The following is a 57,671-nucleotide window of genomic DNA, read 5'->3' as shown; positions in this document are numbered from 1 at the left end:
GGCAGATAAAAAAAGGTCTTTGAAAACTAAACAGTATAGAAAGCCAAAGAAGAAAAAAAGCATCAAAAAGATGCAACCCAGAAATTTTTAATTAAGAGTTTGATCCTGGCTCAGGATGAACGCGGCGGCGTGCCTAACACATGCAAGTCGAGCGAGGAGGAGGAAGCTTGCTTCCAAATCCTAGCGGCGGACGGGTGAGTAACGCGTGGGCAACCTACCCTATGCAGGGGGATAACATTGGGAAACCAGTGCTAATACCGCATAAAGCCGATTAGGGGCATCCCTAAATGGTCAAAGAACTTCGGCATAGGATGGGCCCGCGTCTGATTAGTTAGTTGGTAAGGTAATGGCTTACCAAGACGATGATCAGTAGCCGACCTGAGAGGGTGACCGGCCACACTGGAACTGAGACACGGTCCAGACTCCTACGGGAGGCAAAGAGTGGGGAATATTGCACAATGGGGAAACCCTGATGCGGCAACGCCGCGTGAGCGAAGAAGGCCTTCGGGTCGTAAAGCTCTGTCCTAAGGGAAGATAATGACGATGCCTTAGGAGGAAGCCCCGGCTAACTACGTGCCGCCACCGCGGTAATACGTAGGGGGCAAGCGTTATCCGGAATCACTGGGCGTAAAGGGTGCGTAGGCGGCCAAACAAGTCAGGGGTGAAAGGCTACGGCTCAACCGTAGTAAGCCTTTGAAACTGTTTGGCTTGAGTGCAGGAGAGGAGAGTGGAATTCCTAGTGTAGCGGTGAAATGCGTAGATATTAGGAGGAACACCAGTGGCGAAGGCGACTCTCTGGACTGTAACTGACGCCGAGGCACGAAAGCGTGGGGAGCAAACAGGATTAGATACCCTGGTAGTCCACGCCGTAAACGATGAGTGCTAGGTGTTGGAGGGAGACCTTCAGTGCCGGAGCTAACGCATTAAGCACTCCGCCTGGGGAGTACGCTCGCAAGAGTGAAACTCAAAGGAATTGACGGGGACCCGCACAAGCGGCGGAGCATGTGGTTTAATTCGAAGCAACGCGAAGAACCTTACCTGGACTTGACATCCTTTAGACAGAACCTTAACCGGTTATTTCTCTTCGGAGACTGAAGTGACAGGTGGTGCATGGTTGTCGTCGGCTCGTGTCGTGAGATGTTGGGTTAAGTCCCGCAACGAGCGCAACCCTTATCTTTAGTTGCCAAAGACTTAGGGTGGGCACTCTAGAGAGACTGCCGGGGATAACTCGGAGGAAGGTGGGGATGACGTCAAATCATCATGCCCCTTATGTTCAGGGCTACACACGTGCTACAATGGCCGATACAAAGGGCGGCAAGAAGAGAGTGATCTTAAGCAAATCCCATAAAGTCGGTCCCAGTTCGGATTGTGGGTCAAACTCGCCCACATGAAGCTGGAGTTGCTAGTAATCGCGAATCAGAATGTCGCGGTGAATGCGTTCCCGGGTCTTGTACACACCGCCCGTCACACCATGGGAGTCGGAAGCACCCGAAGCCGCCTACTTAACCAGAAATGGAGAGAGTCAAGTCGAAGGTGAAGTCGATGACTGGGGTGAAGTCGTAACAAGGTAGCCGTATCGGAAGGTGCGGCTGGATCACCTCCTTTCTAAGGAGAAAAGCTTCTATACTGTTTAGTTTTGAGAGACCTTCGATGAAGGTTTTTTCAAAAAAGAAGTAATTTAATATGAAGCTCAGCTAATGCTGAGTATTACAAACTACACCAAATTAAAATTTGGGAAGTTGTAACATGGGGGCGTAGCTCAGTTGGGAGAGCACCTGCCTTGCAAGCAGGGGGTCAGGAGTTCGACTCTCCTCGTCTCCACCACAAACAAATGCCATCAAGTACCAATTGACATGAAGATAAAAAGATGGTAATATAGTATTCCGGCCAAAAGGCAGGAAGAACAAGTGTTCTTTGAAAACTGCAAAGTGAGAAATAAAGTTAAGTAAAGAAATTTACAAGCATCTTTTAAAGGTCAAGCTAGTAAGGGCAAAGGGAGGATGACTTGGCACCAGGAGCCGAAGAAGGACGTGGTAAGCTGCGAAAAGCTACGGGGAGCCGCAAGCAGGCAAAGATCCGTAGATGTCCGAATGGGGAAACCCACTTGAAGTAATATTCAAGTATCTGCTAGTGAATAAATAGCTAGTAGAGGGGATACCAGGGGAACTGAAACATCTAAGTACCCTGAGGAGTAGAAAGAAAAATCGATTCCCTAAGTAGTGGCGAGCGAAAAGGGATAAGCCCAAACCGAAAGTTTACTTTCGGGGTTGAGGACATAGCAAAAAAAAAAGGAGAGGTATCGTAGTAGAAGATGACTGGAAAGTCAGGCCAAAGAGGGTAAAAGCCCCGTATACGAAACGAGAAGACTCTAAGCTATGATCCAGAGTACCACGGGACACGTGAAACCCTGTGGGAAGCAGGGGGGACCACCCCCCAAGGCTAAATACTACCTGGTGACCGATAGCGCATAGTACCGTGAGGGAAAGGTGAAAAGAACCCCGGGAGGGGAGTGAAATAGAACCTGAAACCCTTTGCTTACAAGCTGTGGGAGCACGTTAAAGTGTGACCGCGTACTTTTTGTAGAACGGGCCAACGAGTTATGATATGTAGCAAGGTTAAGGACTAAAGGTCCGGAGCCGAAGCGAAAGCGAGTCTTAATAGGGCGAAAGTTGCATGTCATAGACCCGAAACCGAGCGACCTACCCATGGGCAGGATGAAGCGGAAGTAAAATTTCGTGGAGGTCCGAACCAATTGACGTTGAAAAGTCACTGGATGACCTGTGGGTAGAGGTGAAATTCCAATCGAGCTCGGAGATAGCTGGTTCTCGCCGAAATAGCTTTAGGGCTAGCCTCGATTAAATGAGTTACGGAGGTAGAGCACTGAATGACCTAGGGGCCTTCACCGGTTACCAAAGTCTATCAAACTCCGAATGCCGTAAACTTAAGATCGGGAGTCAGACTACGAGTGATAAGATCCGTGGTCAAGAGGGAAAGAGCCCAGACCATCAGCTAAGGTCCCAAAGTATACGTTAAGTGGAAAAGGATGTGGGATTGCATAGACAACCAGGATGTTGGCTTAGAAGCAGCCATACATTTAAAGAGTGCGTAATAGCTCACTGGTCGAGTGATCCTGCGCCGAAAATGTCCGGGGCTCAAACGTATCACCGAAGCTATGGATGTAGAAATACATGGTAGGCGAGCGTTCTATGTGGGTAGAAGCTATACCGGAAGGAGTAGTGGACTGCATAGAAGTGAGAATGTTGGCATGAGTAGCGAGAGGCAGTGAGAATCCTGCCCGTCGAAAGCCTAAGGTTTCCTGAGGAAGGTTCGTCCGCTCAGGGTAAGTCGGACCTAAGCCGAGGCCAAGTGGCGTAGGTGATGGACAACAGGTTGAAATTCCTGTACCACCAAGAATCGTTTGAGAGAAGGGGGGACACAGGAGGATAGGTCAAGCGCACCGTTGGTTGAGTGCGTCTAAGCAGGTAGGGAGAAAAGGCAGGCAAATCCGCTTTTTCATAGATCCCGAGATGTGATGGGGAGCGAAAAATAAGTAGCGAAGTGACTGAATCCAAACTGTCGAGAAAAGCCTCTATCGAGATTTAAGGTGCCCGTACCGCAAACCGACACAGGTAGGCGAGGAGAGAATCCTAAGACGAACGGGAGAAGCATTGTTAAGGAACTCGGCAAAATGACCCCGTAACTTCGGGAGAAGGGTCTTAAGGATGTGTGAAGGCTTCGCGCCGTAAGCATAACCCGGCCGCAGAGAATAGGTCCAAGCGACTGTTTAGCAAAAACATAGGTCTCTGCTAAGTCGAAAGACGACGTATAGGGGTTGACGCCTGCCCGGTGCTGGAAGGTTAAGGGGAAGTGTTAGGGTTAAGCTCGAAGCACAGAACTTAAGCCCCAGTAAACGGCGGCCGTAACTATAACGGTCCTAAGGTAGCGAAATTCCTTGTCGGGTAAGTTCCGACCCGCACGAAAGGCGTAACGATTTGGACGCTTTGTCTCAACAATGCACCCGGTGAAATTGTAATACCAGTGAAGATGCTTTGGTTACCCGCGACAGGACGGAAAGACCCCGTGGAGCTTTACTGCAACTTGACATTGGATTTTGATACTACATGTACAGAATAGGTGGGAGACTAAGATACTAGGACGCCAGTCTTGGAGGAGTCGACGTTGGGATACCACTCTTGTATTATTGAAGTTCTAACCATGAGCCATGATCTGGTTTTGGGACACTGTCAGGTGGGCAGTTTGACTGGGGCGGTCGCCTCCTAAAGAGTAACGGAGGCGCTCAAAGGTTTTCGGACGGTCGGAAATCGTGCGAAGAGTGTAAAGGCAGAAGGGAGCTTGATTGCGAGACAAACAGGTCGAGCAAGGACGAAAGTCGGACTTAGTGATCCGGTGATGCGAGTGGAAGGGCCATCGCTCAACGGATAAAAGCTACCCCGGGGATAACAGGCTTATCTCCCCCAAGAGTCCACATCGACGGGGAGGTTTGGCACCTCGATGTCGGCTCATCACATCCTGGGGCTGAAGTAGGTCCCAAGGGTTGGGCTGTTCGCCCATTAAAGTGGTACGCGAGCTGGGTTCAGAACGTCGTGAGACAGTTCGGTCCCTATCCGTCGCGGGCGCAGGAAATTTGAGAGGAGCTGTCCTTAGTACGAGAGGACCGGGATGGACGTACCGCTGGTGCACCAGTTGTTCCGCCAGGAGCACAGCTGGGTAGCTAAGTACGGAAGGGATAAGTGCTGAAGGCATCTAAGCACGAAGCCCCCCTCAAGATAAGATTTCCCACCCGAAAGGGGTAAGACCCCAGAGAGACTATCTGGTAGATAGGTCGGAGGTGTAAGTGCAGTAATGCATTAAGCTGACCGATACTAATAGGTCGAGGGCTTGACCAAAAAAGATGAAAGCTTTAAAATCTCACTTGTAGTTTTGAGAGAACACTCTCAATAAATCGTGACAATAGCGAAGGGGTCACACCTGTTCCCATACCGAACACAGAAGTTAAGCCCTTCAGCGCCGATGGTACTTGGCGGGCAGCCGCCTGGGAGAGTAGGTCGTTGCGGTTTAGATATGGCCCCTTGGTCAAGCGGTCAAGACACCGCCCTTTCACGGCGGTAACAGGGGTTCGATTCCCCTAGGGGTCACCAAATATGGGCGCATAGCTCAGCTGGGAGAGCACCTGCCTTACAAGCAGGGGGTCACAGGTTCAAGTCCTGTTGCGCCCACCATATTTAAACTAGGATAATCTCCTAGTATATATTTTTCCAACCATATATTTCGAAGCCATTTCGTTCGAAATCAGGGTTGTTAATATATAAGGGCTCATAGCTCAGGTGGTTAGAGCGCACGCCTGATAAGCGTGAGGTCGGTGGTTCGAGTCCACTTGAGCCCACCATTAAATGCCCAGATAGCTCAGTCGGTAGAGCAGGAGACTGAAAATCTCCGTGTCGGTGGTTCGATTCCGCCTCTGGGCACCAATTTTCTTAATTCAAGTCGGTATAATTCTTAATAGAGAGTTATATCGACTTTTTTAGTTAAAAAACTAAACATGGTAATATCTTTGAAATTAAAAGCTAAAATATGTGTTAAATTATACCTTATAATCTAATCACGATTTATGAATGTTTGTTTGATTATAAACTCATTTATTCTATCTATTTGTCCGTAGACTAAAACCTTATCTCCAACCATAAAAGAAAAATCATTTTTGGGGAAGTGAATTATGTGCGAGCCTCTATCTATATTTAAGACTTGAATGTAATTATCCTTTAACTGCGCTTGCTGTAAGGTTACTCCAACAAGCATGCTATTTTCTCCAATTACAAAGTCTAAAACTCCATATTCGTCATTAAGCTTGAGTACTTCTTCCACTGTTTTATATTTAGAGTATACTTTCATTCTCCTTCTTAATTTAATCTCTAAGAAACGTTCAAATTTTGTAACTATATATTTATTTCTAATAAGAAGATTGGAAAAGAGAAGAAATACAGAAGAATAGATTGCAAAGTATATAAATGTTTGTTGAGTCTGAAAGGCGTTAACAATTATACTTATTAAAACCGCAGCTCCTACGTAACTTATTAACATTAGTCCCATAGCTATTCTCCGTCTTGTTGGATGTTGAGTAATCAGCTCTGATTCACGGGTAGTGAAGCCCGTATGTGTTATGATGGAAATTACTTGAAATCTTGCCTTATCAATATCTAGTCCGGTTACCTTTAGAGCTATTGATAAAACTTCAACTATAAGTGCAAGAATTATTAATATTATAAATCCATATGTTATAGGCATAATTGGTCCCCCCTATATCTTTTATATTAGTGTATCATTGTTAATATAAAATATATACCTTATAATATTATTATAGAGATTTGGTAATAATTATAAAAGGGTAATCCATTGTAATTCTATAATAATTATGATATAATTGTATCTCAGCACTAATATAATTATAGTTTATATGTAAAAGGGTGAATTAATATGGCAGGCGCAGATAAAAAAGTTCTAGCCACAAACAAAAAAGCTCATTTTGAATATTTTATTGAAGATTCTTATGAAGCTGGTATTGAGCTAAAAGGAACTGAAGTAAAATCAATAAGACAAGGTAAGCTTAATTTAAAGGAAGGCCATGCCCGTGTTGAAAACGGAGAGGTATTCCTGTATAATGTAAATATAAGCCCTTATGAACAAGGAAACATTTTTAATGTAGATCCTCTAAGAGTTAGAAAATTACTTTTGCATAAAGCAGAAATAAGAAAACTTATTGGGTATATACAGCAAAAGGGTTATACTTTAATTCCCGTTAGTGCATATTTAAAGAATGGGAGAGTTAAAATACAACTAGGTGTTGCAAAGGGTAAGCAATTACATGATAAACGTGATGACATTGCTAAAAAGGATGCTAATAGAAGAATCCAAAAAGAATTAAGAGAAAGACAAAGACAATAATATTCCCGGGGGCGTACAGGTTTCGACGGGGGTTTGGAGTCATTAGTAGCGAGTCGTGTTTTGCTTGGTGACACGTAAAAGAATTGGGCAAAAAATTAAACGCAAACGATAATTTCGTTTTAGCAGCTTAATAGCTGCTCGTCTCTACTAGGTCTCCCGCAGCTTAGATAGAGGCGCCATCACAGCGGGGAACGTCTTAAGGTGTGCTTCGACCTTAAGTTGTATAATTGGAGCTGGTTGAACCTGAAACTTGTTACTGGGTGTCAGGTAAGACGAGATTTAAATCAGTAACTGCACTCGGAGAAGCTAATGGTAAAGGGCTTTCGGACAGGGGTTCGATTCCCCTCGCCTCCACCAAATAATGTTTAGTAAGTCATCTATTAAATAGATGGCTTTTCTAATTTTTTGAGGCTCTGTGTGAAAATTGAATAAAGCTTCAAAAGAATCTCAGGAGAATCTAGGCTTATAACTTTTGCAATAATAATAGGTATAAAATCATAAAGGGGCTATCTGTTTCTTAAAAGCATTTTTTGTATACATAATTATCAAACAGATTTACAACTTATTATTTGAACTAATAAATAAATATGCATATATAATTGCTTAATATGATTAAATAAAGCTCAATCAGTACATACAACTGATTGAGCTTTTAAATAAATACTTGCTTTATTGGATTTAGATTTTTCTACATGTATTCATGAGATACTCATTAGAGGGTAATTGGCACAACAGAGTCATGTTCGATAATTTCTTGAATTTCAGTTTTATTGATCCTTTTTTCCACATAATAACTGATCACACTAGATGTAATTGCAATAGATAAAATTGATACTATTCCATTAAATATTCCCACTGAATAAAAGCTAAGGGTTACCACAATAAAATCAAAGATAAAATTGGTTTTACCAGGATTAACATTGTATTTTTTTTGTAAAAATAGAGCTATTATGTTACCTCCTCCAAGGGAAGCACCATGACTAAATATAATAGTTAAACCTATGCCGATTACAAATCCTCCCAGAACTGCACCAAAGAATGCAGGAATCGTAAATGATGGTATTAGTTTATCTATTCTTGTCATTAATGATAAAGAAGTTACTGCACCCAGTGTAGATACTGTAAATTTCCACCCCATTTTTGAAAGTGAGAAAAGATAAAAAGGTACATTTACAACAAAAAATATGGTTGAGAAAGGTATGTTGAAAAAATATGACAGGGTTAAAGATAATCCAGCTGTTCCTCCAGTTACTAGGTAAGAGTTCCTAAGTATAATAATGCCGATGCTTGTAACCAAGCAACCTAATAGTGTACCAAATATATTTCTCACAATTGATTCTCCTTTAAAAAAATAGTTAAAAATATCTTTAACTCATGATATACTATTCAATAGTCAATAGGAATTAAATAATGAATGGTTTTCTTGTGTTTCGCGTTATTTTTGTATAAATAATTCTTAAAATATTTTCATTTTGAAAGTGGTGATCCTATGGATAAATTAGATGTAAATTTACTTGAACTTCTTCAGAAGAATTCCCGAATGACCGTTAGTGATTTATCTAAAAAGCTGTCTCTTAGTCGCCCCAGTGTAGCGGAAAGGATGATTAGACTACAGGAAAAAGGCGTAATCGAAGAATTTACTACAAGAGTGAGTCTTGATGCAATAGGAAGAGGTAGTATTTTGTTTATTCAATTAAGCTCTCTTAAAGTATCCCCACATGTAATAGATCAAATGATTATTGATGATAAAGATATAATAGAGTGTCATCGTGTAACTGGGCATATTGATTATTTTATAAAAGCCGCTGTAAGTAATATTGAGGGCATGAAGAAGCTAATAGATCGATTTATACCATGTGGAGTTGTCACAACATCCATTGTTATATCTTCACCTGTTCCTTATCGTCACGTACTGCCTCTGTTAGAAGGCCTGTAGATTGATTTATGCTACCTATTGATAGAGTTAGAAGAGAAAGAATTGAAGCTAAATTGACTATATTTACTGTTAGTCAGGTAAGACGAGATTCAAATCAGTAACTGTACTCGGAGGGGCTTTAGGACAGGAGTTCGATTTTTCCCAGTCTCCACCAAATAAATCTACGGGGGGCAATCGGGAAAATACCGAATTGACCACTAAATAGCAATAAACATAAAAACTGTTAGAAACTGAGGCTTGCTTTGAGCCTCTTCTAGCAGTTTTTTTTCGATATTTTATTCCTGTCTCAATTACGCCTGAATTTTGAGCGCAACAAAAACATGTCTTATTCAACTAAAAAATTGCCACCATAAAAATATGATGGCAATTTTTTTAGTACAAAAAGGATTTTTAAATTAAATGTCGAATATGTATAGTAACTAAATTTAATAGAAAAGAGTGGTTACTATGCTTAATGGACAACAAAAAATTATGTTAAGTAAATATACAGAACTTTATGAGCTGTTGATACCAAAGAATCATATGCTTAAGCAATTTAATGACTTGGTGGACTTTTCTTTTGTATATAATGAATTAGCATCTTCATATAGCCAAAATATTGGTAGGGGAGCTAAAGACATAGTTATGATGTTTAAATACTTGTTACTTAAAGTAATTTATGAGCTTTCAGATGAAGACGTTGTAGAGCGTTCTTTATATGATATGTAGTTTAAATATTTTATAGGCTTAGCTCCGGATGAGACCAATTTAATACATCCAAGTCTATTGACAAAGCTTAGAAAGTTACGACTAAAGGATATGAATTTGATGGATCTATAATTGAAAAAAGTGTATCATTTGCAATTACGGAAGGAGTAATCAAAAGCAAAACAATAATAGTAGATGCAACCCATACTCGAGCCCGCTACAACAAAAAATCAGCAATGGAAGTTTTGCAAGAAAGATCTAGTAATTTAAGGAAGTCAGTGTATGCAGTAGCACCAAACTTAAAAGAAAAATTTCCAACAAAAGTTACCAGTGGATTACTAGAAGATAATATAGAATATTGTCAAAACCTTATTCAAACAATTAAAGGAGAACCTGGATTAACGGACATTCCAACAATTAAAGAGAAGTTAAATTATTTAGAAGAAACAGTCAAAGATGATATCGAACAATTAGAACTTTCAAAGGATGAGGATGCAAAAATAGGACATAAAACAGCTGACAGTTCATTCTTTTGATATAAATCACATATTGCAATGAGCGAAGAGAGAATAATAACTGCTGCTACAGTAACAACCGGTGAAAAAGCAGATGGAAAAGAACTACAAACATTAGTAGAGAAAAGTATTCATGCTGGATTTGAAGTTGAAGAAATAATTGGTGATGCAGCATATTCAGAAAAAGGTAATCTTGACTATGCAAAAGAAAATAATATTAAACTTATAGCAAAACTTAACCCTATGGTTTCGCAAGGTCCAAGAAAAGTAGAAGATGAATTTGAATTTAACAACGATGCGGGAATGTATGTATGCCCAGCTGGTCGTATGGCAATACGCACAGCAAAACAAGGTAAAAAAAGCAAAGAGAGAAATCAAGTAACTACATACTATTTTGATATAGAAAAATGTAAAAACTGTAGCAAACGAGAGGGTTGTTATAAACCAGGGGCAAAGTCTAAAACATATTCTGTTACGATAAAGTCGGATATTCATAAAGATCAGATTGAATTTGAAAAGAGTGAATATTTTAAGACACGATCAAAAGAAAGATATAAAATTGAATCCAAAAATAGTGAGCTTAAAAATCAGCATGGCTACGATGTGGCATTAACATCGGGCTTAATTGGTATGCGTATGCAGGGTGTTGTTCTTCAAATTAAATGCGGTTAACTTCTTCGTTTTATTTAATGTTTACTTTAAGACCAATCTTTACATTATTCAACGTACTTAATGGAACATAATCACAATAAATAAGGTTAAGTTATATGTTATTTCGCTTAAATCCATGAACATCTTTAAAGACATCCATGGATTTATTATTATCCTAATTCAATTTCATTTACTGCAAGCATTACTATGTCAGAATCTACTATATTGGCATTTTTGCTATTAGCAATAATAAGACTTGAATTGCATATCTTATTAATAAGTCTTGGTATACCATTTGATGCATTTATTATAGCTTCTAGTGCATTGGCGTTAAAGATTTCCAAAGTAGATTTTGCACCCGAAAGTTTTCCTTTTATATAAGAAAGTGATTCTTCTCTGCTGAGACTATCGAGATTATAGTTCATAGTAACTCTTTGTCTTAATGGTTCATTAGCAACTAATCTTAAAGTATTATTAAGCTGAGGCAAGCCTACAAGAATAACTACGGCTCTATCTTTTGAATCCATATCAAAATTAAAAAGCATTTTAAGGTCATTAAGTACAAAGATTGTTGATGTAGTTAGCTTCATCTATTATTATTACTGGGGTTATACGTTTCTCAATGGAATACCTGTTTATTTCTGCTTGTATATTTTTAAAGTTGTCTGTTTTTTTATGCATTGGCTCAAGGCCTAGTTCTGATGACAGATGTTTGTAGAACTCACTCACTGTAAGTGTTGACAGTGAAGTATATATAACCTTGTATAAAGAGTTATTAAGCCCATTAACCCAGCTCCTAATTGCTGTAGTCTTACCCCGTCCTGGACCACCTGTAATTACTCCGAAACCTTTATTGTTTAAAAGATAATTAAGCCTGTAGATTATTTCATTGTATTCAGATGTCTCCACTACGATATCTTTTGTGTTCTTTATGAATGGGTTAAAGTCAAGCCCATATCTGCTAATGTAATCGATCATTTTAATATTTGCCTCCCGTAAATTTTACTTTTTCTCTTTTTATCAGTGAATTTTCCTGCTTATTTAACAGTTTTATAGCTGTAAGTTCACCGGTATGCTTGTCAACTACATAGATTTTACTAAGGTCAGGTGAATACCTTAAGGTAACTTTCTGTTTTGAATAACGATAAGGCACCTCATACTCAATTTCATCTATCATTACTACGTTATCAGCAGATACACGCCTCTCGTACTCAAGAAGAAATGTTGTTTCAATCAACTCTTCAGGTAATCTTTTTATAAGATATGATTCATTAAAGAACCTATCTTGGGGGCACAACCCGTTAAGAGAACTATGTATGCTCTGATTATAATGATTAACATAGTTTAGTAAGGCTTCACGAAGTTCAAAGCAATAGATGAGTAATCACTCATGTTTAGCTGAGACATCCATTGATCTTTCAATGTTTTAAACCACCTTTCTACTTTCGCTTTACTGGTTGGAGTGTATGGAGCACAGTAATTTATGGTTGAACCTATCCTTGCAACTAGAAGTTCCATCTGTTTATTTTTATAGCATGATCCATTATCAAAATTTAAAATCTTTGGTCTTCCAAATCTTGTGACAGCTGTTTTCATGATAGACATAAGATTTATGAAGGTATCATTAAAAAAGATATCAATTCCAACAATATATCTTGAAGCATCATCAAGTAGTGCAATGATATAGGTGCGTTTTTTTGTTCCATCTATTTTAATATAAGGACCAACACTACTGTCGCCACACCATACTTCATTTATGTGGGCTCTTTCATATCGCCTCATATCTTTGTTACCTGTATATTTATTTTCAATTTTAATTTGATTTACAAATCTATTGATTGTGGAGAGAGATATATCACCTTTATTTATGGTGCCATTATCAATTAACTTCTGATGTATTAAAGTTGCAGGTATTCGTGGGTATTCCTTTTTTAGAAAGCGAACCTGCTCCATTATATCTTCGTCAATTTTTCTGGGTCAGTCGGTGTCACGCCTTCGTTGTGGAATAAGGGCATCAAAGCCACTTTGCCTATAACTGTAGTACCACCGTTCAAGAGTTGAGGCAGAAATTTTTGTATCTTCACCTCTTGGATTGGTATAGGTTTTTTTAGCCGTATCAGAAAAAAACTCTTTTATACTTTTATCTTCATCGTAGGTTCCACTTACTATTGGAGCGATGATCCCGTATCTAAAAAGCGCAATATTTCTTCTTGCTTCATCATTCATCTTTAAAATCCTCCTTCTATTTAAAGTATATTTAGAGTTTAGAATATAAAAAACAAATGGTAAAACAGGCTTATGTGGTTTTATGTAAATATAATATTTGGTATGCATTTAATCTGCATAAACTGCCGTTTGAATGTAGAAAGACAGTGTCTTATGATGGATACGATATCATCGGCAATAGAAAATCCGAAAGCGAAGAAGAGCTTCCTTCCAGTACCTTAAATACATACTGATAACATATCTGATGTTACTTTCATCTATATATTCATTGGTAGTCATAATGGATTCAAATGAATCATTGGAAATATATGCTCTTATCATTGATATATGGTCATTAAGAAGTATTTGGGAGTAAGGAACGATAAACTTAGGGAATATGGCATGCGTCTTGCCCGCGTTTACATTTCATGCGCAAAATGGACAGTGTAATGAAACCTTCGGGTGTCTTAATAGAACGGTTATAGTAACCATGTTTAATAAGGCAGCCAGACAAGGTACAGGAGCAAGATAATTGGTAGAGGTTTATAGTATCAAGAAATTTATTATATGAAATTTGATTAAATGTATTGATTTTATCTGTAATTAGAGTTATCATAATATTGTTTTATGGGGACAGAAGTTGAATTGTGGTAGAGGAGACTTCTGTCTTTCTTTCTAAATAAATATAGACTGTAATAATAACATAAAAAGGATAACCATTAAATAGGTTGACAAGAATTTAGTCAACTACTTGATGTTTATCCTTTATTTATTTCAAATAGATTTTGTCAATTGAGTTGCACATAAAATGCCGTTCTATAGCAGGGGGCATTAACAGTATTTGTAGTTAATTTAAAGAGAATAATGAAATTAAAATCACTAAAATAGCAATAAAAACTAGTAAAATATTTGAGAATTTGGAACGTTCTCAAAGGTTTTCTTTCGTTTAGAACTATTTATAAATGTAATTACAAAAAAGTATATTATTTTTCAGTGGTCTCTATTCAGAGGCGGGTGTCTTAATCCAAATAATGCGGCTTCTTCAATTTTTCCTTCAAATCTTTTGATTGTTAGAAGGGTTAAATAAATAAATTTTAAAATACATTGACAATTTTCGAACTTAATATTATACTTTGTTTTATAAAGTACTTTTAATATTAAAACTGGGAGGTAATTTTATGGACGAAAAAATCTTAAATGAAGCAGTTGAGAGTGTTGAATTAATAAAGAGCATAATAAGTAGAACAAAAGAATCTTTTATATCTTTTAGTACTATATTTATTTATTGGGGATTGCTTTTTACACTAAATAGTATAATAATGCTTTATATGACAGTAAATAAAGAAAAAGTGGGATATATATTAAATAACTATCCAATATTAAATTTTATGGCGCCTGTATCCATAATTGCATTGGTTGCAGCTTTAGTTTATAGAAAAGTTTCTAACAAAATACCACTTGTAGGTTTAGAAAAACAGTTAATGAAGGTTTGGGTATTAATTTTAGCCATAAACGTAATACCTTCTAAATTTAGTATTGTTACTGGTACTAGTGAGTTGAATTTAGAAATGATCACTATTCGAGCAAATAGTTTTTCAACTATGTTTTTTAGTTTGGCAATGGGTCTTTTGATTACATCATGGTTTACAGGGTATAGGCAGCTTAAGTATTTATCCTGTGCTTATATAGGGATTAGTGCTCTGTATGCATATTTTAATATACCACTATTAAGCGATTCAACAACTCAAATCTTATATTCTATAGCATTTCCATTTACATTTTTTTACACAGGTTTCTTTTTAAAGTCTCAACAGGTGAGGTGAGTATAATTGGATATAAATTCAATACCTGATATATTTCAATCGAAGATTAGAATTGCTATAGTATCATGTCTGATAGGTGGTGAGAAAAGTTTTAAGGAGTTAAAGGAAGTTACGGGAGCAACGGATGGGAATTTAAGTGTACATTTATCAAAATTGAGTGAATCAGGATATATAGAAATACTAAAGAGTTTTTTTAATAAGAAACCTCAAACTATATATAGTTTAACTGAACGAGGTAAAAAAGATTTTATTGAGTACGTAAATTCATTAGAGAACTTACTGAAGAAGTATATAGATACCAATACATAGGCTGAGAGTAATATACTGAAACGTGCTGAATGTTGGATATGATGACAAGAAAATATACTACAGTGTACTATCTGTAGTCCAGAAATTGTTTTGATGTTTATAAGTGTTTGTAAAGTTCTGTTTTATTCGATCCATACATTTGGATATTTCAAAAATAACTGAGAGAGAGTTTTAGGCGTAGGGGCCGGGATAGCTTATAGAACGTATTTTGATCAATGATATTAGTATGAAATGCAACTAAGTTAATACATCACTTTTTTGTGTGTATAGGGGTATAAGTGAAATAGTTCTATTGTTTATATGGTGCTATTAATAATAATTTTTAATAGTTCTGATAGGTGAAAATAATCATAATAGGTACTACTTAAGGAGGTTGTATTTGATATTGTAATTTAGAAACAAAAAGTTTAGTATAAAACATAATTACCTATTGATTTTTATTTCAAATTCTTATATTATATGACTATAGTGAACAACAAGTTAATAATTTAATAAATTATTCGTATTTCCGTATATGTTTAGAGATAGGGTCTAAACGTTTCTACCTGGCTACCGTAAATTGCCGGACTACGGGGTGTTTATATTTTATTGTAGTATATACTATTACTACTTTGTATATGGAGAGTAATAGTTATATTAGTACTACTTTTAATTTACTTATAAACCTCCCTGAGTGTGAAACATTCTAGGGGGGTTTTATTTTTTTCAGTAGAAGGAGTAGTCTGTTAGGTTGAATCCTATTAAAAAGAAATCCAGGTATTGTTCAAGGCCCTTTTAGGAATTGACTTATATCTTGGTTTACAATATACATTATAAAATTTTAGGGGGAGAAAATTAATGAAAAAAGTTTTAAGTTTAGTGCTTATTATGGTAATGATTGCAGCTTTACTAATAACTGGTTGTACTAGCCAAAAGGCAGATGCACCAAAGGTTGAAGACAAGAATGAACAAATCAAAGTAGGTTTTATTTATGTTGGACCAATTGGTGATGGTGGTTGGACTTATGCCCACAATGAGGGAAGAAAATACTTAGAAGAACAATTAAATGTAGAAACATTTTATAAAGAGTCTGTTCCAGAAGGTCCAGAAGTAGAAAAAGTTATGAGAGACATGATTGATCAAGGTGCAACTGTTATTTTTGCTACAAGCTTTGGTTATATGGATTATATGGAAAAAGTATCTAAAGAGTTTCCAGATGTTAAGTTCATACATTGCTCTGGTTATAAAATGACTGAAAATATGTCAAATTATTTTGGTAGAATATATCAAGCTAGATATTTATCAGGTATAGTTGCTGGTTTAAAAACAGAGTCAAATAAAATTGGTTACGTTGCTGCTTTTAATATTCCTGAAGTAATTAGAGGAATTAATGCTTTCACTTTAGGTGTACAATCCGTTAATCCTGACGCGGTAGTAAGTGTTAAATGGACAAACACTTGGTACGATCCTGCTAAGGAAAAAGAAGCTGCTATTGCTTTATTAGATGAAGGTGCTGACGTAATTGCACAACATCAAGATACAGCTGGACCTCAGATAGCTGCTGAGGAAAGAGGTAAATGGTCTGTAGGTTATAACACTGATATGAAAGATACGGCTCCAAAGGCTTATATGACAGCTCCTATTTGGAACTGGGGACCATACTATGTAGATCAAGTACAAGCTATAATGGAAGGTACTTGGGAAGCTAAAAGTTACTGGGGTGGTATGGATGAAGGTATAGTTGAATTAGCTCCACTTACAGAAAATGCCCCTGCTGAGGCAAAGGCTTTAGTTGAGAAGGCTCAAGAAGAAATTATCGCTGGAACACAAAAAATCTTTGTTGGTCCAATTAAAGATCAAACAGGAGAAGTTAAGGTTCCAGATGGCGTAATGATGACTGATGTAGAAATGTTAAGTTTTGATTGGTTTGTTCAAGGTGTAGAAGGTAACGTAAAATAACAATTAGATTAGGTGATAAAATGATTAAGGGTATGTCCTATATTTCGATGCAAGGAATCACCAAAACTTTCGGCAAGGTTATTGCTAACCAAGATGTTAATCTTACTGTTAACTCCGGAGAGATTCATGCTCTACTAGGGGAAAATGGTGCTGGAAAAAGCACATTAATGAACATGCTGTCAGGGATTTATACCCCTGACGGCGGTTCTATTTTTATTCTTGGGGAAGAAGTAAAATTTGCTTCACCAAAGGATTCGATTAATGCTGGAATTGGTATGATTCATCAGCATTTTAAACTTGTTGATGTTTTAACTGCTAAAGAAAATATTATACTAGGTCAAAAGACCGGGCTTTTTCTAAATCAAAAAAAACTGACAACTAAGATCAAGGAAGTTTCTTTGAAATTTGGTTTAGATGTTGACCCAGATAAAAAAGTATATGATATGTCTGTCGGAGAAAAGCAAACCTTAGAAATTCTAAAGGTTTTATATAGGGGAGCAAATATCTTAATTCTAGATGAACCTACTGCTGTATTGACTCCTCAAGAAACAGCTAAATTATTTAAAATAATGCAAAGAATGAAGGATGAGGGCTGCGCTGTTATATTTATATCTCACAAAATGAATGAGGTAATGGAAGTAGCTGATCGCATTACTGTGCTTCGAAAGGGTAATACTATTCGGACTTTAGATAAAATAAATACAAACCCTAAGGAATTAACGGATTTAATGGTTGGTCGTTCTGTTGATTTGGAAATTAAGAGACTTGAAATTGAGAAACAGGACATTGTTCTAAACGTAAGTAATCTAAGGGTATTAAATGAGGAAAAAGTTGAAGGCTTGAAAGGTTTAAACTTTAACTTACGTAGTGGAGAAATCTTAGGTGTGGCAGGTATTGCCGGTAGTGGACAGAAAGAACTTTGTGAAGCTATTGCAGGCCTATATCCAGTTAAATCAGGTCAAATCATATTTAAGGGTGATAATTTAATTGGTAAATCTCCAAAAGAAATTATTACTAAAGGTATTAGTATGAGTTTTATTCCTGAGGACCGATTGGGCATGGGGTTAGTTGCTTCGATGGATATGGTTGATAATTTAATTTTAAAACAATATCAAAACCAAAAAGGCTGGCTCATTGATCGTAAGCCGGCTGCGAAAAAGGCATTAGAGTTAATAGATAAATTGGAAATCAAGACTCCTGGTATTAATCATCCGATTAGAGATTTATCAGGTGGAAATATACAAAAGGTATTGCTGGGCAGAGAATTAGATTCTAATCCTGACTTAATAATTACGGCGTATCCTGTTAGAGGTCTAGATATTAATGCTAGTCATATGATTTATGATTTACTCAATGAAGAGAAACAAAAAGGTGTAGCTATTCTATTTGTTGCTGAAGACCTTGATGTACTAATTGAATTGTGTGATAGAATTATGGTTTTATGTGACGGAGAAATTACTGGTATTATTGACGCAAAAGAAGCCACAAGAGAAAAGTTAGGGTTACTAATGGTTGGTGAAAAGTTGGATGAATTGGAGGTGGAGCATGTTTAAGCTTGTTAAACGAAGTGAAGTTTCTAAGAGAAAGGCAACAGGTATTAAACTAATTGCCATCCTCCTTGCTTTATTAACTTCTGCATTTTTTATAATGATTCTAGACTTAAATCCTATGTCAGTTTATATATCTATGATAAATGGTGCTTTTGGATCTGCCTATAGAACAAAAGAGACCATAATCAAAGCTATTCCTTTAATTATTTCAGCACTTGGTATTAGTATAGCCTTTAGAATGCAATTCTGGAATATCGGTGGAGAAGGCCAAATAATGATTGGTGCGCTTTCAGCTAGTTTTGTTGCACTGAATTTCTCACAATTGCCTAAGCCAATCCTATTAAGTCTTATGATAACAACTGGTATTATTGGCGGAGGCCTATGGGCTTTAATTCCTGCTTTTTTAAAAGCGAAGTGGGGTACTAATGAGACCATAGTAACTTTAATGATGAATTATATTGCTATTAAGTGGGTTACTTATTTGCAATACGGTCCTTGGAAAGATCCTAATTCGATGGGTTTTCCTAAAATAGCAAATTTCACCGACAATGCAATTTTACCAAAGTTTCTAGGTGTGCATATCGGATGGATATTTGCTTTAGCATTAGTAATCTTTACTTATATTTTCATGAAGCATTCTAAAAAGGGTTATGAAATTGCAGTTCTAGGCGAAAGTGAAAATACTGCACGTTATGCAGGTATTAATATACAAAAGACAATTATTACTGCAATGATTTTAAGTGGTGGTTTTAGTGGTTTAGTTGGAATGATTCAGGCTTCTGCTGTAAATAACACACTTTCAGTGGAACTTTCTGCTGGTGTAGGCTTTACAGCTATCATTGTTGCTTGGCTATCCGCATTAAAAGCTCCTGTAATTTTAATCGTATCTATCTTGTTTGCGGCTTTACTACAAGGTGGTTCTTTTATTCAAACAGCCTTTGGTATACCTCAGGCAGCGGCTTTATTATTACAAGGAATGATATTATTCTTCGTTTTAGGTAGTGAGTTTTTTGTAAGGTTTAAATTCGAGAGAATTAGTAAATCTAAGAACGATAAGCAAGAAATGCAAGAAATATTAGTGGGAAGAGAGGCTAAATAGTATGGGCTTAAATATATCTTTTTTAGCGGCAGCTGTTGTAGCGGGAACACCACTACTGTTTGCAACTCTAGGTGCCATAGTTTCTGAGAAAGCTGGACACTTAAACCTAGGAGTTGAAGGAATGATGTTAATGGGTGCTGTTATTGGTTTTCAAGTAGGATTATTAACTCAAAATCCATTTTTAGCTTTGTTTGCTGCTATGATAGCAGGAGCGGCAGGGGCTTTAATTTATGCGCTACTTACAATAACATTAAGGGCTAATCAGGTAGTTTCCGGCTTAACACTTACAATATTTGGCACGGGTTTTTCGTCGTTTATGGGACAGAGATTAGTAGGACAGATTGCTCCTGATAAAATAAAAGCTTTTTTTAAGCCAGTAGCAATTCCTGGTCTGTCAGATATCCCATTTTTAGGACAAATATTTTTTAGACATGATATGTTTGTTTACTTAGGATATATTGTTGCAATTTTATTAGGTATTTATCTATATAGGACTTCTTTTGGCTTAAATTTAAGGGCAGTAGGGGAAAATCCAGGGGCTGCTGATGCAGCCAGCATTAATATAACTAAATATAAGTATGTTCATGTGCTATTAGGTGGAGCACTTTGTGGTCTTGGAGGAGCATATCTATCATTGGTGTATGTTCCAGCTTGGCAGGATTATGTAACTGCAGGTAGAGGCTGGATTGCTGTTGCTTTAGTAATTTTTGCTGCATGGAATCCATATAAGGCTTTAATGGGCTCATATCTTTTCGGCGGTCTTGATATTATCGGCTTTAGAATACAGGGGACTGGCTTACAAGTTTCCCAATATTTAATTGATATGTTACCATATCTTGTTACAATAATTGTTTTAGTTTTTGTATCTATGAAAAATTCTAGAGAGAGTCAGGGACCGAAGGCACTAGGAACCCCATACTATCGCGAAGAGCGTTAAGCTATCCAAAAACAGCATCTAGATTTTGTGAAGGGAGATATATCATCAACGTATACCAGTACGATTGAGGGATATATCTCCCTTTTTAAGTGAAAGTTTCAGCAACTCATTACTTCTTCCCCTCCTACTGTAGGATTGTAAATTTTCTTAGCTATACGGCTACTTGTTACCACGCTACCTTTAAATAGTTATATTTAATTAACAAATCTGATAAATTTGGAATCAGAAACAGTACATTCGTAAATCAAAGAAAAAAGTTTAACATAAGATATTTTGGCTATTAAATAAGTATAATCATAAAGAGGTGATGGTAATGAAAAAAAGATATTTATTTTTTATATTATTACTTATGGTTTTATTATTAGTTATAGTTGCTTGCAAAACTGATAAAGCTTCAGATAGTAATAATACTACTAAAGATGTTGCTATAGAGGAATTGCCTATTATGGTCATGGAAGAGGTAGCTCTAAATGATGGTAATGAAGGTAGAAATGCATATATTGTGGTGGATGGTATAGTTTATGATGTGACTAGTTCTTCAAAATGGAAATCTGGAACTCATAATGGTTTTCAGGCAGGAAGAGATTTATCTGAAGAAATTTTGAGAGATTCTCCTCATGGCACTAAAGTTCTTAAAAATATTAAAGCAATAGGTAGGATTGAGAAATGATTTTTTGGGGGTGCTGTAATGATAACTACAGTGGGTTGGATTAACTTATGGCTTATTTTCATTATGGGAAGTATTTATCCTATAAAACATAATTATATGAAGAAGTATAAAAAGGAAGGAAAGGAAAAGGCTAAAACTCTTGGCCAATTATATCAGTTTACAAGGAAAGCCCATCCTGTTACTGGTTTTATAATTCTTTTACTGGGAGTTTATCATGGAAGTCAGGCCTATAGTTTATATGTATTACATACAGGAACAGTTTTGCTATATTCTATTTTTATCATGGCAATTACTGCGCTTGTAGGTCAGAAATTTAGGGCATTTCAGAAACATTGGAGAGTAGTTCATAGGGGTATTGGAATTTTAGTATTCCTGTCTGCAGTATTGCATGTTTTTTTGAGGAATATTATATAAGAAGTAATAAGTATAAATTGTATCCTGAAGATTGTTATACTAAAGAAACCATATTCTGTTGGGCTATGATATACATCGCCTCCAACAGATAATGCAGAGTACACCTACTGAATGGTAATTCTTTTTATGTTAGGGATATATGTTTAAATCTATTTAATTAGGCTATATTTTTTATAGAGTTGAGTATTACAATGTAGCAATAACAAATTGAGCAACAGAAAAGTGCGATGGATACTTAAAATTAAGAATGCGGTAGCACATCAAAGCTACCGCATTAGTGTTTTTTTATAGGTTTTAAGTTTAATTCAATACTTCTTAATAGATAATCTAACTTTTTTGCAATAACTTTTGCTGACGTTCTTACCTTTATGCTTCTGCTTCTAAAGGTTTATTTCCAGAGTAGCTCTTTATTTTATACATAAATACTCCTAAAGCAATTGCTGCTGCTCCCAGCCCAACAGGATATGAGATTGAGGTCGAAAGTTTGAAGCCTTCAGGGGCTTGTAGAATATATGTGGTGACTACGCCAGTCATAAAGGTCGCTGGTATTGTTGCAATCCAGTGATTTTTTTTACTGTAGCCTAAGTAGGCTGCGGCTGCCCATAGCATGATTGTTGCTAAAGTTTGATTAGACCATGCAAAATATCTCCAAATAATATTAAAATCAATTAAGCTTAAACTAAAGCCCACTACGAATAAAGGAATAGCTAATAATAATCTCTTTGATATAGGTGTTTGATTTGACTTCATGAAATCTGCAATTACTAATCGGGCACTTCTAAATGCTGTATCACCAGAAGTAATTGGGCAGACGATTACTCCAAGCATCGCTAGTAGACCACCAAATCCTCCTAGTAAAGCAATTGATATTTCATATACTACTGCTCCGGGACCTCCTGCAGAACTTGCTACTGCTAAGCCCTCAGTACCGTTATAAAAGCTCATGGCTGCTGCTGCCCAAATTAAGGCGATTACTCCTTCGGCAATCATAGAACCATAAAAAATCTTTCGACCATATCTTTCATTTTCAACACATCTTGCCATAAGAGGTGATTGTGTTGCATGGAATCCACTGATTGCACCACATGCAATGGTTATGAACATCAAGGGCCATATAGGTAAATTTCTAGGATGAATATTTTCTAATCCAAGCGCCGGGATTTGATATCCTCTAATAACTAGCATACTGCCGATACCAACGGCCATTATCAAAAGAACTGCCCCAAAAATAGGATATATTTTACCAATTACTTTATCCACTGGAAGGATGGTAGCAAGGAAATAGTAAACTAATATAATTCCTAGCCAAACTTGGTAATTTTGTATTCCTAAAAAGTTTAGATTCCCCAAAAGTCTTGCTGGCCCTGTCATAAAAACCGTCCCAACAAGAACTAATAACACAATTGAGAAAACCCTCATGAACTGTTTTGCACCATTTCCTAAATATATTCCAACGATTTCTGATACAGAAGCACCATTATTTCTAATGGAAAGCATTCCTGAAAAATAGTCATGTACTCCACCAGCAAATATACTTCCTAAAACAATCCAAAGGAAAGCCTTTGGTCCCCACAAAGCACCTGCTACTGCCCCGAAAATCGGACCTAAACCAGCTATATTTAAAAACTGGATTAAGAAAATTTTATACCAAGGCATTGGTACATAGTCAACATCATCCTTCATGGATAATGCAGGAGTTTGTCTTTCTTCTTTTGTTCCAAAAGACTTATCCACAAATCTTCCATAAAAAACATAGCCAACTATTAAAGCGACAACAGACAATAAAAATAATTCCATAACTTAACCCCCCATAATTTGGTAAGCACTTAGAGATATCATGCTTGAATATTGTAAGTACTCAGGAATATTATATAAGTAAATTATGTAAATATTTACATATCTGCACAAAATGTATTTTATTATGTTTAAAATGTCAAATATATTGAATAATATGATTTTAGTTTTCTAATCCTACCTTTTCTTTAAACTCCTTAAGTTTATTTCGGCTTATAGGAATATTATTTTTATGTCCTCGCATTTTTATTTGTAGGCTATTGTGAAACCATAGTATGATCTCATCTATTTCGTCTAAATTGATTAAAAAACTTCGATGGGGTCGAAAAAAGCCATGCTCCTGCAATCTCTCGTCCCAGTCTGATATAGACAAAGATGAAATAAAGTCACCTCTGCTGCTAATTACTTTTGTATTTCGATTACTTGTTTCAATATATATAATATCCCTAGGGGACAATACAAAAAGCTTTCCGTCCTTTTCTAAGGAAATCTTTTGTTTGGAATGCTCTAGTTGTAAATGTTTTTTTATGAGGATGTGAACTGCATCTATAGTAGTCTGACTTGAGTATTTTACCTCTCTCCTAAGTTTGTTTATGGTCATTATAAATCTTTTTTCATCTATAGGCTTCAGTAAATAATCTACTACAGAGAATTCAAAGGCTTTTATTGCGTACTCATTAAAGGCTGTTACAAAAACAATTTTTGGATGTGATGGTAGCTTGATTAACATAGCAGCAACATCTAAACCAGTCATGTCCTGTAATTGTATATCTAAAAAAACAATATCTGGCATAGCTTTTTCGCATAACTTAACTGCTTCTGTACCACTTGAAGCCTCACCGACAACTACAAAATCATCGTGTTGTGAAATTAAGTTTAAAATATTCATTCTTGCTGGCATTTCGTCATCAACAATCACTACTTGATAAGGCATACTACCACCCCCTAAGTATATAATGGAATTCTAATTTGTACACAGGTCCCTTCGTTTATTTTACTGTCTACAGTTAAGCAATAGTCCTCACCGTAAAGATTAACTAATCTTTTATTCACATTTTTAATACCAATAGATTTGTTATCGTTTTTCTCGTCCATCAGTCTATTTAAGGGTTCCCAATCCATACCCACTCCATCATCAATGACTTCCAAAATAATATCTTGCAATTTCTGTTTAGATTTTATGGTAATAGAGCCACCAATGGTTTTAGGTAAATGGTGCTAGAATATAAATAGTACAAGTTGAAAGTGGAAAATTCCAAAAATAAAGTTATAATGAAATTAGTGAAAGATGGAGGAATAGACATGAGTAAACAGTATACAAAAGAATTTAAAGAGGATGCAGCTAGGTACTATTTAGAGCATAAAGACTTAGGATTAATGGTTTGTGCAAAGAATTTGGGGGTAAGTAGAACAGCATTATCAGCTTGGGTAAAAGAATCAAAGTCAAATAATGGTGAGGTGCCTACGAGAGGATCTGGTAATTACCAAAGTGATGAAGCTAAAGAAAATGCAAGACTACGTAAAGAGTTAAGAGATGCGCAGGATGCATTAGAAATACTAAAAAAGGCAATCAGCATTCTGGGAAACTAACAGAGGCTCTCTTTATAGAAACATCCCAAAAGGAAGATGAATTAAATGAAGAGGGAAAACGCCGGCTTAATGTTAGCGGAGTGCTTAAAATACTAGGCGTTTCTAGGAGTGGTTATAATTCCTTTAAGAGAAGGGTTCCTTCTGATATGAATAAAAGAAAAGAATATATAAAGGTTCAAATTAAGCAAATACATGATGAGTCTTATCAGAACTATGGAGCTCCTAAAATAACACACGGCGATTACAACAAAATGGAGAAACCATATCAGAAAAAACAGTAGGTAATTATATGAGAGAAATGGGAATAAAAGCCCAATATGTAAAGCCTTATACGGTTACAACAATAGATTCGAATTTTAGTGAGGAACTTACTAATATATTGAATAAGGAATTTAACCCATCCGAACCAAACGCAGTATGGTGTTCTGATATTACATATATTTGGACCTATGAAGGGTTTGTATATTTAACTAGTATAATGGACCTGTATTCAAGAAAAATAATATCTTGGGTGCTTAGTACTACCCTAGAAGCAAAATGGGTAATAGAAGCAATTAATAAAGCCAAGGCATCACGGAATATAAGTAAACCATTAGTTATGCATTCAGATCGCGGGGTGCAATATACATGTACAAAGATATCAAAAATCTACAGAAAAATTTATAAATAGTTATTCTAGGAAAGCTAATCCATGGGATAATGCATGTATAGAATCATTCCATGCATTAATTAAAAGAGAGTGGATAAATAGATTCAAGATATTAGATTATAATCATGCATATCGATTGGTTTTTAACTATATAGAAGCATTTTATAATACAGTAAGAATACATAGCCATTGTGGATATTTATCTCCAAATCAGTATGAAGCTGAATATAACAAGGAGCTAAGCAAATTATACCAAGAAGCGAGTTGACATAATGTTGAATGATGAAAATATTAAGAAAATCCTAATTTAACTTGTACTTTTTCTTGACATAGTACCAAAAATTCCGTGAATTACTGCATTTTCAACTATTGGCTGAAGGATAAGGGGTGGCAACTGACAGTTTAGTCCTTCCTCTAGCTGATAGTTTACTTTTAGTTTATCTCCGAATCTTGCTCTCTCTATTTCTAGGTAAGAGGCAATATGTTCTAATTCTGTTGTTAAATCTACCAGTTCTTGACGATTCTTAAGACTCTTTCTAAACAAATCTGCTAGAGAGATTAAAAGAGCTTTTGCTTTAGAACTGTCTATTTGGATAAAGGATACAATAGTGTTAATAGCATTAAAAAGAAAATGCGGATTTATTTGGGCTTGAAGGTTTTTTAACTCTGATTCTACCAACAGTTTTTCTTGATAATCAAGTCTACTAAGCTCCAATTGAGTAGAAAATAATTGTGCAAGACCCAAAGCTAGTTCCACATCCAAAGAAGTTATGCTGTTTTCTTCTTGTCTATATAATTTTAAAGTTCCAACTACAATATCTTGTTGCTTTAATGGTACAACGATCGCAGACTTCAATTGACAGCTTTTAACATCACAATCTATGCCCTTCTTTTTAGATATAATTTTATAGTGTCTACTGTCGATTACTGAACGAGTTACCTGTGTCAAAATATTGCTTCCACTCAGGTGATGATCTTCTCCTAAGCCCTTATGAGCTAGTATTTGATGAGTATCGGTTATTGCCACAGCTGCTACATCGACAATATTATATATTATATCTACAACCATCTGGGCTACTTGGAAGTTTAAACCTTTCCTCAAAAATGGCAGGGTCAAATTAGCAATTTTTAAGGCTTTTTCAGCCTGACTAGCAGCAATTTTTTCCTGTTCTAAATAGATATTCTCTATTATCCCTATAAAAATTGCGATTCCTAAGGAGTTTACGATTACCATTGGAAATAGTATTATTTTTACAAGTGCTAAAGCACTTGCAAAGGGTCTTGCAATAATTAGTATAATCAACATCTGAACAATCTCAGCAAAAATTCCAAAGTAAAATGCATAATACCATTTATTTCTTTTATTTATTATGTAGTAATAAGCATATCCACCAATTAAACCTTCTACAACGGTGGAAATTCCACAGGCTAAAGCTGTAAAACCCCTAATGTCAATGAGAAATCGATGTCCTCCTGCTATTAATCCTGCTAACAAGCCTACTATTGGACCCCCTAATAAAGCACCAACCATCACTCCCACTATACGTGTATTAGCAAGAGCTCCATTAACAGGAACACTAGAATAAGTGCCCATGATTCCTATGGCCCCAAATACAATTGATAATATAATCTTATCAGCGATTGTCACATCTTTTTTTGTGATAATCTTCTTAAATATGCCAATCTTAGAAATTATTACTGCCAAAATTATTATAATGCCTAATTTATTTATCATAGACATCATTATACCTAAGATAACCATACAATCACCTTCTTTCTATTAAATATTACCATAATAATCCAGTTAAAATCTAGAATTATGTTACCTAATATTATGATTTTTTTATACTCTTAATTAAAGTAAAAATAACGTTTTCACATGTGCTGTCAATTAAGGTTCAATATTTCTTTAGCTACATAATAACAAACAAGAGAGGTGTTTTTAATTTTAGGAATATATTGACAAAATTAGTAAAATAATATAAAGTTATATCTGTAACATGAGTTATGCAATTGACTCCATATACTGGGAATTTTGCACAGTAAACCAACCTAACAATAAATTCTTCGGCCAAAATTTATCAATAAGTCTTGCAAATTGCCTAACTTCTGTGTCAAAATGTACTTGTATAGTTTGAAAGCATTGCTGTGCTTTTATAACGATACGGTATGTGGCGTTGAAAAAGTTTCGGACCATTTCGCCGTGGGTGAAGCCTTCTTCAGCGCCTTTATTATTGAGTTCCCATCTTGCATAGACAAGTAAAGTTTCTGCTGTAAAAATGAGCTCAATATGGGCGTAATGATGACTTTCCGACGTTGAGTGGCAAGAATTCAACCCCAGTTCTTGTTTTGCAGTTCTAAAAAAAACCTCAATGCTCCAACGCTTAATATATGCATCTAAAGCTTCTTCAGGATTATCGACCCTATTACTAATCAAAAGGTAAGCCCCACGATATGTAGCGCAACCTCTTTGTTTTTCTCAAATTCATCCTTCATCATTTCAGTATCTTCTTTGAGTCTTGTAGCTACAACTGCTTTTGCAATAGGCGTATAACGATACTTAGTTACTACTTTACCCTGCTTTCCAACTAAACGGTAGGGTAACTTGATATAAATATTAGGTATGGATATAGCACTTACTTTATCTTTAGCACCACTAATAAGAAGTTTGAAAAAACTTCTTTAATAAGCATTGAAGGCTTTACAGGGATAAAGCGTTCTCGGCCTGTAATATTCTCAATTTCTTTTCGATAAAGTGTTTGTATTACGTTTTGCCTTAGTAACCCAATCATATTGATGATCTGTGAGCCAATTAAAAAGTCTTTGCATAAAAACCGGCGGTCCATGGCAACCCATAGTACCCCTGTGTAAATCCGGCGAATATCCATTAGCATTTCTTTTGAAAGATCTATTTTTGTCTGTTTTTCATCGCTATTTTCTACCTTACGCCAAATACGCCAAAACAATGGATATTTAAGTCCGTTCTTTAATACAACAGTTGTAGCAACTATATTCATACACCAGATATTTATTTTAATGGAGCTATCATATAACCAACAAAGGAAAGGGATTTTCTTTCCATGGGCATGAGCCACCTTTGTATCATCAAGTACAATAACATCTCCTTCAGTAAATGCAGTTTCTTCTTCTTGTTGTAGTCTTTGTACTCTTTTAAAACTAAATAAACCCCAATTATAATCAGTTGTAAAAAAGCGGCTAAAGGTATATTGAGCCATTTTAAGATTCCGAAACATCGGTTGTAATAAGCTATCCTTAGTAGCATAATCAGAAATACGTGAGACAGAATTTTTATTAGCAATAAGTCCTACCACATAAGCAAAAGCAATAAGCCAAGTGGGTACACCATTACGTTTTACAATACCCGATTGCGTAAGCAGAAGTGAAAAATCAAATTTATCCCAAATTGCTTTTAAAACTGGCGTTCCGCCCCCATTTCCTTGTTGTAAATTTCTATATTTCGGTTTCCCAAGAGTCATATTTATCACCCATTCATCAAGAGTAATGGCTATTAATACCATTCACTTTGATTATTGGGGCGGGTTTAAAAAGTCAAGTCTTTTTTGCTATTTCAAGACATATAAAACAAAAATATTTTTTAGTATATTATAATATACGATACATCAGTCTTATTTACATTTATTTACACGAACTGCATAACTCATGTCTGTAATATATCTGTGATATATCAGAGAGTCTATAAATTTTCTGCATATTTGGACCCTACCTCTAGGACCTTACCATGGCTCTTAAGTCATGTAATCACCGGAAAAATTGTTAGTGCATAATGATTTTTAACATCTCAATATCTTAATATTAGGGACAAGGCTGTTGTCGTGCCTTGCTCAATCTTTAAAATACATATGAATTGATCCCACCAAAGAAAAAATATTAAAAAAATATCTAGAGCTACTAATGGAATAAAGGCTAAAGTGAGCGTGGAGTGCGCTAATTCCTTATACGAAATTACATAAGAAAGTTTATATCTATGAAGGTACCTCTAGGGGTACCTTATGTAACTGGCTATCCCGCTTTTAAGTCAGCTATGCATGAGATGGTTCAAATTTTGGCTACTGAAGTCTTGGCTGAAAGAATTCGTGTTAAATCAGTTACTTCCATATGGACGGATACACCAATGCAAAAGGCAATAGAGTGTGATGATGAAAGAAAAAAATTCTTAGTAGGACGCCCATGAGAGCCTTTGGTTCTCCAGAAGATATAGGAAGGGTAGTTATGTATGTCGTTTCTAAAGCGGCTAACTTTGTAAATAGTTACATCTTTAATTGTTGATGGCGGCGCATTGATAGGTTTTTAAGTTATAATTAGGGACATTTTTAAATGTGCTGATGCACATTTGAAATATAAAAAAGGAGGAGAATAAAGTGAAGAAAACGATTTCTATTTTATTGGTATCACTAATGATTTTAACTCTACTAATTGGATGTGGCCGAAAAGAAGTAGCTGCACCAAATCCAGCGGAAGTTAAACCAGTGGTGATTCAGATAGCCTATGAGAATAACCCTGGTGAACCAATTGACGTTACTGCGATTGAATGGAAAAGACTTATTGAAGAAAGAAGTAATGGAAGTATGAAGGTTGAATTATTTCCTTCTAGTCAGTTAGGGTCTAAAAATGATTTAATTGACCAAATGCTAGCTGGTGATTCAGTTATTACATTGGCTGATGGGGCATTTTATGCAGATCGTGGTGTTCCAGATTTCGGTATAGTATTTGGACCATATATATTTGACAACTGGGATCAATGCTGGAAATTAACAGAGAGTGACTGGTGGCAAGAGCAAAGTGATAAACTTGAGGAAAAGGGTTTAAAACTATTGGCTTCTAATTGGATGTATGGGGATCGTCATCTTCTTACAACAAAACCTGTAAAAACTGTAGCAGATGTGAAAGGGATGAAAATCCGTGTTCCTAACAATACAATTCAAGTAAAAGGTTTTGAAGTTTTAGGAGCAACACCTACACCTATGGCATTGGGAGAAGTTTATACATCTTTACAACAAGGCACGATTGACGGCCTAGAAAATCCACTACCAGTTCTTTATAACGGTAAATTTCATGAGGTTGCTAAATATTTAACATTAACAGCTCATGTTAAGAACTTTACTACTTGGATTGGTGGAGTTACTTTCTTTGAATCTTTAACTGCTGAGCAACAACAAATTTTAATGGAAACGGGTACAGAAGCTGGTATATTTAACAATAACCTTCAAGACAAAATTAAAGAAGATACTTTAGCTAAATTTAAAGCTGAAGGTGTTGAAGTTATAGAAATAGATTTATCAGAGTTTCAGGAAGTATCAAAGGCGTTCTACTCTCTTCCAGAGTTCACAGCTATATGGTCCCCAGGACTTTATGATACGGTTAGAGCTAATATGAAATAAATTCAAGCATTAAATAATTCTTGCATGAATCAAGAGGTTTAATTTTATCCGGAGGTGTTCTAGCCTCCGGATAATAAAATATAAGGATATGAGCGACGGAAAGTTTAAGCTGTTAAGAAAAGAAAGAATTTACGTAATGCTAAGTAGCAGGTACATAATAGGATAATAATGTTTTCCATAACACTATTAGGTACACTGATAAGTTCATCTGTGGGGAGAATGATATATGATAGGGGGGCGAATACATGAAAATGAGGCATAGTATTTTGAAATACTTAATAAATTTGGATATTCTACTAGCTGCTATATCATTGATTGTACTTGTAAGTATTACTTTTTCAGGTGTTATAATGCGATACTTTTTAAATAAACCCTTTGTTTGGTTAGAAGAAGTTCAAATATGGTGTTTTATTTGGCTCGTGTTTTTAGGAGCGGGGGCAGCATTTCGTAGCGGAAGTCATGTAGCTATAGATGTTGTAGTAGATCTTATGCCACCTTTTATGAGGAAGACAATAGAGATTTTAGGATATTTTGTGGTGATGTATGTACTTTATTTTTTTATAATTCATGGTTCAAATCTTGTTAAGCAGCTACACAATACCGGAAGGCTAACCAATATATTAAGAGTGCCATACCCAATAATTTATGGTGCTTTGCCAGTAGGTTGCATTTTAATGATGATCAATCACACTTTAATGACAGGAATGAAACTATTCAAAATAGAAGTAAATAAGGAAGGCAGGGAAGAAGAATGCATATAAGTGCTGTTGGTTTAGGTACTATTGTTCTATTAATGCTTTTATTTTTACAGGTTCCGGTTTTTGCTTCATTGTTAGCAGGTTCCGTTGTTTATTTTTCTCTTACACCAAATATTCCAACTCAGATTATTGCACAACGTTTTATAGCAGGAATCGAAAGTATTCCTCTTCTTGCGATCCCATTTTTTATATGTGCCGGTGTATTTATGAATTATTCTGGCGTGACAAGGCGGGTTATGGACTTTTGTGAAATAGTAACAGGACGTATGACAGGTGGTTTAGCTCAAGTAAATGTATTATTATCCACTCTTATGGGAGGATTGTCAGGATCTAACCTTGCAGATGCAGCCATGCAAGCAAAGATGCTGGTGCCAGAGATGGAAAAGAAAGGTTTTTCAAAAGAATTTTCATCCGTTGTTACCGCCTCTTCAGCTATTATTACACCTTTAATTCCACCAGGTATTGCTATGATTATCTATGGGTCAATAGCAAATGTATCAATTGGGAGACTCTTTATAGCAGGAATAGGGCCAGGACTACTATTATGTGTTTCAATGATGATATTGGTAACTATTATTTCTAAAAAGCGGGGTTATATGCCGACACGAACTACAAGCGTAAAACCTGCGGAATTTCTCTCAGTATTAAGAAGTGCTGCACTACCTCTTTTTTTACCAGTTATTATTATTGGGGGTATTCGTTTAGGAATTTTCACACCAACTGAGGCAGGATCTGTTGCAATTGTATATTCTCTTATACTTGGTGTTGTATACCGTGAGATGAAATTTTCGCATATTATTTCAGGAATTAAAGAAACAATTACAGGCACTGCCTCTATTATGCTCATCGTAGGCGCTGCTTCTGCTTTCGCCTGGATTCTTACTAGAGAGCGTATTCCTCAGCAAGCAACTGAGTTAATTGTAAATATGATCTCAAATAAATATATATTCCTTATGGCTGTTAATTTATTTTTGATTATCGTTGGTATGTTTATCGAGGGAAATGCAGCTATGATTGTATTGGTACCTTTATTAGCACCGGTAGCTACAACTTATGGAATAAATGAAATTCAGTTCGCCATGATATTTATATTTAACATGGCCATTGGTTGTTTAACGCCACCTATGGGTACGCTTATGTTTGTGACATGTGGAATAACAAAATGTAAAATTAAGAGCTTTATTAGAGAAGCAATACCATTTTACATACTTCTTTTTATTTGTCTGATGTTGTTAACATTTGTTCCGGCATTTTCTGTAGGCATTGTTAATTTAATTTACTAATAACTCTAAATATAATATTTTATATAAATCTTCACTCTTGTTTATGAATAATAGTTATATAGGGTTTAAAAAATGATGAGAATTTGATACATTTAATTCATTTATATAAAACACTTTTAAAAGTAGGAGGTAAACCCATTGATAGAAACAACTAAAACGCAATTACCATTAAAAGAGAAAGCATATAATTTGATAAAGAATAAAATAGTTAAGTGTGAACTAGCCCCAGGAAACCCAATATCAGAAGCAGAGCTTTCAAATGAGTTAGGTATGAGCAGAACACCAGTTAGAGAAGCGTTATTACGCTTGAGCCAAGAGAAGTTTATAACCATATATCCTCGCAAAGGCATTATTGTTTCACCGATAACTGTTCAAGACATTCATGAAGTATTTCAAGTACGAGAAATTGTAGAACCTTATTTTGCTAAGATTGGGTGCAGAAATATGTCAAAAGAATATTTAATTGATTTGAGGAAAAAATTTGAAAGTGCAAATTTTGATTTAGGTCATCCAAGTGGAACTGAGTATTTTGACTTGGATATTGAGTTTCATAAATACATAATTAAGGCCGGAAATAATAGTCACTTAATTAAATTCACTAATAGAATATTTGAATTAGACTATAGAATTCGTGTTATGTCTACTTTAGCAATAGAAGACATAGTTAATAGATCAAGACCTGAACATTTTGATATTATTGAGGCATTAATAAATAAAGATGAAAAGAAAATCGAAGAAACAATAAAAGGACATATAGCTAATGCTCGGGAAGCAGCATTACTGAAAATATAGCCCTATAGAATAATGTAATTTGTCAAATACCATAAAAGTTAAGATCTAAATAAAAATATTGAAAATCTTTTTTATGAGTAGAAATAGGGGGATAAATAATGAAAACAATGAAGGTAGTTCAAATAAAAGAACCTGGGGTAATAGAATTGGTTGAAAAAGAAATACCTATCCGTAAGAAGGGGCAAGCACTACTTAAAATAAAGTACTGTGGCATTTGTGGTTCAGACATAGCCACATATACAGGCAACCAACCTTTTGCAAGCTATCCTCGAATTCCTGGACATGAGTTTTCTGCGGAAGTTATAGAGATAGAGGAAAATGATTTGGGTTTACTAAAAGGAATGATTGTTACTGCAAACCCTTATTTTAACTGTGGACATTGCTATTCTTGCCAAAGGGGAAAAGTAAATTGTTGCGAGTTAAATGAGACAATGGGAGTGCAAAGAGATGGATCTTTTGCTGAGTACATAACGATGCCTATTGAAAGAATATACAATGGTAATATGCTTTCAGCAAAAACACTGGCTTTAATAGAGCCCTTTTCAATAAGCTACCATGCAATAAACCGAGGAGATATCCAAAAGGGAGATAAAGTATTAATCTTTGGTGCAGGGGCAATAGGTATATTTGCTATGATATCTGCTAAGCTTAAAGGAGCAGAAATATATGTTACAGATTTATTTGAGGATAGGTTGGAGCAGGCTATGAAAATGGGTGCAGATGGAGTCGTAAATGTAGCTAAATCTGATGTAAATGAAAGAGTTAAAGAAATTACGAATGGTCATGGGATGGATGTATGTATTGAAGCAGCAGGATTACCGAAAACATTTTTAAACTGTATAGAGAATGTAGCTTTTGGAGGGAAGGTAGTTCTGATAGGTAATGGAAAAAGAGAAACTACCTTTAATCATTCTATCTTGTTGAAAAAGGAATTAGATATATATGGTTCAAGAAATAGTTTAAATGATTTTCCTCCTTTAATTGATTTAGTAGCTCGTGGAAAAGTTGAGATAGACAATATGGTAACGGATGTGTTTGAATTAGAAAAAGTAATTGATGCCTTTGAAGTTTTAAAAAATAATGACGGCACTAAATTAAAAGTTTTAGTAAAATTTGATTAAAGGGGAGATTATCTATGAAATTGTGCAAAGACATTCATCAGCATAGTAAGTACCCAGAAAGAATACTACAATTTGGAGAAGGAAACTTTTTAAGAGCCTTCGTTGATTTGATAGTTCATACAATGAATGAAGAAGCAGATTTTAATAGTGGGATCGTAGTTATACAACCGATTCAAAATGGATTAATAGAAATCCTGAATCTCCAGGATGGTCTTTATACATTATATCTAAAAGGAATACAAGATGGTCAAGTTACAAGTGAACACAAAGTGATTGATTGTGTTACAAGGGGAATAAATCCCTATACTGATTATGATCAGTATTTAAAATTAGCTGAGAATCCTGACTTAAGATTTGTAATATCTAATACTACCGAGGCGGGCATTTTCTTACATAAAAAGGATAGATTAGAGGATCGACCACAAGTAAGTTTTCCAGGTAAGTTAACTGCATTGTTATATCGTAGGTATAAGTTCTTTAATGGGGACAAAAGTAAAGGACTTATTTTCATTCCCTGTGAGTTGATTGAAAAAAACGGCGATAAGTTAAAAGAGATAATCCTGAAGTTTGTTGAGCTATGGGAGCTTGAATCGGAATTTCTTCAATGGATTATAGAGGCTAATATTTTTTGTAACAGTTTAGTAGACAGAATTGTACCCGGGTATCCAAGAGAAAGACTAGAAGAAATATATAGAGAGTTAGGCTATGAAGACGATTTAGTGGTAGAAGCAGAGCCATTTCATCTATGGGTAATTGAAGGTCCAGATTTTGTTAAAAGTGAATTTCCTGTAGATAAAGTGGGGTTAAATGTTTTATTCGTTGATGATATAACACCGTACAGGACTAGAAAGGTAAGAATACTAAATGGAGCCCATACAAGTATGGTGCCTGTGGCATACCTTTATGGAATAGATACAGTAAGAGAAGCAATAGAAGATGAAGTTGTTGGAAAATTTGTGAAGGATACTATATTTGAAGAAATCATACCAACTTTAGATTTGACCAAAGAAGAGCTTGAAGCATTTGCAAATTCGGTAATAGATCGTTTTAAAAATCCTTTTATAAAACATGATTTAATGAGTATTGCATTAAACTCTATGTCGAAATTCGAAACTAGAGTACTGCCTTCTATTTTAGAATATCAAAATAGGGAAGGAAAACTGCCACTAAAGCTAACCTTCTCCTTAGCCGCATTAATAAATTTTCATAGGGGAGAAAGAAATGGGGAGAAAATTGTTTTATCTGACGATGCAGCTATCCTCGAACAATATGCGAGTCTATGGAAGGTGCATGATGGATCATCAGAGCAATTGAAAACTATTGTAGCTACTATATTATCAAACGAAAAAGTCTGGAAAATGGATTTGAATCAAGTTTCGGGTTTAACAGATGCTATAACTACTTACTTAACTAATATTCTAGAGTTAGGTATGAAAAAGGCTATTTTTCAGGTGATGTATTAATATGAGTGGATTAAAACTAATGCTGATGTTAATGTTGCTATTATTACTTTAGGAAGAATCTGATCTGAAAGTTCGAAAATGGTTTCTGGAATTGAACCACTAGATATTTTGCTGGTTTAGCTATACGACGGAGAGTATATAGTATTTGTACTGCATTGTACCAGTGCGATACAAAGGCAAGGACTAGTTAGGGTTTACGATGAGTATAAATTGAGGATTTACACTAAGGCTTTACAATTCAGTTAATAACTGATTTGTAGAGTTTTATCGTTTGTTTTAAAGAAAATGGGTAAGTTTTAGTATTCACGCAATCGTGAAAGATAATCCTTGTAGAAATACAGCGATGTTTCAACAGGTATATGAGAATCACTAAAAAATGTTTTGTCAGTTTTTTTGTATGATTAAAGCAACACCAGTTACTTTAAGGAAAAAAATGCGTAATAAGACATTAAGGTTTAAGCATATTCTTAAGGGATGGAAGTATAAAAATTTTATTTACTAAATAAAGCCATAAAATAGGAGCTAATGCTCACTAGTTTCAGATTAAAATTCATGGATTGTTGATTGGAATCTTGCAGAAATATTTTTGAATATAAGGATTGAATTAAATAGTAACAAGTGGAGTATATGGCAATCTTAGTATAACTAAAATTATGTACTTTATTAAGATTTTAAAAATACAGATATATTATTAAACTGACCTTAAGTTTGTTTTAATACCATGACTTGAGGGTATGATATCATCAATTATTATTTGAAAGGGGCAGCAATAATGTTTAAGTGCACAATAATTTACTTGAATTTTTCCTAAACTGCAAGAACAAGGAATTTTAAATTGCCTTGAATTAGATTACAGAAAGGAGATGGTTAATTTGTCTTTACAAAAAAAAGGTTTGAAGAGATTACTTAGTTTTACATTGATGATCATATTAATCCTAGGGTTAATACCTATGGAGCAGCTAGTTGCATATGCAGATTCGGATATAATACACTTTCAATTTATAACTAATGTTGAGATAACAGATGAGGATGGGAATCCGTTTTTAGGAGATGTAAATAAAGATTCAAAGTTAAGGCTTCAATACGATTTTGCAATTCCTGATATGGAAACTGTTACAGGGTCTGTTTATGGTATAACAGCAGGACAAAAATACAGCTTTAGCATACCTAATGAGATACCTATTAAAAATCAGCTGAACATACCTCTTGAAGATAGCGAAGGAAATTTATTTGGAAATGTGGTTATTGATACAGACAATCAAGGAACTATAACATTCACAGAATTTGCCACATCACTTTCGAATGTTTCAGGTTTTTTCTGGGTTTACAGTGAATTTGATGCTGAGAAAATTGGCAATGATGGAAATCAAGATATTGTTTTTGATTTAGGTAGTGGGCAATCAAAGGTAATAACTATTCCTTTTGAACTGGAAGATGAGGAGTTTGACATTAAGCTAGAAAAAGACGGTAATTATGATAAAGAAACAAACGAAATTACTTGGACTATCAATGTGAAGCCAGAAACGTATCCAATTATTAGAGAACTAGATAATGTAGTTATAAAGGACTTTATAGAAGCTAATCAAGTATATATTGAAGGCTCTTTCAGTATAGACCCTGAGGTAGTAGGAAGTTTTAATTACTCAGAAGGAGAATTAAGCTTTAGCTTTAGTGAACCAATAAATAAAACTGCAGGTGAAGAATATATAATAACCTTTAAGACTAGACCTGAAATATCAGGTTTTACAGAAAATAATCAAACCCTATTATTTAAAAATCAGGCATTAGCAGAATTTGAATATAAAAATAATCCTAAGACTTCATTTTCTAACGAGGCGCAAGTAGATGTAACATCTGATTTTATTGAAAAATATGGTGAATTATCTGGCTTTGATAATATAGATTGGACTGTTAAGATTAACAACAATTATTTTACAATCGAAAATGCAAAAATAACTGATAAATTGCCAGTAGGTTTAACGCTTGATGAATTAAGCATTAAAGTAAATAGAAGCGAGGTAACTATTAATAATACAACTGGGCCTCTAAAGTATGATGAAGCTAATAGAGTATTGACCTATGAGTTTAATACAACTATTAACGAACCTCAAACTTTAACATATAGAACAAAAGTTACAGACCCTACGGCATTTGAATCAAACCAACCCAAAACATATACCAATGAGGCTCTTTTAGAAGGAAATGGAGTTCCAAATGACACCAAAATTGGTGTAGGAGTTGAAGTGCCAACTAGTGTAATAGAAAAACAAGCACTTGGATATAATTCAAGTAATCAAGAAATAACTTGGAGGATAACAGTAAATAGCAATAAGATTGCTATGAGTGGAGCAGTTGTTACAGATTCAATACAGGCAGGACTTGAATATGTAGAAAATTCCTTTGAGGTCAGAGACAATGATAATAATATTATAAATCCTATAACTGGGTTGACTTTTATTGGACCAACCGCAGGGGAACATGGAAGAGGACTAATTACTTATAACATACCTGATGAATTAACTGTTGGAAAAACTGTAACTATAGAGTTTAAAACAAGGGTTTTAGATAACAATATTTACGCAACTAACAGAAACACAAATTTTACTAATAGGGCAACTCTCAACTATACAAATGGACCTGAATCTATATCTACAGCTACTCAACAGGTAAGAAGTCAGGTTATATCGAAACGTTCATTAGGATATAACTACAACACGAGGGAGATAGAGTGGGAGATAACAATTAATCAAAACAAGATGCCTTTAACTAATGTAATTGTTAAAGATGTTATACCAGTTGGTCATAAATATGTAGTTGGCTCATCCACCATTGGAAATGAGTTTATCACTCCAAACTATGATGAAAGCAGTAATATTCTTACATACGATGTAGGAAATATTAATGATCAGAAAATAATTAAATTTAAAACTATAGTTGAAGACCTAAGTATATTTGAAGATAATAAAACTATAACAGTTACAAATACTGCAAGGATATCAGCAAATGAGATTCCTGGTGAAGTAGTAGTAACAGGAAGTAGAAACATAAACAATACGGTGGTAGGTAAAAAGGGTAATTATACGAATGGTAATAACTATATAGATTGGGAAGTAACTGTAAATCAAAACAGCTTAGATATTGAAAATCCAGTACTAGAAGACGTCTTACAAGAGGGTCTTTTCCTAGATACTGAAAGTGTTAAACTATTTAAGGCTGTTCGTCCTAATAATGGTAATCTGACTAAAGGAGATGAAATATATCTTACTGCTGATAATATAAAATATGACGGCCCAAGTAGAACTTTTGAGTTTCATTTTAATCAGACTATAGATGGTCCTTATATTTTAGAATTTAGAACAGATATAGGTGATGCGTATAGAAATGCTACTTTTAAAAACACTGTTACTTTTAAAGGAAGCAGACCGACTCAAGACTCTACTAGCAGCAATATAGTTGTTAGTTTCCAAATAGGAGGCGGGGGCGCTTCTGGAACTTTAGGAAGTATCACTATAGAAAAAGTAGATAAAGATACAAATGTAAAGCTTGTAGGAGCTACCTTCCAGCTTATAGACACCTTTGGGAATGTATTAAGTGAAAAAACAACAAATAGTAGCGGAAGACTTACATTTGATAGACTAAAATTTAGAACTTATTCTATTAAGGAGGTATCTGCTCCAGAGGGATATGTTTTAATCGGTGATCCTTACCTGATAGTTATAAACAGTTCCAATAAAGATATTACTTTTACAGCTCAAAACTCTACAATAAAAGGAAGTATAGGTTTTAGAAAGATTGACTCTCAAACAAAAGAACCTATAGAGGGGGCTGAGTTTGAGCTATTTAATGAGTTCGGGGATTCATTAGGGATTACTACAAAGAGCGGTATCGATGGGCTTGTTACATTTACAGATATACCTTATGGAAGTTATATAATAAAAGAAATATCTCCAGCCGAGTATTATAAAAATCAAGTTATAGAACTTAAGGCAAATATTTCAGAGGATGAGCAATTAGTATATGCAAGTCCAGTAGGAAATTCGGAGGTTCTCTATAACGTAGAAAATACTATAAATACAGGAAATATTAAACTAATCAAGGTTGATAAGGTTAATAATGAAATAAAGCTACAAGGAGCTTTGTTTAGACTATTTAGGCTTCTTGGAGAAGAAGAAATTCTTGTATCTGAAATAATCACAGATAAAGATGGATTTGCGATTTGGGAATACGTAAAATACGGGAAACTCGTTATAAGGGAAGTAACGCCGCCGGAAGGATATTATTTGAACACTAGTGAGGTTCAGATTGAACTTTCGGATGATGTATTAGACGGTTTGGATACACTAGAAATAAGATTTGAAAATGATAAAATTCCTCTTGGAAATCTTGTTATCAACAAGATTGACTCATACACTGCAAAGCCGCTTCAAAACGTTGAGTTTGAAATTTACAAGGCTGATGACTTAGAGTTACTTGTAAAAAAAGTGGTTACTGATGAGGGTGGTAAAGCTGAAGTCTTAGATCTTCAAATAGGTGATTATGTAATTAGGGAGGTAAACACACCTAATGGATATCATAAGCTCAAAGCAGATCAGCTTGTCACCATATATGATAACAAAGCTACTTCTATCACAATAAAAAATGATCCTCTTCGCTCAATCTTAGTTAAGAAGGTAGATAGAAATAACCCTACCATAGTTCTCTCTGGAGCTGTATTTACACTAAGAAATGAAAATGACGAGAAAGTCGGAGTAGATTTAACTACAGGTCCAGATGGAATAGCTATATATAACCTTTTGGAGTTTGGTAAATATATACTGAAGGAAGTTTCAGCTCCTTCTGGATACCTATTAAATAATTCTCAGATTTTAATTACAGTAGATGCAGAGTCAGAGCTTATAAAGGTAATAGAAGTAGAGAATCAAAGAAAATCGTCGGGTGGAGGAACTACACCACCAACACCAGAGCCAGAGCCACCGATAGAGGAACCAGAAACACCTCCACCAACGCCAGAGCCACCGATAGAGGAACCAGAAACACCTCCACCAACACCAGAGCCAATACCTCAGTTTGTTGTACCACCTTCTCCTGAAGAGGGGCCGGAGGTATTCATTTTGATAGACGATGAAGGCATACCTTTGGGGAAATATACGAAGAAAACAATATCAGATGGAGAATATATCTATGTGGATGATAACGGTATACCCCTTGGTGGTTTGAATATTCCAAAGACAAGTGACGATACTCCAGTGATTCTTTGGATGATTCTAATGGCCCTTTGCCTAATTAGCTCAGGTGTACTATTTAGACCTAAAAAGAGAAGAATTAATTCATGATGAGACAAGAGCGATTGCGGCGTTTTGTCGCAATCGTTTTACTTATCTTGGCTTGTTTTTTTGGCATGAAGCTATTACAATATTGGCTAAATGGAAGAGTGTTGGAGAAAGAATTTACTGACTTATCAAAGGAAGTTGAGGAGATACGAACTCAGCACGAAGCTCTAGGGAGTTCTGACCATTTAGATCCGCAGCCATTACCCGACATGGAAGAAATTAAGTTGAAGAATAGTGATTTCTTTGCATGGTTATATGTAGAAGGAACAAATATAGACTATCCGGTGATGTTCACACCTGAGAGTCCAGAATATTATCTGCGCAGGAATTTTAAAAAGCAGTATTCTATAGCGGGGACCCCATTTTTGGACAGTCGTTTCACAGATGGAGCAGAGAATTATATTATATATGGTCACAATATGAAGAACGGATCTATGTTTGCCAATCTACTTAAATATCGTGATGAAACCTTTTTTAAGAGTTATTCTAGGATTAGGCTTACTACATTGTATGAGGAGATAATTTACGAGGTAATTGCGGTTTTTCTTTCAGAGGTTCATGTAGATCGAAATACATTTCCTTGGTTCAACTATTTGAAATTTCAGGATGAAAATGTATTTTTAGAGTTTGTGAGCAAATTACAGGAAGAGTCTCTATTACCATTGCCTGTAACACCTATTTATGGAGATTCTTTTCTCACTTTGGTAACCTGTTCTAATCACGATATTACTGGTCGATTTGTACTTATAGCACGAAAAGTTCGATAAATCATATGTTTTGAGTTTTAATAAAAAAATTATTAAATAGACGGGCTCACTACCATTTCGACAAATTCCACCTTAAGGTTATAGGTTGTAAAATATTTAAATTATAACTGTGCATGCTAAAAAACACTTATTTTCTTTGTTTGCATGCACTATTTTTTATGGTTTTAGTAAGAAGTTGTAGATTCGAATGAAAATTCATTTTTAGAGGATACATGGTTTTACTGACTTACACTGATACAATGCAAACCCATTCATGTAAAAAACCTCCGCACAAGCTAGTCATTAAAGGACATCGAAGAAACAAATGAAAGAGATAATTTTCACACTTATGTATAAGTACTTAATTAGTTTTAATAAAACTTAAATTAAGTACACTGTAGAAATCATCACTTTAAACAGATGAATTTTTTATTGTTTTAATTACGAAATTACTGAAATGTCAGTTGGCCAGTTAATCTGTATGTTTGGAAGTAAAAACTTGATGCTATGTACTGTAGAATATTGGGTATTTTTAATCTATGAAGTATTACTCTATTAACAGAAAATAGATAAATAGTTTAGGAGGGTTGTAACGCAAAAAATTGTTCCACGTTTATGGTATGAGAAGGATGCTAAGGAAGCGGTCTTGTTCTATATCAGTTTATTTGACCAAACTAAGATATTGGATGTAATAGTTTTAGAAAACATATCATCGGGTGACACTGAAGTTGTTAGTTTTGAACTGGCAGGACAACAATTTGAAGCAATTAGTGCCGGTCCATATTTCAAATTCAACCCATCAATTTCATTAATGGTACACTGTAACTCAGCTAAAGAAGTAAACACAAAATGGAAAGCTTTATCTGAAGGTGGAAAGGAATTAATGCCACTAGGGGAATACCCTTTTAGCAAGTGGTATGGGTGGGTACAGGATCGATATGGTTTATCCTGGCAGTTAATATTTATGGATTATGGACAAGGTGTTCAAAAGATCGTACCAAACTTACTTTTCTCAAATGAGTCATGTGGTAAGGCTGAGGAAGCAATAATTTGCTACACACAAGTGTTTGAAGATTCGGAAGTAAGTACTATTAGCAGATATAAAGAAGGAGAGGCAGTAACACCCAAGGCAAAAATAAACTATGCTGCCTTTAAACTGCACGACATTCCTTTTGCTGCCATGGACAATAGTTTTGATGTGGATTTTAGTTTTAATGAGGCATTTTCACTCATTATTAAATGTGAAGATCAGGATGAAATTAATTATTTTTGGACAAACTCTCTGCTGTACCTGAGGCAGAGCAATGCGGTTGGGTAAAAGATAAGTTCGGAATATCATGGCAAATTGTACCTACAGTATTGTATGAGATGATGAAATTCGGTGATAAAGAAAAATCAAAACGGTTGACAGAGGCGTTTCTAAAAATGAAAAAATTTGATTTGGAAGCTCTGCAAAAAGCATTTGAGGGGTTTTAAATGTTTGGACAAACATGTAAATACAAATAATCATAGATTTAGAATTAAGGTTTGATTATAGTAATAGTAACTAACTCGGATGAGTAAGATTAGAAGGGAGTAAATAAGCATGGCATACTTTGATCTACTTAATATATTGAAAGTACGTTTTGAGAAAAATATGCATCGCCATAGAGATCTGGAATGGGATAAAGTACAAGGAAAGTTGGAAGTTAATACTGAAAAACTACGTTCACTTAATGAAATGGAAGAAACAGGTGGAGAACCGGATGTTTTTGGATATGATGAAATGACAGACGAGTACATTTTTTATGATTGTTCAGAGGAAAGTCCTAAAGGACGTAGGAGTTTGTGCTATGATCAAGAGGCAATGGAAACGAGGAAAGAACATAAACCCAAGAACAGTGCTATTGAGATGGCTGCTTGTATGGGTATAGAGCTTTTGACTGAGGAACAATACCGGGAGTTGCAGAAGCTTGGTAATTTTGATATGAAAACGTCGAGTTGGGTGAAAACACCTAATGAGATTAGAAAACTTGGAGGAGCCCTCTTTTGTGATCGTAGGTATGGCCAAGTCTTCGTATATCATAATGGTGCAGAATCATACTATGCTGCCAGGGGGTTCCGTGGCTCGCTGAGAGTATAATTATATAAATACTAATTGTAAATAATAGATTGTACAAGATTCTATACTAAAGAACTTAATAGAATAATCATATGTAACCACTATTTACACATAGAAATAGATAATTGCAATAAGCAAATAAGACCTAATGCAATTCTTTATTCTATATATAGATCTCATAAACTTATGAAAATTATGTGTAATTTAGTAAGTATGTAATATAATGTATATGAAAGCTTGTGTACTAAATTTTAATTTCAAACATTAAGTGGGGGAAATCATGTTTAAGCTACTAAAAAATATTTTATGGGTATTGTTAATATCATTTTTGTTATTATTTATCCCTAGGCTTGCGGGAATGATCGCTAGTTCATTAAATTATCAAGTAATAGACACTGATGGCGCTTTTGCATGGGTATCTATTCATCACATTTCACAGGCCCTTATCTTTGTTATTCTAATGATTCTTATAAAAAAAATTAAATCCATAGAGTTTGGCTTTAACTGGGGTAACAGAGAAGCTGGAAAGCAATATTTAATTAGTTTTTTTAAATATTTTAGTATGTATACTGTAGGGGCTTTTATAACAGTCGTTGTAACGAAATCATTTCAACCATTTACATTTCCATTATCCACAGTAAACATATTAGGACAATTAGGCTTCCAGCTTCTACTTTCAGGTCCATCAGAAGAACTTATATTTAGAAGTTTTGCAATAACTATGTTAGCCTTAGTAATTGAAGGAAGAGTTTTTAAGGGAAAAGTAAGTTTATCTAATATTATGTCAGCAGTTATTTTTGGGTTAGCCCATGTGGGCTTTACACTTAGACCCTTTGAACTTAGATATAGTGTATTTCAAGTTGTTTATGCGATTATACTAGGCCTGTTTTATGGGGAATGCTATGAAAAATCCGAAAGTGTAATCTATCCAATGATTATGCATAGCTTTACAAATGTTTTAATGGTGGGATTAACAATTGTTTTATCATTTATCCTATAAAAATATAGAACTATAATAAAACGTCCAAGAAGATGTTTTATTTTTTTGATTCCCAAAGGGCATGAGATTTTATCATTGTTAAATTGATATTAAATGAGTTTTAATGAAATTATGTAAATATGTAGTACAAATGATAGTAATTTGTAATAATTGAGAAATATAAATCGAACTTTCATTTTGATATAATTGAAATACACTAACATTTTGTATTAGTTAAATGCAATATAGGTGCTAAGGTACTATATTCTAGAGTTCAAGCTAATCTTTATTCAAAGGGGGAAAAAAATGTTAAATAAAAGTTACTTAAGTAAGTTTATTGTATATTGCGTTGCGTTTTCAGTATTGTTAGTTGGATTACCTGTTGATGCTTTTGCAACATCAACTCCGTGGGATCAATACAAGCAATTTATACCAAATGAATCACCTGTTGTAAAAAGACATTTGAGAGGTGCTTGGATTTCAACTGTAATAAATCTAGATTGGCCATCTGTCGAGACTAGAAACATTGTAAATGATCAAGAAAGAATACACAAAACTAAGGAGGAACTAATTTCAATATTAGATAAATCTGTGGAGATGAATATGAATGCCGTATTCTTTCAAGTGAGCCCTGAGGGAGATGCCCTATATAGATCAGATATTGTACCTTGGTCCCGTTACCTTACTGGAACCTTCGGTAAAGACCCAGGCTTTGACCCATTGGCATTTGCTATAGAAGAAGCTCATAAGCGTAATCTTCAACTTCATGCATGGTTTAATCCATATAGGATATCTATGAATACTAACGAAGCTACAATACAGTCACTTAGTATAAACAAAAGTGTTTATAGAGATTATCCGGATTGGATTAGGACTACAAAGTCTAGGTTTGTAATAGACCCTGGTATCCCTGGGGCAAGAGAATGGGTAAGAAAAAGGGTAATGGAAGTTGTAAAGAATTACGACATAGATGGGATACATTTCGATGATTACTTTTATTATGAAAATTTTGTTGGAGAATTAGAAGATGATAATACCTTTATGCAATTTAATACAGGACAATTTTCTAATAAAGGGGATTGGAGAAGAAATAACACCTATTTACTTGTAAAAGAGATTTCAAATGAAATAAGATCAGCAAAGCCTTGGGTCAAATTCGGTATTAGCCCAGCTGCAATCTGGGCAAACAAAAAGGATGGACATCCTAGTGGCTCAAATACAAATGCTGGATTACCAAACTATGATAGAAGTTTTGCTGATACTAAGAAGTGGGTAGAAGAGGAGATTATCGATTATATCGCTCCTCAGATTTATTTTACTTTTGCTAATCCGCATGTTCCATATGGAGAAGCAGTTAGTTGGTGGTCAGAAGTCACTAAAAACAGAAAAGTACACCTATATATAGGCCAGGCTCTATATAAGGTTAATAGTGATTCGGACCAATATTTCCAGAATCAGAATGCAGTAGATGAATTTGTGCGTCAGCATAAGTTTAATGTTTTGAAGCCGGAAGTAATGGGTAGCATAATGTTTAGATTCAGAAATTTTAATGATTCGAATAAGCAGCAGGTTGTAAATGCTATGAGGCAAGATTTGTGGGGGACTAAGGCTTTGGTTCCTGTTATGGATTGGAAAGGTGGACAGGCTCCACGTACTCCTGTTCAAGGAAAAGTAGAGGCTCTTTCTAATCAAACAAAGTTGACTTGGATAGATAATGGTGGAAATACGGCTTATTATGCAATATATAGGATGAATAAGGGTAATAGTCTAGACATTGACTCTGATAGAAGTGCCCTTCAACTTATAGGAACTGTAAGAAAAAGTGATAAAACTGTTCAGGAATTTATTATTAATAGTAGTTATGACCTTGATAAAATAGACTTTGCTATAACTGCTCTAGATAGACTTCATAATGAGAGTAAAGAGTTACTAATTACGGTAAATCAATCAAGGTATTTTAGCGATGTTAACAATCAACACGCTTGGGCAATTAAGGCGATCGATAACCTGTATGAAAGAGGCGTAATCAATGGTGTTGGAAATGGAAGATTTGCTCCAGGTAATAATATAACTAGGGCTGACTTTTTAGTTATGGTGATGAATTCATATAATATAGAACTTGATTCAAACGTTACGAACAACTTTGCTGATGCAGGTAACAAATATTACACAAAATATCTTGGCACTGCGAAAAGGCTTGGCCTTGTGTCAGGAGTTGGTAATAACCTTTATTCACCTGAAACTCCAATAACACGTCAAGATATGCTTGTAATTTTACATCATGTATTAGATAAGTTAGGAGCGTTGCCTGTTGATAATAATGTCGGTAGGCCTTTTGAAGAGTTTAAAGATATAAATGAGATTCCTAGTTATGCATTAGGTGCAATGAAATTTTTCGTGAGAACAGGTATCGTGCAAGGAGAAGGCAATAGACTTATGCCTAGAACAACAGCTACTAGAGCGCAAACAGCTCAAGTGCTTTTTAACATATATACAAAATAGGATTATTATAGAAGAGAAGCTTTAGATATATTTGATATTAGATTATTAAATGTAATAACTCAAATTTATTGATAAATCTTATATTTTATCAATAAATAAATCTCATTTTATGTAATGTTTAATATTTAATGAATATAAATTTACTTTCTTGGGAATTTTATTTGTGAGGTTAGATTTTAAATCTTTAATAAAATTCGGAGGTATTATTAGATGAATGGTACAGTAAAATGGTTTAATGCAGAAAAAGGATTTGGATTTATTACAGGAGAAGACGGCAAAGATGTTTTTGCACATTTTTCTCAAATAAATACCAATGGATTTAAAACACTTGAGGAAGGTCAAAAAGTTTCATTCAATGTAACTCAAGGACCTAAAGGTCTTCAAGCAGAAGATATTACTGCTATATAAAATACTATAGTAAAAAACCCCCTGATAGAATGTTTTAGGGGGTTTTTTCATGGTTATTATAGCCTATAACTGTGCTTAACAGCGTAATTCAAGCAATATATACATAGGTACAAAGGATAGTTAGAAGTACCCTTATGTGACTTAGAAATTAACAATAATAAAACAAGCTTATTAATCTATGACGTAAAATTAAAATATTATTAAATTTTGTTTGAAAATTCAGAAAAAAAAATATATAATATTATGTATATTTAAATTGAGTCAGGTTATAAATTATTGTTCTATAAGTAAAGCTATATAAGCTGAGATAAAAGAAAAGAAAGAGGAGAAAGAATATGGGTAAAACTTTAGCTGAAAAAATATTTGATGCACACAGAGTGAATATGCCGTTTCCTGATACGCATGTTCTAAAATTGGATAGAGTTTTCTGTCATGAAATTACGACACCAATTGCAATTACGGACCTTATGGCTAGGGGGATGGACAGAGTCTTCGACCCTACGAAAATTAAAGCAGTAATAGATCATGTAACCCCTGCGAAGGATTCGAAAACAGCTGAACAGGGAAAAATACTACGTGACTGGGCTAAAAGACATGGTATTAAGGACTTTTTTGACATTGGAAGAAATGGAGTTTGTCATGCAATATTTCCTGAAAAGGGTTTCGTTAGACCAGGTTTTACAATAATTATGGGTGACTCTCATACTTGTACTCATGGAGCTTTTGGTGCTTTTGCAGCAGGAGTTGGAACTACAGACCTTGAAGTAGGTATATTAAAAGGGGTTTGTGCATTTCATTCACCTAAAACTATAAAATTCGTATTAAATGGTTCATTAAAACCAGGTGTTTACGCAAAAGACCTAATACTATTCATTATAAAAGAGCTTACAGTAAATGGTGCAACAAATATGGTAATAGAGTTTACAGGACCTGTAGTAGATGCTATGTCAATGGAATCACGTATGACATTGTGTAATATGGCGATAGAAGCAGGTGGTACAAGTGGAGTATGCTATCCGGATATGACAACAGTGGAATATTTGTGGGAATTTATTAAGGATGAATTTAGTTCAAAACAAGAAGCTTTAAAAGAATACTCTAAGTGGATTTCTGATGAAGATGCAAACTATGAAAAAATATATGAATATGATATTTCTAATTTAGAGCCTATGGTTACTTTTGGGTTTAAACCGGATCAAGTTAAACCAGTAGATGAAATGATTGGTACAAAAATTGACCAGGTTTATATTGGAAGTTGTACAAATGGTAGAATAGAAGACCTTAGAATTGCAGCTGAAATTCTTAAAGACAAGAAAATTAATGATGACGTTCGTGGAATTGTAAGTCCTGCAACTCCAGATATTTATACTATGGCTTTAAAAGAAGGTATAATTGAAATCTTCCAAAATGCTGGGTTTTGTGTAACAAATCCTACATGCGGGGCTTGTCTTGGTATGAGTAATGGAATTCTTGCGAACGGTGAATCATGTGCTTCGACAACAAATCGTAACTTTAATGGTAGAATGGGTAAAGGTGGTACAGTTCATTTAATGAGCCCTGCAACAGCTGCAGCTTCAGCTCTTGAGGGAAAAATAACAAATTCTCAATTATATAAAGGATAGTTAGTGGGGGAAAAAAATGAAAAAATTTAGTGGAAAAGTTTTATTCTTAGACAGAAGTGATATCAATACTGATGAGATAATTCCAGCGAAATATCTTACGGAAATTACGAAGGAGGCTTTAAAACCATTCTTATTAGAAGACTTAGTGCTTAATGGGTTCAACAATAAGGAAGATATTAATGATAAGGCAGTAATAGTAACAAGAGAAAATTTTGGATGTGGTTCTTCAAGAGAGCATGCCCCATGGGCTCTTGAGGTAAATGGAATAAATGTAGTTATCGCAGAAAACTTTGCAAGAATATTTAGACAGAATATGTACAATTGCGGCATGTTTGCAATACAATTACCGAAAGAAAAGATTGATTATCTTTTTGACACATATTCTGACAAAGATACTACTATAACAATAGACATTGACAGATCTAAGATTATCGTGACTACCCAAGATAGATCAGATGAAATTGATTTTGTAATTGGTGAGTTTGACAAGACACTAGTTAAAGAAGGCGGCTGGGTTGGCTATGCTGATAAAAACTACTAATTTATAGGTATCCATTTAAACTGGTGAAGAGTAGTAAAGTAATTAAAAACATATTGAATTCTATATTATTTGAATAGTTTCCTAAGTGGAACCAGACCGTATTTAGTCAATTGACTTAATACGGTCTTTTTGGATTGTATTAGATTGGATCTTTAAATCATTTAATACTGTACTAAATTTTATTAGCTTTTTAAAAGAGGTTCTTTATTAATATTTAAAGATTTTGAGATCTAAACAATTATTAGTTAACCAACTAATATATATTGGTTGACAATACTTCTTCAGTATTCTATAATTAACTGATATTAGTAGCTTTATATATTTTAATAGAGACATGAATATGAATATGGCCATGATATTATCAAATTCTCAAACAAACTAGGAGGTCGAATAGCAATATAATAAATGAATAAAGAAGCATTGAATCAGCTTACATTAAACATATAGAATTTATATAAGATTTACTGGAATTATAATAACGCATTTTAATTACTAGGAGGAAAAATAATGACTAAAAATTTTAAACTAAAAGATATGATGTATTCTTCGATATTTGCTGCTTTAATTAGTGTACTAGGTTATGTTGTAATACCCCTTCCTTTTAGTCCTGTACCGGTAACTGGGCAGACTTTAGGGATTATGTTAGCTGGGCAGCTGTTGGCGCCATTTCAAGCATTCTTAAGTGTTTTTATATTTATACTGCTTGGAGTTGCTGGAGTTCCTGTTTTTTCAGGTGGTAGATCAGGAATAGGTGTTTTAGCCGGACCTTCTGGTGGGTATATTGTGGGTTTTTTAGTAGGAGCTGTAGTTATAAGTCTACTATGTAGAAAATCAAACAATATATGGAAATTAGGGGGTTCAGCGATAGTTGGAGGAATTATAGTTGTTTATTTATTAGGTGTATCTAGGCTAAACTTTTTAACTGGAATGGGGTTAGAGAAGGCAATTGTTACTGGTGCACTGCCATTCATACCAGGAGATATTTTAAAGGTAATCGCTGCAACATTGTTAGCTAAAAGGTTAAAACCACATTTAAAAAGTAGGTAGATAATAGATGAATAAAGTTTATATCGTAGATGGTTGTAGAACCCCAATAGGAAAGAAAAATGGAAAGCTTTCTACTTATCTTCCGGAAAAATTAGGAGCAGCTGTTATGAATAGGTTACTTGGGCGAAATGCTCTAAAACCAAAGAATATTGATGAAGTATTCCTCGGAAATGCTATTGGCCCTGGTGGTAATATAGCTAGACTCTCTTTATTGGAAGCAGGATGGGACCAATCAATACCAGCTACAACTATAGATTTTCAGTGTGGCTCAGGGATGAAATCAATATTTGTGGCTTACTATATGATTAAAGCCTCTGAAGCAAATTTAGTGATAGCTGGTGGAGTAGAAAGTACATCTTTAGAACCTATGAGAAGATATAACAATAAAGATCCTAAATTTGAAGGTGAAGCTGTTTTTTATTCTAAGGCCCAGTTTTCACCTTTTATTTTAGGAGACCCGGATATGCTAACTGGTGCTGAAAAAACAGGAGAGCTCTTTGGACTAAGTAGAGATGATATGGATAGATGGGCTTTAATGAGTCATAAGAGGGCTATTGAAGCTAAGTATGAGAATAAACTTAAAGATGTAATAATTAGTTTGGATGGAGATAGTCAAATTTCCGATGAAAGTATAAGAGAAAAAATGTCTATGAGACTTTTAGCTAAGGCTGCACCAGTAGTAAAACCAGGTGGAAATATAACAAGTGGTAATTCATGCTTAACACATGATGGTGCTTGTGCACTATTACTGGCCTCACAAGAGGCAGTAGAAAAATATAATCTTAAGCCAATAGCTATTATTGAAGCCGTTGGAAGTATAGGAGTAAATCCAAATTACCCACCAGTCGGTGCAATAAATGTAGTTAAGAAATTACTTAATGAAAGGAAATTAACTTCAAATCAAATAGATGTTTATGAAGTTAATGAAGCATTTGCAGTAAAGATATTAGGCTTTATTAAGGAGTTAGGTATTTCGGAAGAAACTATAAATCTCTGGGGTGGGGCATTAGCATATGGACATCCCTATGGAGCTTCTGGTGCTATTATTACTCTTCACCTAGCTGAAATACTGAAAAAGGATAATAAAGAGAGAGGTATTGCTGCAATAGGAGTCGCTGGTGGACAGGGGGCTGCTATTATGATTAGAAATATAACAAAGGATGAATAACTCATGTGTTTAAGTATAATTGATAGAATAGCTACTAATGACGGTAAAAGGGAATTTATACAATCTGACTATGAGGAGTATTCATACTTAGAAGCAAAAGAATTTATTGACAATATTTCTGAACAGTTGTTAAAGTTTGGAAATAAAGGGGATTTGGTAATTATAAAGGAGGATAGCCCAGTTAAGCAACTCATGTATTTCTTATCCTCTTGGAAGGCTGGACTAATTTCTGTCATCCTTTCACCGAATATTTCCAAGGAAAACTACAAACGATTAATTAATAAAATTGACCCTAGAATAATTATTAATGGGGAGATCAAGCTATATAAAGATAATAGAGCATCTGGTTTAGACCATGGTTCAAATCTTTTTCTTTGTGCCCTTTCCTCTGGAACTACAGGGGAAGAAAAATTAATATGGAGAAGTTATAACACCTGGGAAAGAGCATTTAAACATCAAAGTGAAATATTTAATATTAACAAGGGTAATAGACTACTGTTAAATGGAAACTTTCACTACACAGCGAACCTTAACGGTGCTATACATATTTTTTATGAGGGTGGCACATTAGTCCATACGAAAAAACAAAAACCTATGGAAATAATGAATATCATCAATAAAAAAAATATTGATGCTATTTTTATGGTTCCAGCGTTATATAAAATATTAACGACTAGTGACAATATACAATCATTAGAGGTTAAATCAGTTGTATCCGCAGGTTCTAAATTAGATATGAATACATTTAGTAGATTAAAAGAAATATTTCCGAAGGCAAAAATTGTTGAATATTATGGGGCAAGTGAACTTGGACATATATCCTATTTAAATTTCGAAGATTCCCTACAGAAAGAAGGTAGTGTAGGGAGAGCTTTTCCAGATGTACAAATAATTATTGAAAACGAAAAAGTATGGGTCAAGAGTCCTTATATTGCTGATGGTTTTCCTACAAAGCATTCAGCGGGGGACTTGGGATATTTAGATGAAGATAATTTTTTATTTCTTACAGGTAGAGAAGGAAATATTATTAACAAAGCAGGGGAAAAAATAATGGCAGAAGAGATTGAAAAGGTCATAATGCAACATCCCGATGTTAATGAGGCTGTAGTTATAGGAAAGGCTCACCACTTAAAGGGAGAAGAGATTATGGCAGTCATATCAATTTATGAGAAGTTAAATGAAGTAGAGCTAAAAAATGAAATAAAGATGTTTTGTAAACGGTATTTAGAATATACAAAAGTTCCAAAGGACATTGTTATTATAAACAGCATTCCTAGAAATGAGAATGGAAAGATAGATAGAAGGTTACTTAAACAATTTGGCAACGGAAGTTTAATCTAGGTAGAAGAAGATTTATCGATAATTTTATAAATATAGAGGGAGTATTGCCTCCCTCTATATTTATATGGAATATTGTATGAATTAAAGCCTATATTTTAGAATGCTCTCCTTTGCTTTCGTATTCATTAGTACTCTTAACTACAAGGGAAACTAGTCCTAGTAAGGCTAATAGATTAGGTATAACCATTAGACCATTAAAAGTGTCAGCTAATTCCCATACGATTTCAACTTTCATTGCAGTACCCAAAATAATAAAACTTAATACAAAAACTCTGTAAAAGCCAATACCTTTTTTACCAAATAAATATTTAATGTTTGATTCCCCAAAGTAGTACCAACCAATTATAGTAGATAGGGCAAAGAAGAATAAGCATATAGCAACAAAGGTAGCACCATGGGTGCCTAAACCTCTAATGAATGCTTCTTGTGTCAGTTGAGATCCATTAAGGCCAGTTGAAAGAGATCCAGTTGTCAAAATTACTAATGCAGTTAATGTACATACTATGCCAGTATCGATAATTATACCCATTATTGCAACTAATCCCTGCTGTGCTGGATGGTCTACCTTTGCAATAGCATGGGCATGAGGGGTTGAACCCATACCAGCCTCGTTAGAAAACAAACCTCTAGCTACTCCATAACGGAAGGCTTCTTTTATTGAAGCACCGATAATTCCACCAGTTGCTGCCATAGGATTAAAAGCTCCAATAAAAATCATTTTGAAAGCTGGTAGAATTTGATTGTAATTCATTATAACAATTGTAAGGGCACCTATAATATATAGGCCTGCCATAAAAGGAACGATTTTTTCAGTAAAAGAAGCTATTCTGTTAATACCGCCAATTATAATTAGACCAACTAAAGCTGCAACAAATCCCCCTGTTACTAACTTAGGGATATTAAAAGCAACATATGCTGCTTCTGATATAGAATTTGACTGAACCATATTCCCCATAAACCCTAATGCTAGTACAATAGCTATCGCGAAAAATCCTGCTAAAAATTTACTATTTAAACCATTTTTAATATAGTATGCTGGACCGCCCGTTAATTCACCGTCCACTTTTTCTGTATAAAGTTGAGATAGAACTGCTTCACCAAAAATTGTTCCCATTCCTAGGAAACCGCTTAACCACATCCAAAAGATTGCTCCTGGGCCACCCGCAGCAATAGCTGTCGCAACTCCAGCCAAATTTCCTGTACCAACCTGGGCAGCTATTGCAGTTGTTAGAGCTTGAAATGAAGAAATACCATTTTCATCTGCTTTCTCTTTTTTATTAAAGATTCCGCCAAATGTTTCTCTCCAAATATCTTTAAATCTTCTAATTTGAATGAATCTTAGCTTCACTGTAAAAAGTACTCCTGTACCCAATAAAAAGAATAACATTACTGGGCCCCATAAAACACCATTAATTTTAGAAATGATTTCCATTAATAATTTCATGACAAAACCTCCGTAGTATAGTTAAATATATTTTTTATAACAGTTATAAATTAGGACTTATATTTTACAGATTGTAATAATGTAGTATTGATTTGCATCTCTCCTTTACAAGTAATATTGAGATTCAAAAAAAAGAAAAGAGACTATTCAAAGTTTAGTCTCTGGTTGGAATTAGATTTTTCATGCATGAACAAACCATTGTATGTACAAAGAAACGTAGATACAATAGTATTACATTAAATGAGAAAAATCCCCTGTCCTTTTACCTGAGAGTTTCACCTGATGTTTCAGGCTTTCCCCTTCGGTGCTCTTTTGAGTCTCTCCAGAGGCTCGTCCAATAACAGTCTACAGTTTGTATTCTATTACCTTCATCCGATACGTATAAAATTTTATTTTGTGAACAAATGTTATTCTACCATGAACATACTTATAAAATCAAGAGCCATTATTAGGACCTTTAGTAATATATCTATTTTTATTGGAAAACATGTAGTATTGGAAAAAATAGCAAAACATGTTATGTTATCAGTAGAAGACAGAAATTTTAACTGGGAAACTCATTGGTTAGAGTGAGTGAGGATACTGTCCATAGATTTTAATGTTTAGTAAAGATTTATAGTCATAATGGTGATTGAAGATTTAAATCATATTAATTTTTTATAACACCCTTTAATTTCAAGCGTAAAAATAGAAAACGAGGGTTATGAAAAATTTTAAAATATAAAAAAAATCACAAAAATAATAATTATACTGACTTGATTTATAACATATGATATAATGAATATGGAACATGTTTCATTAGTTTGTTCTTTAGGGTGAAAGTATTGTGTTAAAAAGTGTTTATTTTAATTAAAGGTTATATTCATAAAGTGTGAAGTACAAGTCATATATTTAATATAATTAAAGTAGGATGTGCTGCTCAAATTAACTGAGTATGTACAATAATTTACTAAGACATGCATGGAACTTGTTCCACATGTTGTGTTTTAAATTTTAAGGGTACAAAGCATAGAGATAAGTAAATTGATTGAAACTAATTATAGATAAAAAATTTCTGAGATATGGGAATTATAAAGGTAGGAATTGATATGTCAAATATTAGAGAGATTGCGAAAAGGGCTGGAATTGGAATTGCAACCGTATCCAGATACCTAAATGATAATGGTTATGTTAGTGAGGAATCTAAGAAAAAAATTCAAAAAGTGATAGAGGAGTTAAATTATACTCCTAATGCACTAGCGAGAGCGGTGTTTACTAAAAATTCTAAAACGATAGGATTAATGGTTCCAAATATATCAAACCCATTCTTCAATCAATTAGCATCTGTTATAGAAGATTACGCGAAAAATATGGGATATAATATATTTTTATGCAACACAGATGATGATAAGGAAAAAGAAAAAAATTATTTAGAAGTTTTGAAAAGTCATAGGGTAGCAGGTATTATTGCTTCACGAAGTCAGTGCAAATCAGAATATAGCAATATTAACATTCCTGTAGTGGCCTTTGAAAACCATATACTCGATAATATTATTACCGTTTCTTCCGATAACTATAATGGAGGAAGAATGGCGTTTGAGCATCTATATAGTAAAAACTGCGAAAGAATTTTGCAGATAAGAGGACCTAAATCTTTTGAAGCAACGGAGCTAAGATTTGAAGGATTTATGGATGCGGCCAAAGATAAGGGTGTAGAGGTAAGCTTTATTGAGTTTCAGAGCGACTTTCAAGTAGAAATGTTAGAGGCAGATATAAATAGTATGAATGATATTAGTCAATATGATGGCATATTTGTTTTTAATGATATCGCAGCAGCTACTATAATGAGATCTCTTAAAAAAAGAGGGGTTACAATACCGAATCAAGTTAAGATTATTG

The 57,671-nt window shown here is 34.7% G+C and carries 47 protein-coding genes, 5 tRNA genes, 3 rRNA genes, 1 other RNA gene, 2 pseudogenes and 2 riboswitches (1 of these 60 running past the window's edge); of the genes and pseudogenes, 44 read left to right on the top strand and 14 right to left on the bottom strand.

Features of this window, described 5'->3' with window-relative positions; genetic code table 11:
- Positions 1 to 87 precede the first annotated feature (87 nt).
- The 8 genes from HZR23_RS16515 to HZR23_RS16480 all read left to right on the top strand — a co-directional run bounded on the left by HZR23_RS16515 (position 88) and on the right by HZR23_RS16480 (position 5,489).
- Positions 88 to 1,605 (top strand): 16S ribosomal RNA (locus HZR23_RS16515).
- 143 nt (positions 1,606 to 1,748) lie between these two features.
- Positions 1,749 to 1,824: transfer RNA gene (locus HZR23_RS16510), tRNA-Ala, on the top strand.
- Between the two features lie 149 nt (positions 1,825 to 1,973).
- Positions 1,974 to 4,907: ribosomal RNA gene (locus HZR23_RS16505) — 23S ribosomal RNA — on the top strand.
- 54 nt (positions 4,908 to 4,961) lie between these two features.
- Positions 4,962 to 5,078: ribosomal RNA gene (gene rrf, locus HZR23_RS16500) — 5S ribosomal RNA — on the top strand.
- Together the 16S, 23S and 5S rRNA genes with 5 tRNA genes alongside form the textbook arrangement of a ribosomal RNA operon.
- A gap of 6 nt (positions 5,079 to 5,084) precedes the next feature.
- Positions 5,085 to 5,159: transfer RNA gene (locus HZR23_RS16495), tRNA-Glu, on the top strand.
- Between the two features lie 5 nt (positions 5,160 to 5,164).
- A tRNA-Val gene (locus HZR23_RS16490) sits at positions 5,165 to 5,240 on the top strand.
- A 90-nt stretch (positions 5,241 to 5,330) separates the two neighbouring features.
- Positions 5,331 to 5,407, top strand: a tRNA-Ile gene (locus HZR23_RS16485).
- 6 nt (positions 5,408 to 5,413) lie between these two features.
- Positions 5,414 to 5,489 (top strand) — tRNA-Phe (locus HZR23_RS16480).
- Between the two features lie 127 nt (positions 5,490 to 5,616).
- Here the strand turns inward: HZR23_RS16480 and HZR23_RS16475 are convergent.
- Positions 5,617 to 6,303 (bottom strand): TrkA C-terminal domain-containing protein, encoded by a 687-nt coding sequence (locus HZR23_RS16475; protein WP_132849858.1) that lies wholly within the window; start codon positions 6,301 to 6,303, stop codon positions 5,617 to 5,619.
- 189 nt (positions 6,304 to 6,492) lie between these two features.
- On the opposite strand from HZR23_RS16475, the gene smpB reads away from it, so the two are divergent.
- On the top strand, positions 6,493 to 6,960 hold the full coding sequence (gene smpB, locus HZR23_RS16470; protein WP_132849857.1) for an SsrA-binding protein SmpB: 468 nt from the start codon (positions 6,493 to 6,495) through the stop codon (positions 6,958 to 6,960).
- A gap of 7 nt (positions 6,961 to 6,967) precedes the next feature.
- Positions 6,968 to 7,317, top strand: a transfer-messenger RNA (tmRNA) gene (gene ssrA, locus HZR23_RS16465).
- 355 nt (positions 7,318 to 7,672) lie between these two features.
- On the opposite strand, the gene HZR23_RS16460 is transcribed toward ssrA, so the two are convergent.
- Complete coding sequence (locus HZR23_RS16460) at positions 7,673 to 8,290, bottom strand: YitT family protein (protein ID WP_132849856.1); 618 nt, start codon at positions 8,288 to 8,290, stop codon at positions 7,673 to 7,675.
- 159 nt (positions 8,291 to 8,449) lie between these two features.
- Here HZR23_RS16460 and HZR23_RS16455 point away from each other — a divergent pair, with 159 nt between their 5' ends.
- Positions 8,450 to 8,896 carry an Lrp/AsnC family transcriptional regulator gene (locus HZR23_RS16455; protein WP_132849855.1) on the top strand — a complete coding sequence of 149 codons (447 nt, stop codon included), beginning with the start codon at positions 8,450 to 8,452 and terminating at the stop codon, positions 8,894 to 8,896.
- A gap of 447 nt (positions 8,897 to 9,343) precedes the next feature.
- Positions 9,344 to 10,770: pseudogene (locus HZR23_RS16450) on the top strand (IS1182 family transposase).
- A 149-nt stretch (positions 10,771 to 10,919) separates the two neighbouring features.
- Here HZR23_RS16450 and HZR23_RS17460 read toward each other — a convergent pair.
- From HZR23_RS17460 to HZR23_RS17440, 5 genes are read right to left on the bottom strand one after another with little or no spacing between them, the layout of a single operon-like run.
- Positions 10,920 to 11,339, bottom strand: coding sequence for a hypothetical protein (locus tag HZR23_RS17460; RefSeq protein WP_249536711.1), 420 nt, complete (start codon positions 11,337 to 11,339; stop codon positions 10,920 to 10,922).
- On the bottom strand, positions 11,305 to 11,727 hold the full coding sequence (locus tag HZR23_RS17455) for an ATP-binding protein (RefSeq protein WP_249536710.1): 423 nt from the start codon (positions 11,725 to 11,727) through the stop codon (positions 11,305 to 11,307). The genes HZR23_RS17460 and HZR23_RS17455 overlap by 35 nt, the downstream gene beginning before the upstream one ends.
- Before the next feature lies 1 nt (position 11,728).
- Entirely contained in the window at positions 11,729 to 12,046 is a 318-nt protein-coding gene (locus tag HZR23_RS17450; protein WP_249536709.1) for a Mu transposase C-terminal domain-containing protein, read from the bottom strand.
- Positions 12,047 to 12,093: 47 nt separating this feature from the next.
- Positions 12,094 to 12,702, bottom strand: a complete 609-nt coding sequence (locus HZR23_RS17445) for a DDE-type integrase/transposase/recombinase (RefSeq protein WP_249536708.1) — start codon at positions 12,700 to 12,702, stop codon at positions 12,094 to 12,096.
- A 24-nt stretch (positions 12,703 to 12,726) separates the two neighbouring features.
- Positions 12,727 to 12,975 (bottom strand): helix-turn-helix domain-containing protein, encoded by a 249-nt coding sequence (locus tag HZR23_RS17440; RefSeq protein ID WP_249536707.1) that lies wholly within the window; start codon positions 12,973 to 12,975, stop codon positions 12,727 to 12,729.
- Between the two features lie 1,157 nt (positions 12,976 to 14,132).
- Between HZR23_RS17440 and HZR23_RS16435 the strand changes: the two genes are divergently transcribed.
- The 8 genes from HZR23_RS16435 (at position 14,133) to HZR23_RS16400 (ending at position 21,694) form a co-directional block, all read left to right on the top strand.
- A complete protein-coding gene (locus HZR23_RS16435; protein ID WP_132849745.1) occupies positions 14,133 to 14,777 on the top strand; it encodes a hypothetical protein in 645 nt (214 codons plus the stop codon).
- Positions 14,778 to 14,783: 6 nt separating this feature from the next.
- Entirely contained in the window at positions 14,784 to 15,086 is a 303-nt protein-coding gene (locus tag HZR23_RS16430; protein WP_132849746.1) for a winged helix-turn-helix domain-containing protein, read from the top strand.
- Between the two features lie 488 nt (positions 15,087 to 15,574).
- A riboswitch (purine riboswitch) is annotated at positions 15,575 to 15,676 on the top strand.
- Positions 15,677 to 15,923: 247 nt separating this feature from the next.
- Positions 15,924 to 17,024: a BMP family ABC transporter substrate-binding protein gene (locus HZR23_RS16425; RefSeq protein WP_132849747.1), complete on the top strand. Its 1,101-nt coding sequence runs from the start codon at positions 15,924 to 15,926 to the stop codon at positions 17,022 to 17,024.
- Between the two features lie 20 nt (positions 17,025 to 17,044).
- A complete protein-coding gene (locus tag HZR23_RS16420) occupies positions 17,045 to 18,577 on the top strand; it encodes an ABC transporter ATP-binding protein (protein WP_132849748.1) in 1,533 nt (510 codons plus the stop codon).
- Positions 18,570 to 19,673 carry an ABC transporter permease gene (locus HZR23_RS16415; protein WP_132849749.1) on the top strand — a complete coding sequence of 368 codons (1,104 nt, stop codon included), beginning with the start codon at positions 18,570 to 18,572 and terminating at the stop codon, positions 19,671 to 19,673. Before HZR23_RS16420 ends, HZR23_RS16415 begins: the two co-directional genes overlap by 8 nt.
- Position 19,674: 1 nt before the next feature.
- Positions 19,675 to 20,610: an ABC transporter permease gene (locus HZR23_RS16410; RefSeq protein WP_132849750.1), complete on the top strand. Its 936-nt coding sequence runs from the start codon at positions 19,675 to 19,677 to the stop codon at positions 20,608 to 20,610.
- 313 nt (positions 20,611 to 20,923) lie between these two features.
- Positions 20,924 to 21,280, top strand: a complete 357-nt coding sequence (locus HZR23_RS16405) for a cytochrome b5 domain-containing protein (protein WP_207667944.1) — start codon at positions 20,924 to 20,926, stop codon at positions 21,278 to 21,280.
- Between the two features lie 96 nt (positions 21,281 to 21,376).
- The gene (locus HZR23_RS16400) at positions 21,377 to 21,694 is read left to right on the top strand and encodes a hypothetical protein (RefSeq protein WP_213050288.1); all 318 of its coding nucleotides are present in this window, start codon (positions 21,377 to 21,379) and stop codon (positions 21,692 to 21,694) included.
- Positions 21,695 to 22,060: 366 nt separating this feature from the next.
- Here HZR23_RS16400 and HZR23_RS16395 read toward each other — a convergent pair whose 3' ends face one another.
- The 3 genes from HZR23_RS16395 to HZR23_RS16385 all read right to left on the bottom strand — a co-directional run bounded on the left by HZR23_RS16395 (position 22,061) and on the right by HZR23_RS16385 (position 24,676).
- Positions 22,061 to 23,491: a carbon starvation CstA family protein gene (locus HZR23_RS16395; RefSeq protein ID WP_132849752.1), complete on the bottom strand. Its 1,431-nt coding sequence runs from the start codon at positions 23,489 to 23,491 to the stop codon at positions 22,061 to 22,063.
- A 160-nt stretch (positions 23,492 to 23,651) separates the two neighbouring features.
- The gene (locus tag HZR23_RS16390; RefSeq protein WP_132849753.1) at positions 23,652 to 24,422 is read right to left on the bottom strand and encodes a LytR/AlgR family response regulator transcription factor; all 771 of its coding nucleotides are present in this window, start codon (positions 24,420 to 24,422) and stop codon (positions 23,652 to 23,654) included.
- A gap of 11 nt (positions 24,423 to 24,433) precedes the next feature.
- The gene (locus HZR23_RS16385) at positions 24,434 to 24,676 is read right to left on the bottom strand and encodes a sensor histidine kinase (protein ID WP_330615958.1); all 243 of its coding nucleotides are present in this window, start codon (positions 24,674 to 24,676) and stop codon (positions 24,434 to 24,436) included.
- 114 nt (positions 24,677 to 24,790) lie between these two features.
- Here HZR23_RS16385 and HZR23_RS16380 point away from each other — a divergent pair, with 114 nt between their 5' ends.
- The 4 genes from HZR23_RS16380 (at position 24,791) to HZR23_RS18160 (ending at position 25,995) form a co-directional block, all read left to right on the top strand.
- Positions 24,791 to 25,078, top strand: coding sequence for a transposase (locus HZR23_RS16380; RefSeq protein ID WP_213050260.1), 288 nt, complete (start codon positions 24,791 to 24,793; stop codon positions 25,076 to 25,078).
- Positions 25,079 to 25,158: 80 nt separating this feature from the next.
- Entirely contained in the window at positions 25,159 to 25,359 is a 201-nt protein-coding gene (locus HZR23_RS17435; RefSeq protein ID WP_249536706.1) for a hypothetical protein, read from the top strand.
- 8 nt (positions 25,360 to 25,367) lie between these two features.
- Positions 25,368 to 25,748 carry a DDE-type integrase/transposase/recombinase gene (locus HZR23_RS17430; RefSeq protein ID WP_249536705.1) on the top strand — a complete coding sequence of 127 codons (381 nt, stop codon included), beginning with the start codon at positions 25,368 to 25,370 and terminating at the stop codon, positions 25,746 to 25,748.
- Entirely contained in the window at positions 25,681 to 25,995 is a 315-nt protein-coding gene (locus tag HZR23_RS18160; protein ID WP_408641316.1) for an integrase core domain-containing protein, read from the top strand. The genes HZR23_RS17430 and HZR23_RS18160 overlap by 68 nt, the downstream gene beginning before the upstream one ends.
- A gap of 39 nt (positions 25,996 to 26,034) precedes the next feature.
- Here the strand turns inward: HZR23_RS18160 and HZR23_RS16370 are convergent, their stop codons facing one another.
- From HZR23_RS16370 to HZR23_RS17415, 3 genes are all read right to left on the bottom strand, one after another.
- Positions 26,035 to 27,489 (bottom strand): LytS/YhcK type 5TM receptor domain-containing protein, encoded by a 1,455-nt coding sequence (locus tag HZR23_RS16370; protein ID WP_132849906.1) that lies wholly within the window; start codon positions 27,487 to 27,489, stop codon positions 26,035 to 26,037.
- A gap of 243 nt (positions 27,490 to 27,732) precedes the next feature.
- A complete protein-coding gene (locus HZR23_RS17420) occupies positions 27,733 to 28,164 on the bottom strand; it encodes a transposase (RefSeq protein WP_249536704.1) in 432 nt (143 codons plus the stop codon).
- 199 nt (positions 28,165 to 28,363) lie between these two features.
- The gene (locus HZR23_RS17415; RefSeq protein WP_249536703.1) at positions 28,364 to 29,266 is read right to left on the bottom strand and encodes a hypothetical protein; all 903 of its coding nucleotides are present in this window, start codon (positions 29,264 to 29,266) and stop codon (positions 28,364 to 28,366) included.
- A 467-nt stretch (positions 29,267 to 29,733) separates the two neighbouring features.
- On the opposite strand from HZR23_RS17415, the gene HZR23_RS16360 reads away from it, so the two are divergent.
- From HZR23_RS16360 to HZR23_RS16270, 19 genes and pseudogenes are all read left to right on the top strand, one after another.
- Positions 29,734 to 29,940, top strand: coding sequence for an SDR family oxidoreductase (locus HZR23_RS16360; protein ID WP_132847733.1), 207 nt, complete (start codon positions 29,734 to 29,736; stop codon positions 29,938 to 29,940).
- A gap of 187 nt (positions 29,941 to 30,127) precedes the next feature.
- Entirely contained in the window at positions 30,128 to 31,147 is a 1,020-nt protein-coding gene (locus HZR23_RS16355; RefSeq protein WP_243098166.1) for a C4-dicarboxylate TRAP transporter substrate-binding protein, read from the top strand.
- Between the two features lie 245 nt (positions 31,148 to 31,392).
- Positions 31,393 to 31,908, top strand: a complete 516-nt coding sequence (locus HZR23_RS16350) for a TRAP transporter small permease (protein ID WP_132847732.1) — start codon at positions 31,393 to 31,395, stop codon at positions 31,906 to 31,908.
- On the top strand, positions 31,899 to 33,188 hold the full coding sequence (locus HZR23_RS16345; RefSeq protein WP_132847731.1) for a TRAP transporter large permease: 1,290 nt from the start codon (positions 31,899 to 31,901) through the stop codon (positions 33,186 to 33,188). The genes HZR23_RS16350 and HZR23_RS16345 overlap by 10 nt, the downstream gene beginning before the upstream one ends.
- Before the next feature lie 138 nt (positions 33,189 to 33,326).
- Entirely contained in the window at positions 33,327 to 33,980 is a 654-nt protein-coding gene (locus tag HZR23_RS16340) for a GntR family transcriptional regulator (protein ID WP_132847730.1), read from the top strand.
- 98 nt (positions 33,981 to 34,078) lie between these two features.
- Complete coding sequence (locus HZR23_RS16335) at positions 34,079 to 35,101, top strand: zinc-binding alcohol dehydrogenase family protein (RefSeq protein WP_243098165.1); 1,023 nt, start codon at positions 34,079 to 34,081, stop codon at positions 35,099 to 35,101.
- Positions 35,102 to 35,115: 14 nt separating this feature from the next.
- Positions 35,116 to 36,564, top strand: a complete 1,449-nt coding sequence (locus HZR23_RS16330) for a tagaturonate reductase (protein ID WP_132847729.1) — start codon at positions 35,116 to 35,118, stop codon at positions 36,562 to 36,564.
- 872 nt (positions 36,565 to 37,436) lie between these two features.
- Positions 37,437 to 41,897 carry a SpaA isopeptide-forming pilin-related protein gene (locus HZR23_RS16325; protein ID WP_165913622.1) on the top strand — a complete coding sequence of 1,487 codons (4,461 nt, stop codon included), beginning with the start codon at positions 37,437 to 37,439 and terminating at the stop codon, positions 41,895 to 41,897.
- Positions 41,898 to 41,962: 65 nt separating this feature from the next.
- A complete protein-coding gene (locus HZR23_RS16320; protein WP_165913621.1) occupies positions 41,963 to 42,661 on the top strand; it encodes a class B sortase in 699 nt (232 codons plus the stop codon).
- Positions 42,662 to 43,241: 580 nt separating this feature from the next.
- Positions 43,242 to 43,930: pseudogene (locus tag HZR23_RS16315) on the top strand (VOC family protein); the annotation flags it as partial.
- Between the two features lie 295 nt (positions 43,931 to 44,225).
- The gene (locus HZR23_RS16310; RefSeq protein ID WP_132847726.1) at positions 44,226 to 44,762 is read left to right on the top strand and encodes a DUF4256 domain-containing protein; all 537 of its coding nucleotides are present in this window, start codon (positions 44,226 to 44,228) and stop codon (positions 44,760 to 44,762) included.
- A 259-nt stretch (positions 44,763 to 45,021) separates the two neighbouring features.
- Positions 45,022 to 45,741, top strand: a complete 720-nt coding sequence (locus tag HZR23_RS16305) for a CPBP family intramembrane glutamic endopeptidase (protein WP_132847725.1) — start codon at positions 45,022 to 45,024, stop codon at positions 45,739 to 45,741.
- Positions 45,742 to 46,026: 285 nt separating this feature from the next.
- Positions 46,027 to 48,222, top strand: coding sequence for a family 10 glycosylhydrolase (locus HZR23_RS16300; protein WP_132847724.1), 2,196 nt, complete (start codon positions 46,027 to 46,029; stop codon positions 48,220 to 48,222).
- Positions 48,223 to 48,432: 210 nt separating this feature from the next.
- Complete coding sequence (locus HZR23_RS16295; RefSeq protein ID WP_132847723.1) at positions 48,433 to 48,630, top strand: cold-shock protein; 198 nt, start codon at positions 48,433 to 48,435, stop codon at positions 48,628 to 48,630.
- A 335-nt stretch (positions 48,631 to 48,965) separates the two neighbouring features.
- Positions 48,966 to 50,252 (top strand): 3-isopropylmalate dehydratase large subunit, encoded by a 1,287-nt coding sequence (locus HZR23_RS16290; RefSeq protein WP_132847722.1) that lies wholly within the window; start codon positions 48,966 to 48,968, stop codon positions 50,250 to 50,252.
- Positions 50,253 to 50,268: 16 nt separating this feature from the next.
- Positions 50,269 to 50,793 (top strand): 3-isopropylmalate dehydratase small subunit, encoded by a 525-nt coding sequence (locus HZR23_RS16285; RefSeq protein ID WP_132847721.1) that lies wholly within the window; start codon positions 50,269 to 50,271, stop codon positions 50,791 to 50,793.
- A gap of 507 nt (positions 50,794 to 51,300) precedes the next feature.
- A complete protein-coding gene (locus HZR23_RS16280; RefSeq protein ID WP_132847720.1) occupies positions 51,301 to 51,840 on the top strand; it encodes a biotin transporter BioY in 540 nt (179 codons plus the stop codon).
- A 7-nt stretch (positions 51,841 to 51,847) separates the two neighbouring features.
- Positions 51,848 to 53,008, top strand: coding sequence for a thiolase family protein (locus tag HZR23_RS16275; RefSeq protein ID WP_132847719.1), 1,161 nt, complete (start codon positions 51,848 to 51,850; stop codon positions 53,006 to 53,008).
- Between the two features lie 3 nt (positions 53,009 to 53,011).
- Positions 53,012 to 54,349 carry an AMP-binding protein gene (locus HZR23_RS16270; protein WP_132847718.1) on the top strand — a complete coding sequence of 446 codons (1,338 nt, stop codon included), beginning with the start codon at positions 53,012 to 53,014 and terminating at the stop codon, positions 54,347 to 54,349.
- A gap of 88 nt (positions 54,350 to 54,437) precedes the next feature.
- Here HZR23_RS16270 and HZR23_RS16265 read toward each other — a convergent pair whose 3' ends face one another.
- Positions 54,438 to 55,793, bottom strand: a complete 1,356-nt coding sequence (locus tag HZR23_RS16265) for an alanine/glycine:cation symporter family protein (RefSeq protein ID WP_132847717.1) — start codon at positions 55,791 to 55,793, stop codon at positions 54,438 to 54,440.
- A 244-nt stretch (positions 55,794 to 56,037) separates the two neighbouring features.
- Positions 56,038 to 56,129: riboswitch (glycine riboswitch) on the bottom strand.
- A gap of 752 nt (positions 56,130 to 56,881) precedes the next feature.
- Between HZR23_RS16265 and HZR23_RS16260 the strand changes: the two genes are divergently transcribed.
- A protein-coding gene (locus HZR23_RS16260; protein ID WP_132847716.1) for a LacI family DNA-binding transcriptional regulator crosses the window boundary here: on the top strand, positions 56,882 to 57,671 show its 5' portion. 194 nt of this gene lie beyond the right edge of the window; only the first 790 of its 984 coding nucleotides appear in the window; the start codon lies at positions 56,882 to 56,884; its stop codon lies beyond the right edge, outside the window.

Origin of the sequence: Serpentinicella alkaliphila (assembly GCF_018141405.1) — a bacterium.
Lineage (GTDB): Bacteria > Bacillota > Clostridia > Peptostreptococcales > Natronincolaceae > Serpentinicella > Serpentinicella alkaliphila.
The sequence above is the reverse complement of the archived record's forward strand: the minus strand, read 5'-3'. Positions and strand labels throughout refer to the sequence as shown.

What these genes read in the sequence shown, in the direction of transcription:
- HZR23_RS16475 (WP_132849858.1), bottom strand. Translation starts at nt 6,303, where the DNA reads ATGCCTATAACATATGGATTTATAATATTAATAATTCTTGCACTTATA.
- smpB (WP_132849857.1), top strand. Translation starts at nt 6,493, where the DNA reads ATGGCAGGCGCAGATAAAAAAGTTCTAGCCACAAACAAAAAAGCTCAT.
- HZR23_RS16455 (WP_132849855.1), top strand. Translation starts at nt 8,450, where the DNA reads ATGGATAAATTAGATGTAAATTTACTTGAACTTCTTCAGAAGAATTCC.
- HZR23_RS17460 (WP_249536711.1), bottom strand. Translation starts at nt 11,339, where the DNA reads ATGAAGCTAACTACATCAACAATCTTTGTACTTAATGACCTTAAAATG.
- HZR23_RS17455 (WP_249536710.1), bottom strand. Translation starts at nt 11,727, where the DNA reads ATGATCGATTACATTAGCAGATATGGGCTTGACTTTAACCCATTCATA.
- HZR23_RS17445 (WP_249536708.1), bottom strand. Translation starts at nt 12,702, where the DNA reads ATGGAGCAGGTTCGCTTTCTAAAAAAGGAATACCCACGAATACCTGCA.
- HZR23_RS17440 (WP_249536707.1), bottom strand. Translation starts at nt 12,975, where the DNA reads ATGAATGATGAAGCAAGAAGAAATATTGCGCTTTTTAGATACGGGATC.
- HZR23_RS16435 (WP_132849745.1), top strand. Translation starts at nt 14,133, where the DNA reads ATGGACGAAAAAATCTTAAATGAAGCAGTTGAGAGTGTTGAATTAATA.
- HZR23_RS16425 (WP_132849747.1), top strand. Translation starts at nt 15,924, where the DNA reads ATGAAAAAAGTTTTAAGTTTAGTGCTTATTATGGTAATGATTGCAGCT.
- HZR23_RS16420 (WP_132849748.1), top strand. Translation starts at nt 17,045, where the DNA reads ATGATTAAGGGTATGTCCTATATTTCGATGCAAGGAATCACCAAAACT.
- HZR23_RS16415 (WP_132849749.1), top strand. Translation starts at nt 18,570, where the DNA reads ATGTTTAAGCTTGTTAAACGAAGTGAAGTTTCTAAGAGAAAGGCAACA.
- HZR23_RS16410 (WP_132849750.1), top strand. Translation starts at nt 19,675, where the DNA reads ATGGGCTTAAATATATCTTTTTTAGCGGCAGCTGTTGTAGCGGGAACA.
- HZR23_RS16405 (WP_207667944.1), top strand. Translation starts at nt 20,924, where the DNA reads ATGAAAAAAAGATATTTATTTTTTATATTATTACTTATGGTTTTATTA.
- HZR23_RS16400 (WP_213050288.1), top strand. Translation starts at nt 21,377, where the DNA reads ATGAAGAAGTATAAAAAGGAAGGAAAGGAAAAGGCTAAAACTCTTGGC.
- HZR23_RS16395 (WP_132849752.1), bottom strand. Translation starts at nt 23,491, where the DNA reads ATGGAATTATTTTTATTGTCTGTTGTCGCTTTAATAGTTGGCTATGTT.
- HZR23_RS16390 (WP_132849753.1), bottom strand. Translation starts at nt 24,422, where the DNA reads ATGCCTTATCAAGTAGTGATTGTTGATGACGAAATGCCAGCAAGAATG.
- HZR23_RS16380 (WP_213050260.1), top strand. Translation starts at nt 24,791, where the DNA reads ATGAGTAAACAGTATACAAAAGAATTTAAAGAGGATGCAGCTAGGTAC.
- HZR23_RS17430 (WP_249536705.1), top strand. Translation starts at nt 25,368, where the DNA reads ATGAGAGAAATGGGAATAAAAGCCCAATATGTAAAGCCTTATACGGTT.
- HZR23_RS16370 (WP_132849906.1), bottom strand. Translation starts at nt 27,489, where the DNA reads ATGGTTATCTTAGGTATAATGATGTCTATGATAAATAAATTAGGCATT.
- HZR23_RS17415 (WP_249536703.1), bottom strand. Translation starts at nt 29,266, where the DNA reads ATGGTATTAATAGCCATTACTCTTGATGAATGGGTGATAAATATGACT.
- HZR23_RS16360 (WP_132847733.1), top strand. Translation starts at nt 29,734, where the DNA reads ATGAAGGTACCTCTAGGGGTACCTTATGTAACTGGCTATCCCGCTTTT.
- HZR23_RS16350 (WP_132847732.1), top strand. Translation starts at nt 31,393, where the DNA reads ATGAAAATGAGGCATAGTATTTTGAAATACTTAATAAATTTGGATATT.
- HZR23_RS16345 (WP_132847731.1), top strand. Translation starts at nt 31,899, where the DNA reads ATGCATATAAGTGCTGTTGGTTTAGGTACTATTGTTCTATTAATGCTT.
- HZR23_RS16335 (WP_243098165.1), top strand. Translation starts at nt 34,079, where the DNA reads ATGAAAACAATGAAGGTAGTTCAAATAAAAGAACCTGGGGTAATAGAA.
- HZR23_RS16330 (WP_132847729.1), top strand. Translation starts at nt 35,116, where the DNA reads ATGAAATTGTGCAAAGACATTCATCAGCATAGTAAGTACCCAGAAAGA.
- HZR23_RS16320 (WP_165913621.1), top strand. Translation starts at nt 41,963, where the DNA reads ATGAAGCTATTACAATATTGGCTAAATGGAAGAGTGTTGGAGAAAGAA.
- HZR23_RS16310 (WP_132847726.1), top strand. Translation starts at nt 44,226, where the DNA reads ATGGCATACTTTGATCTACTTAATATATTGAAAGTACGTTTTGAGAAA.
- HZR23_RS16305 (WP_132847725.1), top strand. Translation starts at nt 45,022, where the DNA reads ATGTTTAAGCTACTAAAAAATATTTTATGGGTATTGTTAATATCATTT.
- HZR23_RS16300 (WP_132847724.1), top strand. Translation starts at nt 46,027, where the DNA reads ATGTTAAATAAAAGTTACTTAAGTAAGTTTATTGTATATTGCGTTGCG.
- HZR23_RS16295 (WP_132847723.1), top strand. Translation starts at nt 48,433, where the DNA reads ATGAATGGTACAGTAAAATGGTTTAATGCAGAAAAAGGATTTGGATTT.
- HZR23_RS16290 (WP_132847722.1), top strand. Translation starts at nt 48,966, where the DNA reads ATGGGTAAAACTTTAGCTGAAAAAATATTTGATGCACACAGAGTGAAT.
- HZR23_RS16285 (WP_132847721.1), top strand. Translation starts at nt 50,269, where the DNA reads ATGAAAAAATTTAGTGGAAAAGTTTTATTCTTAGACAGAAGTGATATC.
- HZR23_RS16280 (WP_132847720.1), top strand. Translation starts at nt 51,301, where the DNA reads ATGACTAAAAATTTTAAACTAAAAGATATGATGTATTCTTCGATATTT.
- HZR23_RS16275 (WP_132847719.1), top strand. Translation starts at nt 51,848, where the DNA reads ATGAATAAAGTTTATATCGTAGATGGTTGTAGAACCCCAATAGGAAAG.
- HZR23_RS16270 (WP_132847718.1), top strand. Translation starts at nt 53,012, where the DNA reads ATGTGTTTAAGTATAATTGATAGAATAGCTACTAATGACGGTAAAAGG.
- HZR23_RS16265 (WP_132847717.1), bottom strand. Translation starts at nt 55,793, where the DNA reads ATGAAATTATTAATGGAAATCATTTCTAAAATTAATGGTGTTTTATGG.